A 54568-nucleotide genomic window follows, 5' to 3' on the forward strand; every position below is an offset into this window, starting at 1 on the left:
ATAGCAATCATAGACGATGAGTGAAACGCCCTGAGCGCGCGCGTCCTTCTGCGCGGCGGCAAGCGCTTTGGCGGCCTCAGTGCGCAGCCAGCATTGCGGGGCGCCATAGCCCGGCACGGGCGCGCCGGTAAAATTATCGGCGCCGGCGTAACGCATATCCTGAATTATGTCCGGCGCGACGTCTGCAAGCCGCGCGAAACCCTGCGGCGGTTCGTCGGCCCGCGCATGGGAGGCGGAAAGCGTCGTGACAAGCAGGAACATCAATCTGCGCATGGCGGCTCCATATGCGCTGGAGGCGAACTGCCGATCCTTCGACTTATCCCTTCGCCTTGGCGAGGCCGCCATGCGCGGCCGACCAGGCGACAGGATCGGCGATGAAGGCTTCGACTTCGTTCAGCGCATCATCGGGAAAATATTTGTGCTCGCGGGCCACAGCGAGCACGTCGCGCCAAGTCGCAAGCGCATGCAGGTTAATGCCGAGCGTCGCCAGCTCCTCGCGAGCGCCGGCGAAAATATCGTAAAAGAAGAATACGAAGACATGGTCGCAGCGCTGGCCTGAGTCGCGCAGCGCTTGCACAAAGTCTTTCTTTGAGCCGCCGTCGGTCGCCAGATCCTCGACGAGCAGGGCGCGGCCGCCTTCCATCACATCGCCTTCGATGCGGGCGTTGCGCCCGAAGCCCTTCGGCTTCTTGCGCACATATTGCATCGGCAGCATGAGGCTGTCGGCGATCCAGGCGGCGAAGGGAATGCCGGCCGTCTCGCCGCCGGCGACGACGTCGAGCGATTCATAGCCGATGTCGCGCTCGATCATGCGCGTGGCGAAATCGATGAGGCGGCGACGCAGCCGCGGAAAGGCAATGATCTTGCGCATGTCGATATAGACCGGCGACGCCCAGCCGGCGGTCGTGATGAACGGCTTTTCGACATTGACGAGCACCGCCTGCACTTCGATCAGCGCCTTGGCGGTCTCTCGCGCGGCGGTTTGGCGGTCATTCGACATAGATGCGGCGTGCCCCTCTTGATAAACGCCGCGCAGCCATAGCCTATTTCGCGCCGCGGCGCTCGGCGGTCTGGCCGAAAAGTATTTCGCGCTCCAGCGCGGTAAAATCGAGGCGCCGCTCATAGGGCGCCCCCGCCGCATAGGCGCGGATCACCGCGGGGCGCGAACGGATCGTCTCGAACCAGCGCTTGAGATGCGGGAAATCATGGAGATCCTGGCCCTGATCCTCATGCGGAACGATCCAGGGATAGCAGGCAATGTCGGCGATGGAATATTCGCCGGCGATATAGGGCGTCTTGGCGAGCTGGCGGTCCATCACGCCATAGAGGCGTCCGGTTTCGTTGCGGTAGCGCTCGATCGCGTAAGGGATTTTCGCCGTCGCGTATTTGGCGAAGTGGTGGTTCTGGCCGGCCATAGGGCCAAGACCGCCCACTTGCCAGAACAGCCATTGCAGCGTGCGCGCGCGGCCATGCAGGTCGGTCGGAAGCAGCCGTCCGGTCTTCTCGGCGAGATAGACAAGTATCGCGCCCGATTCGAACAGCGCGACCGGCGCCCCGCCATCGGCCGGCGCGGTGTCGACAATAGCCGGCATGCGGTTGTTGGGAGAGATCGCGAGAAACTCTGGTTTGAACTGGTCGCCTTTGGCGATGTCGACCGGCTTGATGCGATAGGCGAGTCCCGATTCTTCAAGAAAAATCGTGATTTTGTGGCCGTTGGGCGTCGGCCAGTAGTGAAGATCGATCATGGACGCATGTCCGGAGGGAGACCAAACTTTGTTGTAAGCCCTCGCGCCGCAAGATCAATCGTTCAGGTCATGCTAGGCTGGGCAGAGGAGTGAATCGATATGCTGATCAGATATTCGAAAATGTTGCTCAGCGGCGCGCTTGGCGCGCTCATACTGCTTGTCGCGATCAATAATGTGACGGACTACAACACGAATTTCGAAATCGTCAGCCATGTCATGTCGATGGACCAGGTGCCGTCCGGCAGTCCGCTCGAGTGGCGCGCGGTCGCCAATCCCACGCTGCATCGGGCGCTTTATGCCTTCATTATTGCGGTGGAGTTCGCCGCCGGTCTGCTCATTCTCATCGGCGTATGGCGGCTCTTGCTGACGCGCAAAGCCGAGGCGGCGCGTTTCAACGCCGCGAAAGATGTTGCGATTGTAGGGCTTGCGCTCGCCGTCGGCCTTTATTTGTTCGGCTTCATGGCGGTCGGCGGCGAATGGTTCCAGATGTGGCGGATCGGGCCTGACCTCGAGCAGGCCGCGTTCCGCTTCATCGGCTGCGCGGCGTTGGTTTTGCTGTTCTTAGGCCAGCGCGACGACTAATGCGTCACAGCCGCTTCAACATATTGTAGCCGAGGAGGCCGCCCAATCCTGCGCCGACGATCGCAATGAGCGGACCGCCGATCGCGACGCCCGTCAAGCCGCCGAGCACGGCGCCGACGCCTCCGAAAAGATATTTGTTCTTCTGAACGGTCGGATTTTCGTCAGCCATTTTTTTCTGGCCGGTGGGGTTTTCGTCGTCAGCCATTGCAAAGTCCTCGTGAAAGCGCCCGCAATGGCGAATTAAGCAGACCGGCGCTGAAATCAAGGGCGACGGCGCGTCGCGGTCTGGTTAGAGCCGCTCGCGCACACGTGGATCGCCCTCGATTCCCTTCCTAAATATCGAGCGAGAATTTGGCCGGCTTGGCGCTCGCACCGGAGAGATCGCGCGATGAATGGCGGAAGCGACGCTAAAACCGCTTTCGTTCTTGCCGGCGGCGGCAGCCTCGGCGCAATCCAGGTCGGCATGCTTCGCAGCCTGTTGGCGGCGGGCGTTCGCCCGGATTTCATCGTCGGCTCTTCGGTCGGCGCGATGAACGCCTGCTATTTCGCCGGCGAGCCAAACGCCGATGGCGTCGAAAGACTGGCGCGTATTTGGCTTGAGCTGCGACGCAGGGACATATTTCCGTTCACATTGGGGATGGCCTTCGGCCTGCTGCGTCACGCTAATTATCTTGTCGATCCTTCGTCGCTGCGCGCCTTGATCGAGCGGCATCTCCCCTTTGTCGGGCTGCAAGAGGCGAAGCTCCCCGTCCATATTATCGCGACCGACATGCAGGGGTTTGCGGTGACTCTCTCAGAGGGGTCCGCAGCGCAGGCCATTATGGCCAGCGCCGCAGTGCCGGGAATTTTTCCGACCGTCGAAGTGGAAGGCGCGCCATTGATGGACGGCGCCGTCGCCGCCAACACGCCGCTGTGGCTCGCGATGACGTTGGGCGCGAGAAGGATCATCGTCTTGCCGACGGGTTACGCCTGCGCGTTGGAAAGACCGCCGGCGAGCGCAATCGGCCGCGGGTTGCATGCGATCACTTTGCTCATCGCCTGGCAATTGATCCGCGATCTGGAGCGATTGCCCCAAGAGATCGACGTGCATCTCGCGCCGGCGCTCTGTCCGCTGGATATTTCGCCTTACGATTTCTCGCGCTCAGGCGAGCTGATCTCTCGCGCCGCTGCCGCCACGCAGGAATGGATCGCTGATGGCGGCTTAAGCCGCCGCGCGACGCCCGCCGATCTCGCGCCGCATCGGCATGTGCGTCATGACGCGGGGCAATGACCGCCTCGGAGCTGCTCGACTAATGCCCCAGCGACACGTGTGACACACGGAAGATGCTGGACAGAAGCTTTATCGCGAAACCAACGAGTCCTGAGCCGCCGTAAAAATCGCTTTTGTTGAGTTGCACAAAAACATGGGCTGGCGCGTCCGATTCATTGGTCAATTCGCACACAAGGAATCCTTCACGAGCGCGTATGGACTCAAAAAGGATTTTCGTCGCGGCGGCACATTCACGCAGTCGCATGCGGATCGAGTTGCGACCCGTTTTTGTGGGCGCCAGAACGATTCCGTTCGCTCTCGCTTGAGCATGTTGCAATGCCGCGACCTCGCGATCCTCAGGATGCGCCTGGCTGGTCGGCCGCAGCTTGGAGACGATATTGGCGGTCGTCGCAATGACGTTTCCAAGCGCGTAGTCGCGGCTCTCGCCAGGTTCGATCCTTTCGCACCAGATCATCGTTTTACCGGCGAGACATAAAATCGCGGGCGTCGACAAATCGCCGATAGGGCCCGTTGCGTAGACGTATGGCGCGCGCGCCCAACTCATCGTCGACGCATCGCATGGAACCGATTGAATCGCGACATTGGCGGATGAGCAAAGATAGGCGGGCTGGAGAAAGAGGAGAGGTGCCGAATTGTCTCTTGCGAGTTTCGTCAGATCGATTTTCTCGACAACATTGCCGACGCCGGCCGTCAGCAAGACCTCTCTTTGTTTCTCCATAGTGGCGACGCGATTGAGTTTCACGTCTCCGCCGCCAAAGAACACGTAAAGGAAGGTCGCGAACTCATTCGCGATCCAGGAGCGCTTCGGCATAGGATGAGGACTTTGGCGCGGAATTGTCCATGTTCCAGGCCATCGGGAAACAGATCTGCTCGGCCGATCAAAAAAGGACGTTTCGGGGCCGAGCGTCACCACGAGTCCCTCTCTCGCGTCCAATAAGCGGAAGTCGCTTTCCCCTTGGTGGAGGGAGATTCGTTCGGGATTAGAAAATGGGCCGCGCATGAAGGTGCGAAACCCGAGGTCGATAAAGTCGATGGGCGTCATGTACATGCGCGACATCCTTCAGCCAATTTCTAGAAGATTTGAATTTGGGAAGATCGACGCTTCGACTGATCGGAAAGCTTACGTTCGCGTTTGTAGAAGCGATCGCCCCTATAACGCGCGTCGCCAGCGTTCGTTCCGCGTAAGGCTGAAAAGCATGTGGATTAGACGGGGACCGACTTATCGATCTCCCTATAACTGACTGATATTTGGTTTGATGGTGCCCCTGGCCGGAGTCGAACCAGCACGCCTTGCGGCACTCGATTTTGAGTCGAGCGCGTCTACCAATTCCGCCACAGGGGCCTGGCCGGCGGGGAGCCGGCGAAGCGGCGCGGATATTAGCCGCGCCCGGGCGCCCGTCAACCCGCGAAACTTCTTTCTGCATAGGATACGTGCTATGCGCGAGGGCGCGTCCCCAAACCTTGGAAATGAATGAAAAAGCTCTACGACTGGACCATGTCGCTCGCAGGAAGCCGGCACGCGCCCTTGGCGCTCGGCGCGATCGCTTTTGCCGAGAGCTCCTTCTTCCCCGTGCCGCCCGACGTGATCCTCGTGCCCATGACGCTCGCCGAGCCGAAGAAGGCTTGGTATTTCGCGGGCATCTGCACGATCGCTTCGGTCGCGGGCGGGGCGCTCGGCTACGCTTTCGGCGCGCTCTTCTATGACACGATCGGCCAGTGGCTTATCAATCTCTACGGCTATGGCGAGAAGATGGAGGCGCTGCGCGCCTTCTATGCGCAATGGGGCGCGCTCTTCATTGTGGTGAAGGGCTTCACGCCGATTCCCTACAAACTCGTGACCATCGTCTCTGGACTTCTCGCCTATAATTTTCCGCTGTTCATCGCGCTGTCGATGCTGACGCGTGGCGCGCGATTCTTCGTTCTGGCGGCGGCGATCAATCGCTTCGGCGATCCGATCCGCTCGAAGCTCGAAAGCCATTTCGGACTGTTCATGGCGTCGCTGGCTGTGATCGTCGTCGCCGGCTTCGCTCTGGCGGCGAAGATGTTTTGAGCGCCGCCGCTATGCGGCTGTCGCCATCCGAGATTAAGAGACCCTCGCGGCGTGGTTAGCCGCTGTATTTTTTCACTTCGGAGGTTTCAATGTCTGCACGACAAGAATTTTTGAACCTTGGCTATAACCCAACGATCACTGAGACCGGGCGCTCGATCAAGCCGGCTTTTTCTGGAACGCTTCCGACTTCGGCGACCGTCGATCCGCAATATCTGCCGCCGCCGCAGGCGCAAGGCACGTCGAAACATATCGGCAGTCCCGGCAGCTGCGCCGCCTGGGCGTCGACCTATGGACTCGCGACCTTTACCGCCGCGTTGAATTCGCAGACGCCGCCGAGCGATTCGTCATTGCAGGCGAGCCCGGCGCATATCTACATCGAGGTCATGAAACAATATGGCGCCACGCAATGCGAGGGTTCGCGGCTCGGCTCCTATCTCGATATTCTGACCCAGGGCGGAACGCCCAACTGGGCGACGGCGCCTTATACGCCAAACTGCTCGACGCTTTGGTCGGGCTATGATCCGAATGCAGAGATCGACGCGAACTTCCAAATTCCCGGCTGGGCGATGGTGGAGACCTCAGATCTCGACTCCGTCAAGGCGGTCATCGCCAATGGCGGCGCGCTCTGCTACGGCACGGCGCTGAATTCGGCTTTCATCAGCTACGATGGCTCGCCGAGCCCGATGACCGGACCAATGGACAAGATCAAGAATCCCGACGGCTCGCTTGTCGGCCATTGCATGCTGATCATCGGCTATGACGACTCGCAAAACGCCATACTGATACAAAACAGCTTCGGGCCGGACTGGGGCGCCACTTGGAACGGCAGCGGCGGCTATATCTGGATGTGGTACGATCTCTTCCAATATTTGGCGCAGGGGCAGGCGCTCTATGTCACGTCATGATGGTTGGAGCACGAATGGCGCTTCTTGAATCGCGCGAACTTCTCGCGCCACGCCATGTCGCGCTCCTTATCCTCGCCGCCGCCGTCGCGGCGATCGGCGGCGCTTGGGCCTATGAGTCGCTTGGCTATCTGCCCTGCGAGCTCTGCTACAAGGAGCGCGTTCCCTATTACGCGGCTTTCGCGCTCGCGCCGCTCGCCGCGTTCGCCGCGCAGACGGGCAGGGAGCGTCTGGCGCGCGCGGCCTTCCTGCTGATGGCGTTGCTCTTCGCCGGCAACGCCATGCTTTCGATCTATCATTCGGGCGTCGAGTGGAAGATTTTTGCTGGGCCTTCCGATTGTTCGGGACCGCTGACAACGGCGCCGTCGGTTTCAGATTTCATGAAGCAACTCAAGACCACGCGAGTCGTGCGCTGCGATGAGCCGAACTTATGGATTTTCGGACTGACGCTGGCCAATTGGAATGTCGCGATTTCCGCGGCGTTGGCGGTGCTGGCGGCCTACGCCTGTTCGGGTCATTGGCGTAAGTTCAGCGCCGTCTTTCCTTCTCAATGACATGACGAAGCTTACCTCGTCGCCATTCTGGCGCTCGCCCTGAGCTTTTCCGTCTCGCTCTTTAGTTGCCCGCAGGCGGCGAGAATGTCGCGCCCGCGCGGCGTGCGAACGGGGCTCGCGTAGCCGGCATTAAAGACGATGTCGGAGAAGCGCTCGATCGTCTCCCAGTCGGAGCATTCGTAAGGCGCGCCCGGCCAGGGATTGAACGGGATCAGATTGATTTTTGCGGGCAAGCCTTTCAGAAGGCGCACAAGCTCCTTGGCTTCGGCGGGCGAGTCGTTCACGCCCTTCAGCATGACATATTCGAAGGTGATGCGCCTTGCGTTCGACGCGCCAGGATAGTCGCGGCAGGCCTGCAGCAGCTCTTTGATTGGATATTTCTTGTTGAGCGGCACAAGCTCGTTGCGCAGATCGTCGCGCACCGCGTGCAGCGAAATCGCCAACGCCGGTCCGCATTCGGCGCCTAAGCGTTCAATCTGCGGCACGACGCCGGAGGTCGAGACAGTGATGCGGCGCTTCGACAACGCAAGCCCGTCACCGTCCGCCATGATCTCGATCGCCGCCACGACATTATCCAGATTATAGAGCGGCTCGCCCATGCCCATGAAGACGATGTTCGAGATCGCGCGAACGCCCTCGCCCGATGGCACGAGACCATCACTCGGCCGCTCACGATCGGGAAAATCGCCGAGCCGCTGCCTCGCCACGAGCAATTGCCCGACGATCTCGGCGCACGTCAGATTGCGTACGAGCGGCTGCGTGCCCGTATGGCAGAAGGTGCAATTTAAAGTGCATCCGACCTGAGATGAGACGCACAGCGTGCCGCGGTCGCTTTCCGGGATATAGACGCATTCGATCTCCGCGCCCTTGTCGAAGGCGTCGACCGGCAGCAGTCGCAGCAGCCATTTGCGCGTGCCGTCAGCCGAAATCTGCTCTTCGACGATTTCCGGAAGGCGCAGCGCGAAAGCCTCAGTGAGCTGCGTCCGCAGCGCCTTTGACACATTCAGCATTTCGCCAAACTCGCGCGCGCCGCGGAAATAGATCCAGTGCCAGATCTGGGAGACGCGCATGCGAATTTCGCGCTCGGGCAGGCCGAGCGCGCGCAAGGCGTCGCCGATCTCCGCGCGGGTCATGCCGGCGAGCGAGGGCTTAAGCGGTAGAACTGGCGCTGCGGAAGTGTCGGACAGATTCATGAATTCCTCGAAGAGCGCCCCTTATATCATGTCTTCGCGCGATTTTTTTTTGAGAGGCAGCCATCGACGTGATACGGGGGCGGAGGCCGCGTTTCTTGAAGTCGCCCGCCAAAACCGATAAACCCTGCGCGCTCACGCCCAAGACGGCTGATGGAGCGACTTCCTTTGCACAGCTTTGCGCCCGACGCATCCGATCCTTCGCTCAAGGCGACGCGCCGGGAGTGGATCGGGCTCGCCGTCATCGCCTTGCCCTGCATGGTCTATTCGATGGACCTCACGGTTCTCAATCTCGCGATTCCGTCGCTGACGGCTGAGCTGCGGCCGAGCGCGTCGCAACTGCTGTGGATCATCGACATCTACGGCTTCATGGTTGCCGGCTTCCTGATGATCATGGGCGGCCTCGGCGATCGCATCGGCAGGCGCAAGGTGTTGCTGCTGGGCGCCGCCGCCTTCGGCGTCATGTCGATCGTCGCGGCCTTTTCGAAATCGGCGCAGACGCTCATTCTCGCGCGCGCCGCGCTCGGCGTCGCAGGAGCGACGCTGGCGCCTTCGACGCTGTCGCTGATCACCAACATGTTCCGCAATCCGCAGGAGCGGACCTTTGCGGTCAGCATGTGGATTTCGGCCTTTTCCGCGGGCGCTATTATAGGTCCGCTCGTCGGCGGCGCGCTTATCCAATCCTTCGGCTGGGCCTCGGTCTTTATCGCTGGCGTTCCGGTGATGGTCCTTCTGCTCATCCTCGGGCCGACGCTTTTGCCGGAATATCGCGATCGGAAGGCGGGCCGGCTGGATCTCGCCAGCGCGCTTCTATCGCTCGCGGCGGTGCTGTCCTTCATCTACGGCTTGAAGCGCGCCGCCGAGTCGGGTTTCGGCGCCGACTCTGTCGTTCCTATGGCGGCGGGCGTCGCACTCGCGGCCCTGCTCCTGCGCCGGCAGGCGCGGCTGGAAGACCCGCTGATCGATCTTGCGCTATTTCGTTCGCGCTCGCTGAACATGGCGCTTTGCATCAACATACTCGGCGTCTTCTTCATGTTCGGATCGTTCATCCTGCTCGCACAGTATTATCAGCTGGTCGCGGGATTGACGCCGCTCGACGCAGGTCTGTGGTCGACGCCGTCGGCGGTCATCTTTACGGTCGGCTCCTTCGCGACGCCTGCGCTCGCGCGCAGGATCAAGCCCGTCAGTCTCCTCGCTGGCGGCCTCATCGTTGCGGGAGCAGGATTTATCGGACTCGCTCTGGCGAGCGGTTTCTACGGCGTTCTCTTGTCTTCGCTGCTTCTTGCCGGCTTCACGCCGGTGATCGCGCTGACGACGGAAATCATCGTCACGTCGGCGCCGCCGGAGCGCGCCGGCGCGGCCTCCGCTCTCTCCGAGACCGCGAATGAACTCGGCGGCGCGCTCGGCATCGGCGTGCTCGGCAGTCTCGTCACGTTAATCTACCGAGCCAAAATGGCCGGGGTCGTCGTGGGACTTCCGCCGGATGTCGCGCGGGTCGCGGGAGCGACGCTTGGCGGCGCCGCGGATGCGGTCAAATTACTGTCCGCCGAACAGGCGGAGAGGACGCTCTCCGCGGCGCGCGACGCTTTCTGCGCCGGATTTCAGGCGACAGCAGTGCTGGGCGCTCTGGGGCTTTTCGGCGCCGCCCTCGCGACGAAGATTGCGCTTAAGGAAGCGCGGTCAGCACAGGTTGCAGGCGCGGACGAAAAGACGAGTTCAGCCGCCGCGTAACGCATCGTCCGTCACCGCCTTGTCACGTCGCGCGAGGAGCTTTAGCCTCTCGCGGTTCTCTTACTTTTTGCTTTGAGGTAATTTCATGAGGCTGGCATCCTTCAACGTCGAGAATCTTTTCGATCGCGCACGCGCAATGAATCTCAAGGACGCTGCGGATGGCAAACCGATTCTCGAACGTTTCGCGGAGCTGAACGCGCTGCTGGCGCAGCCTTCTTACAGCTCGGCAGACAAAAAGCGCATGGCGAAGCTCATAATGGAGCTTGATTTAGAGAAATCAGACACCGGCGATTTCGTCATCCTGCGGCGCAACAGAGGCGGGTTGGTCAAGCGGCCCAAATCGGGCGGCGTCGAGATTATCGCCGAGGGACGCGCCGATTGGGTTGGCTCACTAGAATTGCGCGACGAGCCGATAGATGAACAGGCGATGAGAAATACGGCGCGCGTGATGAGAGACATCGAGGCCGATGTTCTCGGAGTCATCGAAGTCGAGAGCCGGCCGGTCCTGCGAGATTTCAACGCCAACGTTATCGCTGCTCCTGGAGGTGAGATATTCCGTCACGCGATGGTGATCGATGGAAACGATGCGCGCGGCATCGATGTTGGCCTCTTGACGCGGCAAGAGTTTCCGATCGGCGTGCTACGCAGTCACGTCGACGATATGTTGACCGAGCGAGACCCGATCTTTTCGCGAGATTGCGCCGAGTTCGAGGTGACGGCGCCTTCCGGCGCGCGCATTCTGCTGATGCTCAATCACTTTAAGAGCAAGGGCTTCGGTTCGCAGCAATCATCCAACGCCAAGCGTCACGCTCAGGCGAAGCGGGTGGCGGAGATCTACGACGAACGCATCGCGATGGGGATCAAGAACATCGCCGTCATGGGCGACTTCAACGACACGTCCGACAGCGAATCCCTGCGTCCTCTCATCGAAGGGACGAATTTAAAGGACATTTTCCTCCATCCGAAATTTGAGGACGGTGGTTTCCCGGGCACTTACGGCAATTGCGCCGCTAATAATAAGATCGATTTCATCCTGCTTTCGCCGGCGCTGTTCGACAAGGTCACGGGCGGCGGGGTGTTTCGAAAGGGCATGTGGCCTGGCGCGCGCGCCAAGCGCTGGGAGGCCTATCCGGAAGTCGCCCGCAAGGAGGACGCCGCCTCCGATCACGCGGCTGTATGGGCGGACATCAAACTCTAAGGCGAAATTCGTTCGATCAGCGCCACGGCGGCGGCCGGATTGCGCTCCTTCGCGCCGCTGATGACATAGACAAAGACGTCTCGGGGCGTCGCCGCCTTCGGTTGTGTTCCCGCAACATAGTCGAGCCCGCTCGGCGCTGCGCCGCTCGCCCATTGTCGCGCACGCTGCGCCCAGTCGTCGAGCGCTTTACCATCATAGCCAAGCGGCGCGTCGGAACGCGTTCCCATAATGCGCGTATATACGAAAGGTGCCGTCAGATCGGCGATGAGCGGATATTTCGAATCCGCCGCGATGACGATGGCGACGCCATGTTGGCGCGCCAGCGCGACGAACTCAGTCGTCTTGAAGCTGTCATGTCGCACTTCAATGGCGTGCATTAGCGCATGGCTCCCGATCTTCTTCGGCAGCAGCGAGACAAAAGCGTCGAAAAATTCCGGGTCGAATTTCTTCGTGGGCAGAAATTGCCACAAGATGGGTCCGAGTTTATCTCCAAGCTCCATCACGCCGCTTGCGAAGAAGCGCTCGATCGACTCGCCGGCCTCCTTCGGCGTTTTGCGCATCACCGCGAAGCGCGGCGCCTTAACGCTGAAAATGAAATCCTCTGGCGTTTCGTCGCGCCATTTGGCGAAGCTCGTCGCGCTTTGCGTGCGGTAATAGGTTGCGTTGATTTCGATCGAGGTGAGCTTGCGGCTCGCATATTCGAGTTCGCGCTTATGCGCCAGGCCGGCGGGATAAAAGGAGTCGCGCCAGGGCGCGTAATTCCACCCGCCCACCCCGACATAGATGCGTTCCGTCTTTCCACTCATATGCTTTCCAGCCTAATATCTCGAGGGCTTGAGAACTGACCCTACCGCGCCATCTTGGCGTCATCGCCAACATATTTATCTTCGTCGCCGGCTGTCGATTGTTAGAGGATCGCCGGGACGTTCGGGAGACCCGCAATGGCGGCGAATACTATCTGGAAAATCGTTTTTGCTTTGGCCGCAATTGCGCTCGCCGCCTGCGATCGCGGCCCGGAACTGCCAGAGAGCGCCGGCTATGGACCTAATCCGACGCTGCCCGAGCCGCACCCGACCGGCGCCTTTCCTTACGTCAACATCGCGCGCGCGGTGGGCTGGTCGGGCGCTGGCAAGCCCACGCCGGCGGAGGGTTTACGCGTCGAAGCCTTTGCGACGGGGTTCGATCATCCGCGCTGGCTGTATGAATTGCCGAACGGCGACATTCTTGTCGCCGAAACCGATGCGCCGCCCAAGTCCGAAAACGAAGGCGGCGGCGGCGGCGTTCGCGGCTTCTTTATGGGCCTCTATATGCGCCAAGCCGGCGCCGATCACCCCAGCGCAAACCGCATCACGATCCTGCGCGACGCCGACGGCGACGGCGTCGCCGAGACGAAGGAAGCTTTTCTGGAAAACCTCTATTCGCCCTTCGGCATGGCGCTCGTTGGCAATCAACTTTACGTCGCCAACGCCGATTCGCTCATGCGTTTTCCGTATAAGGAAGGCGACACGCGCATCGAAGCGCCGCCGGAAAAGGTCGTTGAACTGCCGTCAGGACGAAATTGGCACTGGACCAAGAGCCTCGTCGCCGACCCTGTAGGCTCGCGCCTTTACGTGGGCGTGGGGTCCAACTCCAATGTCGCCGAGAATGGGATGGACGAGGAGCATAACCGCGCCGACATCTTGGAAATCAATCCGGTGACAGGAGACATGCGCGCGTTCGCCTCTGGTCTGCGCAATCCGGTCGGGATGGACTGGAATCCGGCGACAGGAGACCTCTGGGCCTCGGTAAATGAACGCGACGAACTCGGCGACAGTCTGCCGCCCGATTACATGACGAAGGTGCGCGAGGGCGCGTTTTATGGCTGGCCATACAGCTACTATGGTCAGCATGTGGACGAGCGCGTGCAGCCGCAGAATCCTGAACTGGTCAAAGAGGCGATCCGGCCGGATTATGCGCTCGGCTCTCACACGGGCTCCCTCGGATTTACATTCGTCGGCGACGCCGACCTCGGTCCCTTTCAGAACGGCGCGATCATTGGCCAGCATGGCTCTTGGAACCGCAGTCCGAAGGCCGGATACCGCGTGATCTTTGTGAAGTTTGAAAACGGCGTTCCCGTCGGCGGGCCGAAAGAGGTGCTGACCGGCTTTCTGAACGAACGTGGTGAAGCGCAGGGGAGGCCCGTCGGCGTCATCATCGACAAGCGCGGCGGTCTGCTCGTCGCCGATGACGTCGGCGGCGTCGTATGGCGGGTGACAGCGGCCAAGGAAGCGCATTGACCGGCTTCGCTCGCATTTAGCCGCCGCCTGTGCTAACGGCTGCGGCCAGCTCGGCTTTTTCCGGGCGGAGTCAAGGGTCTGGAGCAGATGTCCGATATTTTCCATGAGGTCGACGAAGACGTCCGGCGCGACAAAGCAGCGGAGCTTTGGCGGCGCTATCAGACGCCGATCCTGATCCTCGCCGTTCTGGTCGTCGCCGCGACCGGCGCATGGAGTTATTACCAGACCAACCGCCAGAAGGTGGCGGAAGCCGCCAACGCCAGGTTCGAAGCGGCGGTCGCGCTCGCCAATGAAGGCAAGACAAAGGAGGCGGCAGCCGTATTCGACGCTCTCGTCAAGGATGCTCCAAAGGGCTACCAGACGCTCGCCCGCATTCGCGCCGCGGAGTTGCGCGAGGACAAGGCGCGCGCGCTTGAGGAACTGAACGCGATCGCCGAGGACAAGAACGTCGACAAGCTCAATCAGGAAGTGGCGCTGCTGCGCGCGGCCCTGATCATTCTCGAGAGCGGCGATCGACAGAAAATGGAGCGCGCGCTCGGGCCGATGATGACGTCGAACGATGCGTTCCGCTTCTCGGCGCAGGAATGGAATGGCCTTGACGCGCTCGCCAATGACGATTTCGACGAGGCCGAGCGAGTCTTTAACATTCTGCTCAGCGATCGCGACGCCCCGCAGTCCATGCGTCAGCGCGCCGCCGCCTATCGCGGACTGCTTCACGCCAAGCGCGGACCAAAACCGGCCGCAGCGGCGCCTGCGGGAAGCGGCGCAACGAGCGGCAATGTCTCTGTCACGCCGGTGATCGAGCCTGAGGAAGGAGCGTCATCCAGCGACGCGCCCTTCGAGGTGAAGCCGTCGAAGTAACGCGCGTGGTCGCGCGCAAGCGCGGCGAGAAACGAGTCATGTCCTTTTCGCTCGCGATCATCGGCCGTCCGAATGTCGGCAAATCGACGCTGTTCAATCGCCTGACAGGTAAAAAGCTGGCGCTTGTCGACGATCGTCCGGGTGTCACCCGCGACCGTCGCGAGGGCGACGCCAGGCTCGCCGATTTGCGCTTCACTATCATCGACACGGCGGGACTCGAGGAAGGCCCGAGCGCGACGCTGGAAGGGCGAATGCGCGCTCAAACCGAGAGCGCAATTCTCGCCGCCGACGCCATTCTCTTCCTCATTGACGCGCGCGCCGGCGTCACGCCTGACGACAAATATTTCGCTGATCTGGTTCGACGCGCCGGCAAGCCTGTCATCCTCGTCGCCAACAAGGCTGAGGGAAAGGCGGGCGAAGCGGGCGCCTATGACGCCTTTTCGCTCGGCCTCGGCGATCCCGTGCCGCTTTCCGCTGAACATGGCGAGGGCATGGGCGAACTCTATGACGCGCTGCGCGAGGCTCTGCCCGAAGAGACCGCCGAGCCTGAGGAAGAAGAATGTCTCATTGAAGAGAATCTGCGGAGCGATGAGGAGGATGGCAGCGACCTCGATGTGACGAAGCCGTTGCGGATCGCGGTCGTCGGTCGGCCCAATGCCGGGAAATCGACGCTGATCAACCGCATACTCGGCGAAGAGCGGCTGCTGACTGGACCCGAAGCGGGGATTACGCGCGATTCGATTTCTGTCGATTTCGTTTGGCGCGACCGGAAGATGAAGCTTTTCGACACCGCCGGTCTGCGCAAGCGTGCGCGCGTTGTCGACAAGCTGGAAAAGCTTTCCGCCGCAGACGCGCTGCGCGCCGTGCGGTTCTCGGAAGTCGTCGTGCTGCTCATTGATTCGACGATTCCCTTCGAGAAGCAGGATCTCTCGATCGCCGACCTCGCGGCCCGCGAAGGGCGCGCCGTCGTCATCGCGCTCGGCAAATGGGACCTGATCGAGGACCGCGGCGCCGTGCTCACGACGTTACGCGAAGACGCCGAGCGCCTGTTGCCCCAGTTGCGCGGCTGTCCGGTTGTTCCGGTCTCCGGCGCGACGGGGCAGGGGCTCGACAAGCTCATGCAAGCGATCGTTGCGGTCCATGAGACATGGAATAAGCGGATCGCAACGGCGCGGCTCAATCGATGGCTTTTGTCGCAAGTCGAGGAAACGCCGCCGCCAGCGGTTTCAGGACGGCGCATCAAGATCCGCTACATCACGCAGGCGAAGTCGCGCCCACCGCATTTTGTGCTCTTCGGCAATCAGCTCGACGAATTGCCGGCGAGTTATGAGCGCTTCTTGATCAACGGGCTGCGCAAGACATTCGATCTTCCCGGCGTGCCGATCAGGATCTCGAAAAAGGCCGGCGATAATCCTTACGCGTGACCGCGCAAGGATTGAGTCCGCGTTGCCGACTATCCGCGCTCAAGCGCGTCACGCACCGACGCCGCAAGGGCGGCGCGGCGACCCGCTTCATTAACGAGAGCGACTCTGAGCGTCATCGGCAGTTCGAGTTGAACGCCGGCGCCTGAGCGGCATCTGTTGCAAATATTGGCCGGATCGCGTCCCGCGAGGCGATGGCCTTCACCGACCGACTTCGCCTTAAAACCGGCGCTCGCGAGCCTGTCGCTCGATCAGCCCACCATGCGGCGCTATGACTGCGAAGGGCGAGGCGCGTTCGTCGACACGAATGCGATAATCGACGCCTTCGATTTCATTCGCTGCAAGCGTCGCGAAACTATCGTATCGGTCCGCCATGTGATTAAAGGCCTCGACGCATGAGCTGGATGGCTCACATGCTCAAGGAAAGCATTATGACGGCAAAGCCTTCTCCTGAAAAACTTCTCGCCCTCGGCATGTCTTTCTGGAACGCCAAGACGCTGCTCTCGGCGGTGGAGCTCGGCGTTTTCGACGCTCTCGCCGACAGTCCAGCCGACCTTGCGACGCTAACGGCGAAACTGGGCCTGCACGAACGCTCCGCGCGCGACTTTTTCGATGCGCTGGTGGCGATGAAAGTCTTGGATCGCGACGCCAATGGGCGTTACGCCAATTCGCCCGAGACGGAATTTTTCCTGGTGCGCACTCGGCCAAGCTATGTCGGCGGACTGTTTGAGATGGCCAATGCGCGTCTCTATTCAAGCTGGGGAAATTTGACGGAGGCGCTGAGAACCGGCCGACGCCAAAGCGAGAATCAGGAGGCGAGCGATCTCTTCGCGGCGCTTTACGCTGATCCAAAACGTCTGCGTGGCTTCCTGGCGGCGATGAGCGGCGTCAGCGCTGGCGCGGCGCAAGCGATCGCCGATAAATTTCCCTGGCGGGACTACAAGACATTTGTCGATGTCGGCGCCGCGCAGGGCATGGTCCCGGTCACCATCGCGCGCGAGCATACGCATCTTACGGGCGTAGGTTTCGATCTGCCGCAAGTTGGACCGATATTCGAGGACTTTGTCGCCGCGAACGAACTCGCCGACCGCGTGCGTTTCCATCCCGGCGACTTTTTCAAGGATGAACTGCCGAAGACCGACGTCATCATCATGGGCCATATTCTTCACGACTGGGATCTTGGGCAGAAGCGCATGCTATTGAGGAAAGCCCATGACGCGCTTTCAGAGGGCGGCGCGCTCATCGTTTACGAGGCCATGATCGACAATGATCGTCGGGAGAACGCCTTCGGTCTGCTCATGAGTCTCAATATGCTGATCGAAACCGACGGCGGCTTCGACTTCACCGGCTCCGACTGTGAAGGCTGGATGAAAGACGCCGGCTTTTCCAGCACGCGCGTCGAGCCGCTGAACGGGCCGAATTCGATGGCGGTGGCCTTCAAATAGCTTCGCTCCAGGCGGTGAGTCTTACAGCGCCTGCGGCTAATTCGCGCGGCGTCGTGGCCGATTTGGGGTTGGACAGAAGCTAGTTTTGAATTATTCTAATTCGTGTATCGGGGGCTAAGGCCGCCGACTCGAAATATCGGAGGCAAGAAATGGCTATGCTCAAGGGCAGCAAGACCGAAGAAAATTTGAAGGCCGCTTTCGCCGGCGAATCGCAAGCGAATCGCCGCTATCTCTATTTCGCTCAAAAGGCTGACGTCGAAGGCTACAATGACGTCGCCGCCGTGTTCCGCTCCACCGCCGAAGGCGAGACGGGTCACGCCCATGGTCATTTGGAGTTTCTTGAAACCGTCGGCGACCCCGCGACCGGCCTGCCGATCGGCAAGACCGCCGACAATCTCAAGGCGGCCGTCGCCGGCGAGACCCACGAATATACGGACATGTATCCTGGCATGGCGCGTTCGGCCCGCGAAGAAGGCTTCGAGGAGATCGCCGATTGGTTCGAGACGCTCGCCAAGGCCGAGCGTTCGCACGCTGGCCGGTTCCAGCGCGCGCTCGACGAGCTGAAGTAGGGATAGAGCGACTACCCGAAAAGGAGTTCCCTTCGCGTCATGGCCGGGCTTGTCCCGGCCATCCACGCAATGGGACCGCGGAAAGCTGAGCGACTTGTCGAGCGCCAGCGGCGTGGTTGCTGCGGCGTCTCTGCAATGCGGCGACCGCTCCGCGGCGTCGCGGCGTGGATGGCCGGGACATAGGCGAGCGAAGCGACGCCGTCTTTGACGGCTTTGCCCAGCCATGACGACCGTTGTGTTTTGGAACAACAAAGATGAGAGAAGGCAGTCTGGAGGCCCCGATCCGGCATCCGCTGGATTGGAAGAGCGCGGATTTTTATGACGAGGCGAAGCTCGACGCCGAAATGCGCCGTGTCTTCGACATCTGTCACACCTGCCGGCGCTGTTTCAATCTGTGCGACTCCTTCCCGCGGCTCTTCGATCTGATCGACGAGTCGAAAAGCGGCGAGCTTGATACGGTCGCGAGCGCGGATTTCAAGAAAGTCGTAGACGCCTGCACGCTTTGCGACATGTGCTTCATGACGAAGTGCCCCTATGTGCCGCCGCATGAATTCAACATCGATTTTCCGCATCTGATTCTGCGCTACCGCGCCGCCGAAGCGAAGAAGAAGGGCGTGCCCGCCGCCGATCGCGCGCTAGCGGACACTGACCGCAACGGCAAATGGGCGACGCTGATCTCAGGCGCCGCCAATTGGGCGACGCGCCGCGACAACAAGACAATGCGCGGCCTCGAAGAGAAAATCGCGGGCATAGATCGCAACGCGGAATTGCCGAAATACGCCAGCAAAACGCTTGAAGCGCAGGCCGCCGCAAATCCGCCGGCGCGCGACGATTCGGCGCCGGCGAAAGCCCGCAAGGCCGTGCTCTACGCCACCTGCTATGGCGACTATAACGATACGTCGATTGGCATGTCGGCGCTCGCCGTGCTCGCAAAGAACGGCGTCGAAACAAAAGTCGTGCATCCGGCGTGCTGCGGGATGCCGAAGCTCGAACAGGGCATGATTGAAGAGGTGGCCGAGGCGGCGCGTAAGGTCGCGGCGGCCTTCGCGCCTTACATCGACGAAGGCTATGACATCGTCGCGCCCGTTCCGTCCTGCGCGCTGATGTTAAAGTTCGAATGGCCGCTCATTCTGCCGGAGGACGAAAGCGTCAAGCGTTTGGCCGAAGCGACATTTGACCTCTCCGAATATGTCGTCGACATCGCGCGTAAAGAGGGGCTGGCGGAAGGCATGTCTTGTCTCGACGGCGGCGTCGCCTTCCATGTGTCCTGTCACTCGCGCGCTCAGAATATCGGCCAGAAGGGCGCCGAGCTTCTTGCGCTGATCCCGGAGGCTGACGTCTCGGTGGTCGAGCGCTGCTCGGGCCATGGCGGCGCCTGGGGTTACAAGAAGGGCAATTTCGAAACGGCGATGAAGGTGGGCAAGCCCGCCGCGCGGCAGATGCAGAGCGCCGGCAAGAGGCATATCGTCTCGGAATGCCCGCTCGCCGGACTGCACGTCGAACAGGAGATCGAAACGCTCGGCGGCGAAACGCCAAAGCCAGAACGCATCGGCCATCCGATCGTGCTGATGGCCAGAGCTTACGGAATCACAGGCGCGTAAACGTCAGGTTTTTCCTCATCCTGAGGAGCGAGCGAAGCTCGCGTCTCGAAGGACGAGGAAAAATTTGCGTAGGATGCCTCGCCCTCGTGCTTCGAGACGGCTCCTATGGAGCCTCCTCAGCATGAGGGCTTAGGTTGATGGAGCACCAAGAAGATGAGCCGTCACGAACTCACGCACGCCGATATCCTGCCCTGGGCGGAATACGCCAAAGCGCGCAGCGAGCATCGCAAGCGCATCACGGCGCTCAAACGGCATCGCCGGGTCGAAGTCGGACCTTACGTTACTTTTTACTTCGAGAATTTCGACACGATGTGGCTGCAGGTGCAAGAGATGCTGCATATCGAGAGAGGCGGCGAGGCGCAGCTCGCCGACGAGCTCGCCGCCTATAATCCGCTTATCCCTAAGGGTAACGAACTCGTCGCGACCTTTATGATCGAGATCGACGACGCATTGCGCCGCGCGCGCGTATTGGCGCAACTCGGCGGCATCGAGGAAATGGCCTTCATCGAAGTCGGCGGCGCGCGCGTCTCGGGCAAGGCCGAAGAAGACCAGGACCGCACCACGGCCGAGGGCAAGGCGAGCAGCGTGCAATTCGTGCACTTCCTCTTTACCGACGCGCAGATCGCCGCGTTCAAGGAGCCGAACGCGCGGGTGATCCTCGGCCTTTCGCATCCGAACTACAGCCATATGGCCGTGTTGTCGGAGGCGACGCGGGCGGCGCTGGCGGGGGATTTTGCGTGAGGTCAATAAAGGTATTTGTCATGCCCGCGCTTGTCGCGGGCATCCACGCGGCCAAGCTACGCAATGTTCGTCGTGGATGGTCGGGACAAGCCCGGCCATGACGGCTCTTGTAAGAAGGGCGGGATTGCAGGCGGCGGCCCTTGTCGGTAAGTCGGACGGCGGATTTCTTCCTGACCCGAGCACCCCTTGACCGCCCCCACCACCGACCCCGTCTCGCGGCGGCGCACTTTCGCGATCATCTCGCATCCCGACGCCGGCAAGACGACTCTCACCGAGAAGCTGCTGCTCTTTGGCGGCGCGATCCAGCTCGCCGGCGCCGTGAAGGCCAAGCGCAACGCCCAGCAGACCCGCTCCGACTGGATGAGCATCGAGCGTGAGCGCGGAATCTCCGTCGTCACCTCGGTGATGACCTTTGAATATGGCGGCTGCGTCTTCAATCTCTTGGATACGCCGGGCCATGAGGATTTTTCGGAAGACACCTATCGCACGCTCTCAGCCGTCGACGCGGCGGTGATGGTGATTGACGCCGCGAAAGGCATCGAGGCGCGCACGCGCAAGCTCTTCGAAGTCTGCCGCCTGCGCGACATTCCGATCGTCACTTTCATCAACAAGCTCGACCGCGAAGCGCGCGATCCTTTCGATCTCCTTGACGAAATCGAAAAGACTCTCGCGCTCGACGCGACGCCAATCACTTGGCCCATCGGCTCAGGAAAAAGCTTCGCGGGCACCTATCGGTTCGCCACGAAGACCGTGCGGCGGATCGACGAGGACGCTGAACTCATGCAAACGAGCGGGCTCGACGATCCTTTGTTCGATACGCTTTTGCCGGGCGGCGCGGACGAATGGCGCGAGGAGGCGATGCTCGCCGAAGAGGGCAACAAGCCCTTCGATCTTTCAGCCTTTCGCGAGGGCCATCTGACGCCGGTCTTCTTTGGCAGCGCCTTGCGCAACTTTGGCGTTCGCGATCTGATCGACGCGATGGCCGAATATGCGCCGAGCCCGCGCGCGCAGGAGGCCGACAAGCGTTTGGTCGAGGCGAAGGAGCCGAAGATGACGGGCTTCGTCTTCAAGATCCAGGCGAATATGGACCCGAACCATCGCGACCGCATCGCTTTCATGCGCGTCTGCTCGGGCAGGCTCACGCGCGGCATGAAGGCGAAGCTTATTCGCACGGGCAAAAACATCCCGATCAATGCGCCGCAATTCTTCTTTGCGCGCGACCGCTCGATCGCCGACGAAGCCTATGCCGGCGACGTCGTCGGCTTGCCCAATCACGGACAGCTGCGCATCGGCGATACGCTGACCGAAGGCGAGGAAATCGTCTTTCGCGGCGTGCCGAGCTTCGCGCCTGAAATTCTGCGGCGAATTCTCATTGGCGACGCGATGAAGGCGAAGAAGCTGCGCGAAGCCTTGCAGCAGCTTGCGGAAGAGGGCGTCGTGCAGGTGTTTACGCCGCATGACGGCTCGGGCCCGATCGTCGGCGTCGTCGGCGCGTTGCAACTCGATGTGCTCGCGACGCGTCTTGAAGCGGAATATGGATTGCAGACGCGCTACGAGCAGCCGCGCTTCGCCATTTGCCGCTGGATCGCGTCCGACGAGTCGACCAAGCTGAAGAGCTTCATCGATGCGAACGGCTCCAGCATCGCCGACGATCTCGACGGCGCGCCGGTTTTCATGAGCACGTCGGCTTTCCAGCTCAACTACGACGCCGAGCGCAATCCGGCGATCAAATTTTCCGATGTGAAGGATTATCAGAAGCGGGCGGCTTAGCGATTTCAAGCGCCTTTAATCAGCGCCACAAACGCCGCGACGAGCGCCACGGTCACGGCGACGATGATAATATTTTCAGTGAGATCCAGGGCCTTTTGGGCTTCGGTCAGAACTGCGGAAAGATAATTGCTGTGCAGCAGAAAGCCCATGTTCGTTCCTAAGGCGCGTCACACGTGGGCGACAATGTTCTGCAGTCAGAACCCGGCAAGTCCGCGAAGGCTTAAGCCCGTGAGCGTGTCGACGAGACGCTCAAGGGCGTCGTCGTCGAATTTGAGCGAGAAAGGCGGCTTCGCCAACCGTTCCGCTTCCCGCACGAAAAACATCGGCTGTTGGGCAAGCCACAGCATCGCGAAAGTGACGGTCTCCGACGAGGATTCCTGCGGCAGGAAACGCCGCACGACGCGTTCCGCCAGGCGGAAAATTCGTGGCGGCGACTGAGCGATGAAGGCGCTGAATGTCTCGCTTGGCTTAACGCTTTCCCAGGCGAAGATGCGCAGATAGCGGCAGACGCGATCGCGTTTGACGAGCGGCAGAAGGAATTGATGCAGATAGCGTCGAAGCGCGCCTTCCGGCGACAGCGCGTCAAGTTCTTCTGCGTCCAAGAACGCATTCTCTTCGAAGGCCCGCGTAGCGGCGAGCAGCACTTCGCGATAGAGCCCGTCCTTGCCGCCAAAGTGGTAGTTGACGGCGGCCTGGTTGGCCATCGCCTTTTGAGTGATCAGCCGGACCGAGCCGCCATCATATCCATATTCCGCGAAAACCGCGGTCGCGGCTTTGATAAGAGCCGCCCGCGTCACTTCCGTCGAGCGAGAAGCGACGCGGACCTGATCAAGATTGCTCAATTCGCGTCCTCAGAAGCGGTATGCGTTGACAAGGCTCGACACTGCGCCGGTGAGCGACGTTGCGCCATTCCACGCCTTTAGGCCGAGCGGCGCCAGCTTTGAGGAGAGCCCTGTCGGGTCGAGCTTGGCCAACAAACTCCGGTCCGGCTGGTCCGCGCTGTCGCCCATTGTCTGGGCGGCGACCGGCTCGGCGTTGTTGGTCGGGGGCGCCAGCGGCGACCCGACAGGGTTTCTCTTTTCCGGAGACGGCTTGCGCAAGGCGGCGACCTTCGTCGGCTTGATCAAGCTCGCCTCCGTCTTCTCGGCGACCGGCTCATTCGGCGGGTCATATTCGTTCGACCAGTCAGAGATCCGCTCCTGCGGATAGATCGCGAAGAGCGCCGGCGCACCGCTTTTGCGCCCCGCCGACGCGCGTTCAGTGTCCGCCGTCTCGATCCGGTCGATGATCTTGCCGCTCACAGGGTCGGTTGTGAAAACGATCTCGTTCAGAACGTCTGCGTTCTTCCACTGTGCAGGCAGGAAGGCGACGAGCCAGGTCGCGACAAAGCAGACCGCGGCGTCGACGAGAAGCCGGCGTGACCTAGCGCTAACCGCGGCGAATTTCGCTTCCAAATGGTCGCCCATGGCAAACCTCCATTTAAAACGACTGATTGAAATTCAAACGGCTGTTTGAAGCGAAATTATGGCGTCTCAATTGATGCGGGCGCAACATGCGTCATTTTGGCGCTTTAGGCCGCCTCGGGCCGCGACCGCGGCCGCTCTTCCCGTCGCCGCTTCGCCGTGATAAGCGACCCGTCTCACGATGCGCGTCCTAAGGACCGGCTTCGCCGATTAATCCGGGAGCCGGTTTTTGCTTTCGTTCAGCGCCGTTAGGCATAGAGGTCCAATTCCCATGAGCCAACCCGGTTTCTTCACCGCCTCCCTCAGCGCTTCCGATCCGGAAATCGCTAAGGCGATCGAACTCGAACTCGGCCGTCAGAGGCACGAGATCGAACTGATCGCGTCGGAGAATATTGTCTCAAAGGCGGTGCTGGAGGCCCAGGGCTCGGTTCTCACCAACAAATACGCCGAAGGCTATCCCGGAAAGCGCTATTACGGCGGCTGCCAGTTCGTCGACATCGCCGAAAATCTTGCGATTGACCGCGCCAAGAAGCTGTTCGACTGCGGCTTCGCTAATGTGCAGCCGAACTCCGGCTCGCAGGCCAATCAGTCGGTCTTCCTCGCGCTGATGCAGCCGGGCGACGTGTTCATGGGCCTCGACCTCGCCGCCGGCGGCCATCTGACGCATGGCTCGCCGGTCAATGTCTCCGGCCGCTGGTTCAAGCCGGTGAGCTATACGGTGCGCAAGCAGGATCAGCGCATCGACATGGAGCAGGTCGCCGAGCTCGCCAAGGAGCATAAGCCGAAGATGATCATCGCCGGCGGCTCGGGCTATTCCCGCATCTGGGACTTCGAAGGCTTCCGCCAGATCGCCGACAGCGTCGGCGCCTATTTCATGGTCGACATGGCGCATTTCGCCGGCCTCGTCGCCGCGGGTCTGCATCCCTCGCCGTTTCCGCATGCGCATGTGGTCACCACCACGACGCACAAGACGCTGCGCGGCCCGCGCGGCGGCATGGTGCTGACGAACGACGAGGACATCGCCAAGAAGATCAACTCGGCTGTGTTCCCTGGCCTTCAGGGCGGTCCGCTGATGCACGTCATCGCCGGCAAGGCCGTGGCTTTCGGAGAGGCGCTGACCCCGCAGTTCAAGACCTATCAGCAGCAGGTCAAGGACAATGCGCAGACGCTGGCGCAGACGCTCGTCGACGCCGGCCTCGCGATCGTTTCGGGCGGTACCGACAATCATCTGATGCTGGTCGATCTGCGTCCCAAGAAGATCACCGGCAAAGCGGCCGAAGCTGCGCTCGGCCGGGCGCATATCACCTGCAATAAGAACGGCATTCCTTTCGATCCGGAAAAGCCTTTCGTCACCTCTGGCATTCGTCTCGGCTCGCCCGCGGCGACGTCGCGCGGCTTCGGAGAGAGCGAGTTCAAAGATGTCGGGCAAATGATCGTCGAAGTGCTCGACGGACTTTCTTCGAAGGGCGAGGAAGGCAACGCCGCGACCGAAGCCGCGGTGAAGGAAAAGGTTCACGCGCTCACTGCGAAGTTCCCGATCTACCAGTAATCGGTTTCCCTTCCCCGTAGCTTGCGGGGAAGGGACATTCCCACCCCGCGATGCGGGGCCGTCTCTCCGAGGAGAGCGGAAAAGGCGCCCGACATGCGCTGTCCCTATTGCGGTTCCGCCGACACGCAGGTGAAGGACTCTCGTCCGGCGGAAGATTCATCCTGCATACGGCGGCGCCGCGTCTGTCCGACCTGCGGCGGCCGCTTCACGACATTTGAGCGCGTGCAGCTGCGCGAAATCATCGTCGTGAAGAAGTCCGGCCGCCGGGCGCCGTTCGATCGCGACAAGCTGACGCGCTCGGTCGAGATCGCCTTGCGCAAGCGTCCGGTCGAGCCGGAACGCGTCGAGCAGATGATTTCCGGAATCGTTCGCCAACTGGAAAGCCTCGGCGAAGTCGAGGTGGAAAGCCAGCGCATCGGCGAATTGGTGATCGAAGGCCTGCGCTCGCTCGATGCCGTCGCTTTTGTGCGCTTCGCCTCGGTCTATCGTGATTTTCGCGAGGTCAGTGATTTTTCCGCAGTGATCGATGAATTGGAGAGCGGCGGCGACGGCGTGGCTTTGGCGCCGGACGCCGACGATTCAGAGAAGGCATGACGATCCACAAATCCTTTCCGCAGACGGCGACCGACGACGCCTTTATGGCGGCGGCTCTTGCGCTCGGCCGGCGCAATCTGGGCCGCACTGCGCCGAATCCGGCGGTCGGCGCGCTGCTCGTGCGCGACGGAGTCGTCATTGCCCGCGGCTGGACCGCGCCGGGGGGGCGCCCGCACGCGGAAGCGATCGCTATGGCCGCGGCGGGCGAGGCGGCGCGCGGCGCAACGCTTTACGTGACCTTGGAGCCTTGCGCGCATCACGGCGCGACGCCGCCTTGCGTCGACTCCATCATCGCCGGCGGCGTCGCGCGCGTCGTCACCGCTCTGGAGGATCCTGACCCACGCGTATCTGGCGACGGCCATGCAAGATTGCGTAACGCAGGGATTGACGTCGTTGTCGGTCTGGGAGCCGCGGCTGCGCGCGCCGATCATCTCGGGCATATTCTGCGGGTCACCCATCGCCGCCCGATGATTACTCTTAAGTTGGCGCAGACGGCGGATGGCTACGCCGCTGGCGCGGCGCACGATCCGCGTCTCCACATCACCGGTCCTGTCGCTGACGCCTTCACCCATGTGCAGCGCTCGCTGCATGACGCCATCATGGTTGGCGGCGGCACGGCGCGCGAAGACGATCCGCTGATGACCGTTCGTCTTCCCGGCATGCAGCGCTGCAAGCCGCTGCGCATCGTGCTGGACGAAAAGCTGTCGCTGTCGCCGCGTTCGCGTCTAGCTTCTACGGCGCGCGAGACGCCGCTGCTCGTGATCGCTGGAGCGGATGTCACTAATCAAGCGGTCAAAGCTTTCGAAAACGCCACCGGCGCCGAAGTTGTCTGCATAGGGACCCGGGAAGGCCTGCTTGATCTCACAAGCGCACTCAGACTTCTCGCGGATCGCGGCATTACCCGCATCTTCAGCGAAGGCGGTCCGCGCGTCGCTGAAAGTCTGCTGGCCGCCGATCTTGCGGATGAGGTGATCCTGCACACTGGCGTCAAGCCATTGGGAAGGGCAGGGCGCCCTGCGCTGACGCCTAAGGCGCGCGCCGCTCTTGAGGACGACTCGCGTTATCGTCTTATCGAAACACGGACGCTCGGCGCCGACATAATGAACCGATACGCGCGGGTGGATTAATGTTCACCGGCATCGTCACAGATGTGGGCGAAGTCGTTTCGATGGAGCCGCGCGGCGAACTGCGGCGTCTGCGCATCGCCTGTTCATACGATTCCAATAGCATCGCTCTTGGCGCCTCGATCGCCTGCTCGGGCGTATGCCTGACGGTCGTCGCCGTCGCCCGCGAAGATGCGCGAACAATCTTCGAGGTCGACGCCGCCGCCGAGACGCTTGCCGTGACGACGGTCGGAACCTGGGCCCACGGAACGCGCGTCAATCTTGAACGCGCGCTGAAGATCGGCGATGAACTCGGCGGCCACATCGTCACCGGCCATGTTGATGGCGTCGCGCGCATTCTGTCGCGCGAGGACTTTGATGACATGTCGCAATTCTGGGTGGAGTCGCCGCGCGAGCTGTCGCGCTTCATCGCCAAGAAGGGATCTGTCGCGCTCGACGGCGTTTCGCTCACCGTAAACGACGTCGACGGCGATCGCTTTTCCGTGCTGCTCATTCCGCATACGCTGGCCGTGACGACTCTCGGCGCCCGAAGGGCAGGGGATGCGATAAACATCGAAATCGATCTGATGGCGCGCTATGCGGCGCGGCTGCGCGAAGCGCGATAGTTCAGGACAATCCCCGTCATGCCCGCGCTTGGCGCGGGCATCCACGAAAATCTTCTCGACAATGGATGGCCGGGACAAGCCCGGCCATGACGCTGTTGTAGTCGCCGCGCAAAATTGCGTGTATCGATCTCGGCGCAAGGAGTTCCCATGGCAGGTTTTGCACCCGATGACGATGACGCCGCGCCTGTGCCAGGCGCGCATATTCTCGTCGTCGCGACGAAGTTCAACGGCGAGATCGTCGCCATGCTGCGAGAGGGCGCGCTTGACGCGTTGCGCGGGCTGCAGGCTCACCCGACTGTGATCAATGTTCCGGGAGCGCTGGAGATCGCCACCGCGGCAGCGATTGCGCTCGATGACGCCGCGGCTGCCGGACTCCCCTACGACGGCGTCGTTGCGCTCGGCTGCGTTATCCGCGGCGAGACCTATCATTTTGAACTCGTCGCCAATGAAAGCGCGCGCGCGCTGACGGATCTTTCCCTTTCGCGCCGCCTGCCGCTCGGCAATGGCGTGCTTACTGTGGAGAACGAGGCTCAGGCGATTGTGCGCGCCGATCCGAAACAAGGAAACAAGGGCGCCGATGCTGCGCGGGCGGCGCTGGCGCTCGTGCGCCTCAAACGAGGCGTCGCATGAGCGTCGATCAACGTTCGGCCGCGCGTTTGGCGATTGTGCAAGCGCTCTATCAGATGGAAGTGGCCGGCAAGGGCCTCAATGAAATTTTCGCCGAGTTCGAGTCCCACTGGATCGGACGCGAGATCGAGGGCGCGCAATATAAGCCGGCGGACGCCGCCTTCTTTCGCGACGTGCTGCAGGGCGTGCTGACGGATCAGGTCGCCATCGACCGGCAGATCGACCGCGCGCTTTCCGGCGGTTGGCCGCTGTCGCGGCTGGAGGCCGTCATGCGCGCCGCCTTGCGAGCCGGCGCCTATGAGTTGCGTTCGCGCAAGGACGTTCCGGCGCGCGTCGCCCTCAAGGAATATGTTGACGTCGCCGGCGCCTTTTTTGGACCGACCGAGTCGGGGATGGTGAATGCGGTGCTCGACAGGATCGCCCATGAGGAGCGCGCCGAGGAGCTGAGTTAGAATTTCGGGCGTTCCTTCTCCCGACGCGAACCGGGTGTTCCCGGTTCGCGCAAACAATGCTGAAGTCGGCAACAGCCGACTTCAGTTCGGGAGGGGAAGTCAAAGGCTTCACATGCCGCATCGCTATAGCGAAGATGAAATCATCGCCCGCGTTTTCGCGCCGATTGCCGGGGCGGCCGCGCTCGGTCTCAAGGACGACGCCGCTCTTCTCGCGCCCGAGCACGCGCCGCTCGTCGTCACGACCGATATGGTCGTCGCGGGCGTTCATTTTTTCGCAGACGATGAGCCGGCGCTGATCGCCAAAAAGGCGCTGCGCGTCAATCTCTCCGATCTTGCCGCTAAGGGCGCCGAACCGATCGGTTTTCTGTTGGCCTTGGCGCTCCCAGCCGACTGGACCAACGACTGGCTCGAAGCTTTCGCTGCGGGGCTCGCCGAGGATGCGCGCGCTTACCGCGTGCCCCTCATCGGGGGTGACACGGGCGCCACTCCAGGTCCGTTGACCATTTCGATTACCGCGCTCGGGCGCGCGCCCCGCTTCGTGCCGCGCACCAGCGCGAAAGCCGGAGATGCAATCTTTGTTTCAGGCCCAATCGGAGACGCGGCGCTAGGCCTGGCGTTGCGGCGCGACCCGGCGCTTGCTGGGCGTCTTTCCGGCGACGCGCGCGACTATCTGATCGGGCGCTATCTGCTGCCGCAGCCGCGTCTCGACCTCTCCGCGTGGCTCTCGGCCAACGCCAGCGCCGCCATGGACATTTCCGATGGTCTAGCCGGCGATCTCGCCAAGCTCTGCCGCGCCTCGGGCGTGAGCGCAAAGGTCGAACTTGCCGCCGTGCCGCTCTCGGCGGCGGCGCATGGGGCGATAGCGATCGATCCTTCGCTGTTTGAAACAGCGATAACCGGCGGTGACGACTACGAAATTCTCATCGCCGGACGCGAAGCGGCTCCTCCTGCGCCCGCCTGTCGGATAGGCGAGATTGTGGCGGGAAACGCGCCCCCGGTCTTCCTCGACGCTCGGAAAACGCCTGTCGTTTTCAAAAAATTGTCCTTCCAGCACTTCTAACGGAACGGCGCCTGCGCAGCATTGCCGCGCGGCTACGTTTCTGGCAGAAAGCCCGCCGGAAAGCCGCTGTCCTCGCCCGATTCGCTCGGCGGGGCCGCTACTCCTTTTTCCGTTGCGCGACATCCGCTCGCAGCGACGCGACCAATTCGACCATCCGCGGTCAAGGAACGAAAAGGCGAAGCCAAAATGGTTCTGTTTCTAACCATCGTCTTCGGACTGATGTCCATCGTCTACGGCGTAAAGACCTCTCAGGAATTGCTTGCGGCTGATCCGGGGTCGGCCCGGATGCAGGAAATTTCGGGCGCCGTCGCCGAGGGGGCGCAGGCCTACCTCAATCGCCAGTATAAGACCATCGCCATGGTTGGCGGAGTGATCTTCATCATCCTTGCCATTCTGCTCGGTTGGGCGGTGGCCTTCGGCTTCATGCTCGGCGCCGTGCTGTCGGGCGCCGCCGGCTATATCGGCATGAATGTTTCCGTGCGCGCCAATGTACGCACGGCGCAGGCGGCGACGAAGTCGCTCGCGGGCGGTCTCGACATCGCCTTCAAGGCCGGCGCGGTCACGGGACTTCTCGTCGCTGGCCTCGCGCTGCTCGGCGTCGCTGTTTATTACGCGATCCTCACCTGGTTCGTCGGCTATGGGCCCTCGGACCGCACCGTTGTCGACGCCCTCGTCGCGCTCGGCTTTGGCGGATCGCTGATCTCGATTTTCGCCCGTCTCGGCGGCGGCATCTTCACCAAGGGCGCCGACGTCGGCGCCGATCTCGTCGGCAAGGTTGAGGCTGGCATTCCCGAGGATGATCCGCGCAACCCGGCGACGATCGCAGATAACGTCGGCGACAATGTCGGCGATTGCGCCGGCATGGCGGCGGACCTCTTCGAGACCTATGCGGTGACGGTTGTCGCGACCATGGTGCTCGCTTCGATCTTCTTCGCCGGTCAGGAAGGGCTGTCGGCGGCGATGATCTATCCGCTCGCGATTGGCGGCCTTTCGATCCTCACCTCGATCGCGGGAACCTATTTCGTGAAGCTCGGCGACGACGACACCGAGTGGGGCAAATTTGCAGCGCCCTATTTCAAGAAGCTCGACATCGACGATTCGATCATGGGCGCGCTTTACAAGGGCCTGATCGCCGCCGGCGTTCTGTCCGTCGCTGGCCTGTTCCTCGCCACGACGTTTACTGTCGGCTGGGGCGAGATCGGCAAGGTCAATGGCGAGGCCATTCACGGCTACGGACTTTTCCTCTCAGGCGTTCTTGGCCTGATCGTCACCGGCGCCATCGTCTACATCACCGAATATTACACCGGCACGGGCAAACGTCCGGTCGTGTCGATCGCTCAGGCGTCGGTGACCGGCCATGGCACCAACGTCATCCAGGGACTCGCTGTATCGCTCGAGTCGACCGCGGCGCCAGCGCTCGTCATCGTTCTCGGCATCATTCTCACCTACGAGTTCGGCGGGCTCTATGGCACCGCGATCGCAGTGACGACGATGCTCGGCCTCGCCGGCATGATCGTGGCTCTCGACGCTTTCGGTCCGGTCACTGACAACGCCGGCGGCATCGCCGAAATGTCGGGCCTGCCTAAGGAAGTGCGCCAATCGACCGACGCGCTCGACGCCGTGGGCAACACGACGAAGGCCGTGACCAAGGGCTACGCCATCGGCTCGGCGGGCCTCGGCGCGCTAGTGCTCTTCGCCGCTTACACCAATGATCTGAAGCATTTCATCGAATCGGGCGTGCCCTTTTTTAAGGGCATCGACAAGGTCGATTTCGATCTTTCGAATCCATATGTCGTGGCGGGCCTGATCTTTGGCGGGCTCATTCCGTATCTTTTCGGCGGCATCGCGATGACGGCGGTGGGCCGTGCGGCGGGTTCAGTGGTCGTCGAGGTGCGCCGTCAGTTTAAGGAAAAGCCCGGCATCATGGCGGGCACGGATCGGCCGGATTACGGCCGCGCCGTCGACATGCTGACGCAGGCGGCGATCAAGGAAATGATCGTGCCGTCGCTCCTGCCGGTGTTGGCGCCAATCGTCGCCTTCATCATCGCCTGGATTCTGGGCGGCAAGGCCAACGCCTTCGCGGCGCTCGGCGCGCTGCTGCTGGGCGTCATCGTCAACGGGCTTTTTGTCGCGATTTCGATGACGTCGGGCGGCGGCGCTTGGGACAACGCCAAGAAGTCCTTCGAAGACGGCTTCATCGACAAGGACGGCGTGAAGCATGAGAAGGGCTCCGACGCTCATAAGGCGGCGGTGACCGGCGACACAGTCGGCGACCCCTACAAGGACACTGCCGGTCCGGCAGTGAACCCGGCGATCAAGATCACCAATATCGTCGCGCTTCTGCTGCTGGCGATCCTCGCGCACTGAGAAGGTCGCACGGCGTAATTAAAAGGGCGGGGGAGACCTCGCCCTTTTGCTTTTTCGAACTTATTTGGAAGTTCCAATGGGAATGATGTTTTCAGGAATTGGAATGGCGCGTGATCCACGTTCGTGAAAAGTTTACGACCCGGGTCGACAAAGACCCTGCTTGCCGAGGTTCGGAAGATTGCAAAGGCCGAAGGCCGCCAGCTTCAGGCCATTATTGAGGACGCTTTGCGGGCGCATGTCGAGGAACGCAGTAAGTCAAAACCGCGACGGCGCGTCATCGACGCGTATCGGTCGGGCCTTTCGCGCTACGGCGATCTTTACGAAAAACTCGCCAAGTGAGCAAAGCTCTTGCATTATCGCGGCGGGCGAGCGCCCCAATCGCAACTTTCGGCCGCTCGGGCGGACTTCATGACCCATCCTTTCTATTGTTTGCACACGCATGGCTTTGTCCGAGTCGCTGTCGCGACGCCGCGCGTAAGAGTCGCCGACCCGGCTTTCAACGTTGCGCGAACGATCGAATCGGCCCGAGACGCCGATAAGCACGGCGCCTCGCTCGTGCTGTTTCCTGAGTTGGGAATATCCTCATATGCGATCGACGATCTCCTTCACCAGGAGGCGCTGGTCGATGCCGTCGAGGCGGCGCTCATTGAACTCGTCGAGGCTTCTCACGGCATTCATCCGCTGATCGTCGTCGGCGCGCCGCTGCGTCATCGCGGCCGTCTTTATAATTGCGCAATCGCGATCCTACGTGGCCGCGTGCTGGCCGTTACGCCGAAGGTCTATCTGCCGAACTATCGCGAATTTTACGAACACCGCCACTTCGCGTCTGGCGCTTTCCTCTCCGGCGAGGACATCGAGGTCGCTGGGCAACAGGCGCCTTTCGGCTCCGATATACTTCTCGAAGCGACGGATTTCCGGGGCCTCGTCATTCATATGGAGATTTGTGAAGACGTATGGGTTCCGATCCCGCCCTCGACGCGCGCTGCGCTCGCGGGAGCGACTGTGCTGCTGAATCTCTCTGCGTCTAACGCCATCATCGGCAAATCGGACTATCGCGAGACGCTCTGCGCCGCGCATTCGGCGCGCTGCCTTTCGGCCTATCTCTATTCAGCCGCAGGGCAGGGCGAGTCGACGACGGATCTCGCTTGGGACGGAGAAGCGTTGATCTGCGAGAAGGGCGATGTTCTCGCCAAGGCGCCGCGCTTTTCCGATGAACCGCAATTGACGCTCGCCGACGTAGATATCGGCCGGCTTCTCGCCGAACGGATGCGACAGGGGACATTCGGGGCCTGCGCCGATGTGGAGCAGGGCGCAACGGACTATCGCCGCGTCGCTTTCGAACTCGCTGCGACGTGCGACCGCGATCTTGGTTTTCTGCGCGAGGTGGCGCGTTTTCCGTTTGTCCCGGCTGACGAAACGCGACTCGCCGAGCTCTGCTTCGAAGCCTTCAACATACAGTCGCATGGTCTCGAACAACGACTGCGCGCCACGCAACTAAAAAAGGTGGTGATCGGCGTCTCTGGCGGACTCGATTCAACCCATGCGCTATTGGTGGCTGTGACGGCGATGGATGCGCTCGGCCTTCCGCGCGAAAATGTGCTTGGCTTCACTCTGCCGGCTCTCGCCACGACCGAACACACCAAGGCGAACGCATGGCGGTTGATGCGCGCTCTCGGCGTGACCGCGCAAGAGATCGATCTCACTGCCGCGTGCAAGCAGATGCTGATCGACATCGATCACCCGGCTGCGCGGGGCGAGGCGGTTTACGACGCAACTTACGAGAATGTGCAGGCGGGGGCGCGCACGTCGCTGCTGTTTCGTCTCGCCAATCGCTATGGGGCGCTGGTTATCGGCACGGGCGATCTCTCAGAGCTCGCGCTTGGTTGGTGCACTTATGGCGTCGGCGATCAGATGTCGCACTATAACGTCAACGCCTCGGTCCCCAAGACGCTCATCCAGCACCTCATCCGCTGGTGCGCCCGCGATGCGCGGTTTGGACCGGAGACGGTGACGGTGCTCGAGGACATTCTCGCGACCGAAATCTCCCCTGAGCTCGTGCCCGGCGAAACGAGCCAGCGGACGGAGGAGACGGTCGGACCATACGCTCTGCAGGATTTCAATCTCTATTACGCGACCCGATACGGATTTACGCCAGCGAAGATCGCCTTCCTTGCCTGGCGCGCGTGGCGCCATGCGGCCGCCGGATCATGGCCAGTAGGCATCGCCGAAAAAGACAAGGTCGCCTATGAGCTCTCAACGATCAAACATTGGCTCGGCGTTTTCGTGAAACGCTTTTTCGAGGGAAGCCAGTTCAAGCGGTCGGCGCTGCCGAACGGCCCAAAAGTCAGTTCGGGAGGATCGCTCTCACCACGAGGAGATTGGCGCGCGCCGTCGGACTCGGTGGCTGACGTATGGATGAATTCGCTCGACGATATTCCGTGAACAAGCACAAGGAAGCCGGCCGCTCCAAAAAGCGCCCGGCTCATCAACCTATGCGACATACGGGAACGTCAGGCGCGCCGGACAAGGCCGAGAACGACCGAGACCACTAGCAGAACCAGCGCGAGCCAGAACAATATGCGCGCCCCGTCTACCGCCACGCCCGCGACGCCTCCAAAGCCCAGAAAACCGGCGATGAGAGCGACGACCAGAAACACGACGGCCCAATACAGAAGGTTGCCCATTTTGACCTCCGCTTTCGAACTCACGTCCTAGAACGCGTCTGCTGCGAACATGTTCCGAAGCGGAAAAAAGGCGGGCGCTCCACGGCGCGCATTGCTCAGGTCTCGACGCTGTCACAATCCGCGTTAAAATAGTTCAAAGCATCCACGTCACATGCCCTTAGACGCTATGTGCTATTCGCTCGAGGCAAGCGTTACCGCTGGGCTCGGCCTGGGATTGGCCGGCTACGGCATGGTTTCAAAAGCGCTACGTCATGACCGGCGCATGTTGCTATTCGCCGCGTTTCCGCTGGTGTTCTCGGCGCACCAGTTCGTCGAAGCTGCGGTATGGCTTACGCGGAACGATCCCGTCGCCGGCCAACCGTTTCGCTATCTCTATACGCTGATCGCCTTTACGATGTGGCCCGTGCTGACGCCTTTCGCCGCAGCCTATGCGGAATCCAATTCGGAGCGAAAGAGTCTTTGGCTGACCATGGGCGGCGTAGGCTTCGTCCTAGCCGCTTATCTTACCGCCAAACTCGCCGGCGCCGACGGTATCGACCTGTCGGTATATCGGCATTCCCTCGCCTATGATCCGTTATTTGAGCGGCCGCCGCTCTTGGCGGATTTCCTCTATCTCGTACTCACGGTGACGCCGCTGATCTTCAGCGAGCGGAGGGCGATCAATGTTTTTGGCGTAGCGGTTTTGGCCACCTTCTTTGTGGCGCTCGCCGCCAATCGACCGGCTTGGTATTCCGTCTGGTGTCTCGCCGCCGCGGTGTTCAGCCTGGTGATCGCGTTTGCGATCGAAGAGGAGCGCAGCTCCGATTTCGAGGAGGCGGAAGTGCGACGCTAGCTACTCTGCGCCGCATTCGTCGCCCATTCGATATAAAGCGTTCGAAGCAGCCCACTCTTCTCGCCCGGCTTGCCTGACCCGATGGCGCGCCCGTCGATCGAGATCACTGGCAGTATGAGATTGGAGGCGCTCGTTAGAAAGGCTTCCTTCGCGTCATAGGCCTCGTCGACCGAGAAGCTGCGCTCTTCAACCATTAAACCTTCGCGCGCCGCGAGCGTTTGCACGACTTTGCGCGTACAGCCCGGGAGAATCTCGGCAGAGTTCGCACGGGTCACGAGCACGTCGGTCTTGGTGAGGATAAAGGCGGTTGAAGACGAACCTTCGGTCACGAAGCTATCGCGATCGACCATCCACGCTTCCTGGCAACCGGCCTCGAGCGCCGCCTGCTTCGCCAGCACCTGGGCAAGAAGCGCGACGCTTTTGATGTCTCGCCGAGCCCAGCGCAAGTCGGGAACAGTGATTACGTTGACCCCAGTGTCAGCGGCGATAGAGGCGATGATGTTCTTTCTTTGGGTGAAAGCGACGAGCGTCGGCGCCGTGTCTTGGGGGAAGCCGAAGTCGCGATCGCTGGCGGCGCCTCTGGTGATTTGCAGATAGACCAGTCCTTCGCTCAACCCGTTTCTCGCAACGAGTTCAGCCTCGACTTCCGCAATGTGCGTCATCGAAGGAGAATTCTCGATGCGCAGTTCGCGCAGAGATCGTGCAAGTCGGGAAAGATGCGCTTCATTGTCGATCAACCTCCCGTCGATGACGGCGGCGACCTCGTAAACCCCATCGGCGAAAAGGAAGCCGCGGTCGAGAATCGACACGCGCGCTTCGGCGATCGGGATGTAAGCTCCATTCACGTAAGCGATGTCAGGCAAGGTCGGCTCCGGCGAAGTCGCCCAAATCTACAGCAGCGCTTGCGGCTTGTCCTGCCGGCGCTCTCGGCTCTATCGATAAGGCGAGGGCTGCCTACATTAAAGTGATCTGCGGCGGATCGGCCCCGAGAGGGCTCCCTTCGCGACCCCTGGTCGCTGCCGCCGTTGCGCTCGAAAGGGGGATTCTTGGGCGAGGAGATCAAGACAACGGGCTTCACCCCGGCCGACAAGGCGCGCTTCGCCGGGCGCCTTGCAGAGGAGACCGATCTTGCCCGGACGCTCTATGAGCAGGACAAATTTTCGCGCGACGGCCACATGGTGGGTTTCGAAGTCGAGACCTGGATCGTCGATCACAATTACGCGCCCTCCTCGATCAACCAAGACGTCCTTGAGACTCTAAATCACCCGCTCGTCGTGCCGGAGTTGTCACGATTTAACCTCGAGTTGAATTGCGCGCCTTTCCGACTTGAAGGCGACGCGCTCACGCAAGCGCATGAGTCGCTGACGAGCCTCTGGGCGATGTGCAACGACGTCGCCCACCAGCTCGACGCCAATCTGGTGATGATCGGAACGCTGCCCACGATCCGCGACTCGGATCTCACTCTCGCCAATATGTCGCCGCTCAACCGCTATTATGCGCTGAACCAGGAGGTGCTGCGACTGCGCGGCGGTCAGCCGCTGCACGTCAATATCGCCGGTCGCGACCGCCTTGTCTCAGTACATAAGGACGTGATGCTCGAAGCGGCGACGACGTCGTTTCAGATTCATCTCAAAGCGCCGGCCGATCTGGCGCATCTCTATTACAACGCCTCCGTGGCGGCCTCGGGACCGATCCTCGCAGCCTGCGGCAACGCACCCTTCTTATTCGGCAAGGCGTTGTGGGAGGAAACGCGCATCCCGCTCTTCGAACAGGCGGTGAAAGTGCCGGGGCCGGCACGGGTCTGCATGGGCTCCGGCTATGCGGCTCGCTCACTTATCGAAATCTTTGAGGAGAATTTGCGCGACTATGACGTGCTTCTCCCGATGGCCTATGACGATCCGCCGGAGACGATGCGGCACCTGCGCCTGCACAACGGCGTGATCTGGCGCTGGAACCGCCCGTTGATCGGCTTCGATGAGAGTGGCGCCCCGCATTTGCGCATCGAGCATCGCATTCTGCCGTCGGGGCCGACCTTCATCGACATGATGGCGAACGCCGCGCTTTATCTCGGCCTCGCGCGCACCCTCGCGATGGCCGGAGATAGCGGCGCGGGAGGCCTCTCCTTCAACGACGCCAAGCGCAACTTCTATGCCGCGGCGCGTTTTGGCCTCGACGCGCAGCTCGAATGGCCGGGAGAGGGCGAAGTTGCAGCGGATCGTCTGCTGCTCGAGCGTCTCATTCCCGACGCTCGGAAAGGACTTCGAGACCTGGGCGTCGCAGAGGCGGATTTCCTCGATATCGTTGAGGCGCGGGTGCAAACACGCCAGACGGGGGCGGCTTGGCAGCGAAAAGCCCTTGAGGCGCGCGGCGGCGACCTTTATGGCCTGATGGCGGCCTATTGCGAGCGCCAGCGGAGCGGCGCGCCTGTCCATCAATGGGAAACATGAGGAGAACAGTGACTGACGCGCCTTGCGCCTTGCTCGACCGGCTGCCTGACGGATTTCTCGACTGCCCCGCCAATCGCCTGAAGGACATCCTGCCCCGTCCAACCCTGTTTGACCTTCCGGGCCGCGATCCCAAACCACTATTCGTTTCCACACTGCTGCACGGGAATGAGACGAGTGGTCTCGCCGCCGTGCAGGAAGTCTTGCGCCGGCGCCTCGCGCGCGGGCTTAATCGGTCGCTCATTCTGTTCATCGGCAATGTCGAAGCCGCAGCGCAGAATGTTCGCACGCTGCCGGGCCAGCGCGACTTCAATCGGGTATGGACCGGCACGGCTTTTCCCGACGATCCGCTCGCCCATATGGCGCGCTGGATTTACGATTACGTGAAGAAACGCGACGCCTTCGCCGCCGTCGACATCCACAATAACACCGGCTTCAATCCGCACTACAGTTGCATCAGCAAGCTCGAGCCGAAATATGTCGCGCTCGCGCAGCTGTTCTCGCGCCTCATCGTGCTTTTTCAGCGCCCGCGCGGCACCTGCGCAGCGGCCTTCTCGGAGCTTTGTCCGGCGATCACCGTTGAATGCGGCAAGTCAGAACTCGATGCGGGCGCTGCCCATGTCATCGAATTGCTCGAAGCCTGTTTCTCCATCACGCAGCTTCCCGACCACGCGCCAGCCTCGCATGATGTAGAATTGCTGCGCACATGCGCGATCGTTAAGGCGCCTGCGGGCGCAAGCTTCTCCTTTGATGGGACGCCCGCCGATTTTATCTTCCGTCCGGACATCGACCATCTCAACTTCAGCGAATTGGACGCAGGCGCCTCTTTCGGCGCGTTGGGCGACGAAGAGGCGCGTCTCGAAGTTCTGCCGGGTGACGGATTCGATACGCAGCCGATCAACTACTTCGATTATGCCGGCGGCAAGATCAGACTCGCACGTCCGGCGATCCCGGCGATGCTGACGGTCGACCGCCGCGCGGTTCAGCAGGACTGCCTCTGCTATTTGATGCACCGCATCGGTTTGGACGGCGTCGCTGAATAACGCTCACATAAAGGTGAGCTACGGTTTCTCCGGCTGAACATCCTCGATGATATACAGGCCCTTTGCGTCGCGGCTGATCGTGAATTTGATCTTCTTGCCCTTCGACAGCGTGGAGAGATCGACGGTCGGCGCGACGCGAAACGCCATCGTCATCGGCGACATTTCTAGGGGTCCAGAGACCGGCCCATGCGTGATCATGAGCTTTCGTTCGTCGGCGTCGATGGCCCGGACGACGCCCTCGCCGCGACCCGTCGTTTTTTCAACCTGGGCCACGACAATGCTCGAGCGCGAGGGATCGTCGGTCGTCGCGCCCGCTGAGGCGCCGCCAAATCCAGCGGAAAGGGCGGCGCAGGCCGCGACGCTCAAAATCCAAGGACGCTTGGTCTTCATTTGAGGTGCGGCCTCGCTTGCTGACGTCGCTAAACTTTACGGCACTCTTCGGCGCATTTCTGGCACGCCTTGCCGCAGGCCGTACATTCGGCGATCTTGGGAAACTTGTCGCATTGTTTCTTACAGTCCTCGCAAATCAGGGCGATTGTCTTCGCGAGCGGGCCAACATGCGAAGAATTGACCGCCGCCAGCGATGCGAGCGCGTTGCATGCCGCGACAAGCTGGAAGGAAGCGTCGGCACATTCAGTCATGCTCGTGTCTTTCATCGCGAACATGCCTAAACAGTGGCGAATGCAGTCATTGCCGGTGGACACGCATTCGATCGCGGCCTTTTCCAGATCCTTGTAAAGCGCCGGATGCATATCCTCCATTTTGGCTGCGCCGCCCGCTTGGCCGGCTTGAGCAAACGCTTGGCTGGCGGAGGCGACGGCGGCTGCGGTTCCGACGGCGATGAATTCGCGACGTTGCATGGTCTTTCTCCCAAGTGCTGCATTGACAGGTGAATCCCGAAGGGACCAGTTGGGGTTCCAGCAGGATGGCTGCGCTCATGTCATCTTAGAGTCTCGCGGACGCATTCGCGAACAGGACGTTCGTGTTGAAAGCTGTTGCGCACAGGCGTTTTGTCACGTGCGCCGAAAGATGACGCTGAGATTATTGGCGGGCATGTCTACGATTTGAGGCTCTCCAAACCCTTTCTCGCGTGCGCAGGCCGCGACATCTTCAATATCTCGGACTCCCCATGCGGCGTTGCGAGCGCGAAGGCTCGCGTCGAACTCGGCGTTGCTCGGCGCGCTATGCGCTCCGCCGCGCCTGTATGGACCGTATAGATAGAGCGGCGCTCTCGCCGGCAAGGTCCTGCCTGCGCCTGCAAACAAGGCCTCCGTGGCGCTCCACGGCGAGATGTGCGTCATGTTGATGCAGATGATGGCGTCAGCGGCGCTGATGGGCCAAGGGCTCTCTTCGACGTCGAGCGCGAGCGGCGCAGGCGCATTGGCGACTCCACTCGCGGCGATCCACGCCGAGATGCTTTCGCGCGCTTCGGGACTCGGATCGGACGGGCAGAACGTGAGTTGGGTGAAATTCGCCGCGAAAAAAGTGACATGTTCGCCAGCGCCGCTTGCAATTTCGAGCGTCAAGCCCTTCGCGGGCAGAACGTTGCGAAGCACCCCGAGAATTGGTTCGCGGTTGCGAGCGGTCGATGGCGCGAAGATGCGCTTGTCGTTCATGTTGCTCTCTTTCTAGCACGAGCAACGCCCGTGCAGGAGCATTAGCGTTGTTTGGTCGCGGTCTCATGACGTAAAGGCTGAATTGCGGAACGCGCTCGCGTCGCCCACAGTAGAGCGGCTGGCGGATGTGCGACAGAGTCCGAGTTCACGAAACGACGCCCTTCCGAGGCATGAAATTTGATGCGCGTCATCGGCGCAGGCGGAAGTCTGAGAGGTCGTATTCAAGAAACGCGCCCGTCGCCCTGGCGTATCGCTCGCCAGTTTGACCGCCAATGAGGGCCTGCATGTCACAAATCTTCGAGCTTGTGGCCTCAGGCCATCGGACGTTTGTCGTATTGGCGACGCTCGGCCTCCCAGGACAACCTCCGCGCCGTTTCACGAAAGAAGAGGCGGTGATCCTGTCGCGGGCCCTCAATTCCGTCGTAAACGGCGATCGTCGTGAGCAGCAGATTTATATGAGCCCTATCGCCAGCGACCATGATTTCGAGGCGAACGTCGAACAGAGCGGCATTGTCGTCTCATTGGAATGTCACGCGGACGTCAGACTGGATTGGAGCGAAACGCGCGCCTTGGCCGAAGAATTGAGAGCGTTTGCGTCTCAGTAATCGAAGGCGCTTGGGTCAGCTTCTGACAAGTTCAAACCGCGCAACCACCGGCGCGTGAAGCGACCCTTCGACGAATTCCTCGGCATAGACTTCGTCTTGAAGTCCTTCGTTCAAGATCGTCGTTTTGCGCCAGGCCGCCGCAAGCGCTGGCGAAGCGAGAAGATGGTCGATCAGCGTGGGACGGCCGGCGTGAATGACCGTGAAGCGACGCCCCGGTTCGACGCGTTCTTCCAAGGGGATGAGAACCCGCGCTCCCGTCGCGCCTTCATCTCCACCGCCGCGCAGGAGTCTCGTCGGCGCATCATGCTCGTCGGCGTTGAAGTCGCCGGCGATCGCGATCAACGCCTCCGGCTCCGCGTCAAACAGAGTCTCGGCGAACAGCCGAGCCTCCAGCGCCTGACCCTCGCGCTTGAGGGCCGCCACAAACTGGCCCTCAATTTGCGCGCGGCTCGAGCCACAGCCGCGCGCCGTCGCCACAGGGAACGCCCGAGGCGCGCGCAGATGCAGGTTGACGATGTGGATTACGCCGCCCTGGGGTAGCTCGATCGCCGCATAGAGCAGGGGCCTGTCCCAGACGATGTCCACGGGTTCCGGCTGCGAGCCGTCGGCATCGCGCGGCGGCGGCCAGGCCCACGGCGCGACAATGTCATGATGGATCTGACGTCGCACGCGCATTGGCCATCGCGAAAGGATCGCCAGGTTATGCACGTCGGCCGGGGCCTCGCCGCCCGGCCTCACCGTCATTGCTCGATGAAATGGCGCATAGCCGGTCGTCGCGAGCAATTGATCGAGCGCGATATACTGGCGTGCGTCGTGCTTATGAACCCTCTGCGCATGGATTTCCTGCAGGCACAAAATATCGGCGTCGAGCGCCTCGAGCAGCGGGCGCAGCGCATCGGCTCGGCGCGCGAAGTCGTTAGGCTTAGTCGCCGACCAATCAAGATTTTCGAGGTTGAACGTCGCGAGGCGAAATGCTGGCATCGCTCATCATCGCTGGAAGAGTCGGCCTCCGCCAGCAGAATGCGCCTCGACGGGGCCGACGTTTAGCGGCAATATCCGCGTTATTTCCAATTTGGGAGTGAAACGTGTCCCTTTTTGACGGCATTCCTTTTTTTGCTGGCCTTGATCCCGCGCGCGGCGAGCAGTTCGCGCGCCAATGCGCGCGCAAACGATACGCCGAACATGAATTAGTCCTCGACTTCGACGATCCCTCCACGGACGTTTATTTCATCGTCAGCGGCGACGTTCGAGTTCTAATTCGAACCGCAGCCGGCAAGGAAATGATCTTTGGCGACTTCGGACCGGGCAAATTCTTCGGCGAGATGGCGGCGATCGACGGCGCCAAGCGCTCCGCAAACGTAACCGCGCTCACCAATGCGGAACTCCTGCTGGTGCCGCCAACAGTCTTCAAGGAAATCGTGTTCGGCGAGCCGGAAATCTGCGAGCGGCTGTTACGCTTGCTGACGTCGCGCGTCCGGGAGCTGAATACCCGCCTCTTCGAACGTTCGGTGCTCGACCTCAAGCATCGCCTTTATTCCGAATTATTGCGCATGTCGGCGCCGCGTAAAGGTTCGCCGGAGCAGTCGATCGTTTCGCCCCCGCCCTTCCAGCACGATCTCGCCGCCCGGATCGGCTGTCGGCGCGAACAGGTCAGCCGCGAACTCTCTGCGATGATCGACGAGGGCTTGGCGGAAAAAATCCGTGGCGGACTTGTACTTATACGCCCCTCAGTCCTCGAGAAAAGGGTCCAGGACGCGCTTAACGAAGCCGAATGAGGCGTGTGCGCTCTCGCACAAACGGAGGATGAAGCTCCCGCTAACGTCGTTACAGTTGCCGGAAAGGTGAAAAGCCCCGGCAGGAACGACTGGGAGAGGTTAATGATTCCCGAACTGACGCCTATCGAGCGTTGCGCCGAGATGGCTGGTTTGCGCAGTTATGAAATCGTTTTGGGCGTGAGCCCGAGCGATAAGCACCAGCGGATGCTCGCTCGCTATCGGCGAAATCTATCGGTTGACGCGGCCCGCCGCCGACTCGTCGCCGACATCCGTAATGCGGTCAAGATCGGCGCCCCGCGTCGCGCCGCCGACTTGCTGATCGTGCTGCGCTGGCTGCTCTCGTCCGACGCGTCTTGTGACGGTACGCGAGCCACCTCGCGTCCGCGCCGTCGTGTCTTGTCGGCGGGACGCCGCAGAAGCGCGACGCCGTCATCGGCGACTGAAATGAAAGCCGTCGGAGGCGGCGACGTCGTCTATCTCTTCGACGGCGGACGCCGTCGCGGCTAAGCGCGTTCGACCTGTGGTTTCGCGGCAACACCGATAATGTGTTTTGTCCGCAGCTTCAGGTCGGATTGCAGCGCAGGATGGGGGCAAGTCTTTGTGGAAACAAGTGAATTCGCGGCGCCGGGCTCGGGCCTGAGCCGCGCGCTAGCTCGCCGCTCGCTTGCCACCCCATTCCGCATGAGTCACCGTTCAATTGACGGTCTGACCCTGGCGCGCCGTTATTTCCGATTCTTCGGAGTCTGCCATTGATGCGTTTAAGGAGCTTGCTATCCGTGTTCGCGTGCAGAGCGGCGCCAGCCCTCGCGGTGGCGCTGCTTGCCGCCTTCGCCCTTTTAGGTCCGGCCTTGGCGCAGGAACCGGCCTTGGCGCAGGAAGACGCTCGCGCCGAGCGGGAGCGCCTCGCGGCCCATATTCAAAATAATCCGACCGATTATCAGGCGACGTATCGTTACGTTTTGCTTTCGACGGAGGCGCGCGACTACGAGGCGGGAATAGGCGCGCTTGAGCGTCTGCTAATGTTCAATCCCAACCTCGCTCGCGCCCGCAAGGAACTCGGTTTTCTCTATGCGCGGCTTGGCTCCTATGGGGTCTCGGCCCAGCACTTGCGCAAAGCGCTCGCCGAGGAGGGGCTCGATCCGGTTCAGGCCGCTCAGATCGAAGCGCAATTGCCGGACATCGAAAAACGCACTCAAGCCAGCAGGCTCTACGTGCGAATACACGCCGGTCTGCGTGCACAAACCAACGCGAATTTCTTCCCGACCAATAATCTGCTTCAAGCGGGCGGCGTTGGCGTCGCGTCGACCGCCTCGCGCCAGGGGGACGTCAACGCCTTCCAGTTGGTGCAGGCCGCCCACGATCTCGATTTTCAGAACGCCCGAGGCGACCAATTTGAAACGCGGGTGACAGGTTACGCCACCGAACAGTTTCGTCTGCCGCAATATAGCGTCGTCCTGTTCGCGGGCACCGTGGGACCCCGTATTCACATTGCGCCCGATCTCCATCCGGGTCTGTCGATCAAGCCGTATCTGACGGGCGCGACGTCGATGCTCGGTTCGACCAACTATATCAACGCCGGCGGCGGCGGCGTAAGTTTTGGCGCGCAGGTCAATCCGGACTTTTGGCTCGAGCCCGGCGCCGAATGGCGCGCGCTCTGGGTCAACCCTCTGCCAAGCGGCTTTGGCTTTCTGCCCACATTGCCGTCGTCAACCATCTCGACATTGGCGACCGGCGACGTTGTCACCGGCTATGTGGGCAGCACATACAGGCTGACGGAAATGCTGCGACTCGAGGGTCGAGTCGCCTATTCCCGCGCCTGGGCTGGCCTTGCTCAACAGTCCTCTAATCAGGTGGACGTTCAAGCGATGATTCGGTTCGAGCTTGATCCGCCGTTCGAAATCATTCCGCGCAAATGGACCGTGGCGCCTTACGGCCGCTTCACGCATCTTGCCTTTGACGCCGCCAATCCTTTGATCAATCCATTCATTGCGCGACGCGACGCCGCATGGATCGGCGGCCTGATGGTCGACTTGCCGATCACCGCCAATTTCGGCTTCGCCGGCAATGTCGAATATGCCCGCAACGGCTCAAATCTGCCGAACTTCAAAACTGAGAACTTTTCTGTCTCCTTCGGGCCGACGGCGAAGTTCTGACGGAGGCGATCGATGAGAAAGCTCCTCTCGGCCGTAACAATCGCTCTTACGCTCATCGCAGCGCCGGCATTCGCCGAGAAGGTCGGAAACGTCGGAGCGGTCAATCAATCGGCGCATGGCACCCCGCCAGGCGCGGCGAAGCGCTCGCTTTCCGTCGGCCTTGGCGTCCAGAAACGTGAACGCATCGAGACGAGTCCGGAGGGCAGCGCGCAGATCGTCTTCAACGATACGTCAACGATGACCGTTGGACGCAACAGCGCCGTCACTGTCGATGATTTCGTCTATTCCGGTGGTCGCGGGCAACAGGGCGTGTCGCTCGCGAAAGGCGTGATGCGCTTTGTCGGCGGCGGCGTCAGCCACGAAGGCGGCGCGCGGCTTCGGACGCCGACGGCGTCGATCGGCGTGCGCGGCGGAACCGCGATGGTCCAAGTTACTTCAGCCGGCACGCTCGTCGTGCATCAATATGGCGTCACCCAGGTTGGGGGACAGACTCTCACGCAGGCCGGGTATGGCGTGTTTGTTTCAAACAACGGACAAGTGTCGGAGCCTTTCCTCGTTCCACCGGAAACAATTGCTCAAATGATCGCGGCTCTGGAGAGCGGGAAAAAGCAGCATGGCGGCGCCAAGCACACGCCGACGAGCGAAGAAGCGAATCTCATGCTCGGCGGAGCGCCTCCTCAGAATATCGTGAGTTCGCCGGGCCTCGACGCTCTCGGCCCGATGTGGGCCGGCAACGCGATCGTGCAGAGCCAAACCAATGTCCAAAATCAGCCCGCTACAACTCCGGCGCCGGTGGTTCAGCAGCAAAGCGTCGATCCTACGCCTCCTCCTCCGGATCCTCCCTACTGCCACGGCCATTGACCTGGATTGTAGCGGCCGAGTCGCGGCCCGCGTTGGGGTTCTGATGGTTGCGCTGGAAGGACCGGCTAGTTAGTGCTGCCTCGTCGTAGCCTCACCCGTATAAGGGGGCGGCGGCGTGACCGCCATTTGAGGTGCAGATGTTGAAACGGCGTCGCGCCTATCTACTCGCGCTTCTCGCCGCCGCGGCTCTCGTTCTCCCCTGGGGCCTCGTTCAGCCTCGAGCGCTCGACGATCTGCGCAACTTCGTCTTCGACAGCTTTCAGCGCCTCGCGCCGCGCGCCTATGATCCGGAGGCGCCGACGCGCGTCGTCGGCGTCGATGAGAAAAGCCTCAAAGCTTATGGGCAATGGCCTTGGCCGCGCGCGCGACTGGCCGAACTCGTCGACCGGCTGCGCGAGTTGGGCGCGGCCTCCATCGCCTTCGACTTCATTTTCGCGGAGGCCGATCGCGCCGGAGCCTCCCAGCTCGTCGATGTGATTCCCGACGCGCGCGCCCGCGCCGAGGTGTCGAGGCTCGTCGCCAAAACGCCGAGCGGCGATCAGATTTTCGCTCAGGCGTTGACGCAGGCGCCGGCGACGCTCGGCGTGACGCTGACGGACTCGGTTGTCGCGCCGCTGCCGGCGAAGTCGGGAATAGTAATTGCCGGCGACGATCCGGCGCCCTTCCTTGTCGCTTTCGCCGGCGCGGTCGGCCCCGAGCGGCGCCTCGTTGACGCCGCGCAGGGGCTTGGGGCCACGAATTGGCTGCCCGATCGCGATCAGGTCGTTCGCCGGGTGCCGCTCGTGACGCGCGCCGGCGACGTTCTCGTGCCATCGCTGGCGCTTGAGGCTTTACGCATCGCGCAGGGCGAACAGGCCATCGTCATCCGCTCTTCGAACGCCAGCGGCCAAACGGCATTCGGCAAGCAAACGGGCGTGAACGCCGTAAAGGTCGGCGCATTCGAAATTGAAACCGGCCCCAGCGCAGAGGTTCGCCCGCGCTATTCGCATAGCGCCGCGGCGCGAGACATTTCCGCGAAGGATGTGCTCGAGGGTCGCGTGGGACGCGACGAAATCGATGGACGCATCATTTTCGTCGGCGCGCTGGCGACGGGACTTGGCGACGTCCGCGCGACGCCTCTGGAGCCGGTCGTCCCTGGCGTCGACGTGCATGCGCAGATCGTCGAGTCGATCGCTTCGGGCGCGCTGCTTGCGCGACCGGACTGGGCGCCGGGACTCGAATTCGTCGTCGCCGCGCTCGCCTTCCTACTGATTATGGGCCTGCTCTATGTTGCGCCGCCGCTTGCTTCGGCGGCCGTCGCGCCGCTCGCCGTCATTGGCCTCTTCGCTGGAGCTTTCTATCTGTTCGATCGTCGCGGGGTTCTTCTTGATCCGGCCTATCCGAGCCTCGCCATCATCGGCGGCTATCTCTTCGGCGCCGTGACGCTCTGGCGCGCTGAAACGTCGGCGCGCCGCCACGTGCGGCAGGCCTTCGGCAAATTCGTCGCGCCCGCCGTCGTCGATCGACTCGCCGAACATCCTGAGCGCCTGGTGCTCGGCGGCGAGACGCGCGAATTGACGGTGCTCTTTTCCGACCTGCGCAATTTTTCCCGCATTTCGGAGGGCATGAGCGCGCGCGAACTCACGCAGTTCATGAACGACTATCTGACGCCGATGACCGACGCCATTCTCGAACAGGAGGGCACTGTCGACAAATATATGGGCGACGCGGTGCTCGCCTTCTGGAACGCGCCGCTCGACATCGACGACCACCCGCGGAGGGCGGTTCGGGCCGCCCTGATGATGCGCGCGGCGCTCATGGATCTCAACAGGCGCCGCGCCGAGGCCGCGGCGGCGGCTGGCCGCGAGGCTCAGCCGGCGGCCATGGGCCTCGGACTCCATCTCGGGCCTTGCAGCGTCGGCAATATGGGATCGATCCGCCGCTTCGACTATTCGATCCTCGGCGACACGGTGAACCTCGCGTCGCGGCTGGAGGGGGCGAGCAAGGCCTTTCAGACGGATATTGTGGCGTCCAGCGCCGTGCGGGACGCGGTGCCCGATTTCGCCTGGATTGATCTTGGGTGGGTCCGCGTTCTTGGCAAAACCGAGGCGACTCAAGTTTTTGCGTTGGCCGGCGACGGCGGTGCGGCGGGTTCCGATTCGTATGTGCGATGGCGCAAGGCGCATGACCTCATGCGCGAGGACTATGAATCAGGCCAATTCGAGGTCGCCGCCGAGCGCGCTTCGACATTGGCCCGGTCGGTTCCCGAACCGTGGCCCGCGCTCTATGTCGCTTTGGAGGAACGATATCTGACGCTGGCGCGGGAAGGTTTGCAGGATAACTGGTCTTCGGTATGGAATCTTTCGAGCAAGTGACGTCTTCGTCTGAGCGCGACTGTTGTCCTGCCGCAATTCGCACGCCTTATAGATTTCTCTCAGGATCGCTACTCGCGCATGATCTCAAATCCGATACAGACTTATTGGGGCCTGATAGCATCTCGTCACGACCCCGACGCTTTTGCGGTCCTCGATACCGCCTACCGCGAATCCCAGCGCGGATATCATGATTGGAGCCATATCGGCGATCTGCTGGCGAAGCTCGATTACTTTAAGGCGCTCGCCGTACGGCCAGACCTGATCGCCGCGGCAATCTTCTGGCACGATGTCGTCTATGTGACCCGCGACAGCGAAGGTCTGCTTCGCCCCGACGCTGAAAACGTCCGCGCCAGCGCAGCGCTCTTTGAGAGTCACGCCAAGTTCAACGAAACGGATGCGGCGGCCATTCATGATTTGATCATGGCGACAGCCGATCATCTCGATGCGCGCGCGACGATCGAGCGCTATCCAGGTTTTACGAACGATCTCGATCTTTTTCTTGATCTCGATCTCTCCTCGCTCGGCGCGCCTTGGCCCGCATTCGAGCAAAATCTTGAGCGGCTTCGTTTCGAATACGCCTGGGTGCCGGAGCCGCTTTTTTGCCTCGGACGACTGCAGATGATCGACACTTTCGCCGCGCGCGGAGATGCGCTCTACAGACGCGACGAGACCAGAAAGCTTTGGAATAACCGCGCACATGAGAACCTTGCGCGCGCCCAGGAGGAATTGCGCCGGGAAGTCGCGCGGCTTGCCTCGTCGGCCTAGCTACAAAGTGAGCGCTTCGCGCACCTTCGCCGAATAGCCGTAGAGATCGTCGTAGAGCCTTAGTCCGCCAGCGGCGTCGACGACAGCGGTGAAATATTCGACGTGCACCGGAATAGGTTTGGCGAGATTGATGCGGCGCTCCTTTTCCCCGATCATGGCCTTCAGCCGCTTTTCGTCGTAATCCGGGCGTCCGAGCACTTCTTCCGCAAGCTTGAACGGATCTTGAACGCGCACGCAGCCGTGGCTGAACGCCCGCTTGGCGCGAGCGAAGAGTTTCTTTTGCGGCGTGTCGTGCATGTAGATCAGAAGATCGTTGGGGAACACGAATTTCACTCGACCGAGCGCATTCTTCTCGCCGGGCGGCTGCTGAACGATCGGACGACCATGGCTGTAGGTCACCTTATATCCGTGCGCCCGGAGTCGTGAGAGCTTGCCGCCTGTCTTGGGCGCCAGCTCGTTCTCGATGATCGACTCGGGAACGTTCCAGGTCGGATTGATGATGATGTAACGCATCACGTCCGAGAAAACGGGCGTCGGGGTCTGTTTCTTCCCGACGATAACGCGCGCGCGCTGCACAAGTTGATTGTCGCGCGTGAATGTCATCTCAAATTGTGGGATGTTCACTTCCAGTCGCGTCGCGCCCATTTCACGCGGCTCCCAACGCCACCGCTCCATATTGGCGATGATCTCCGCCTCAACGCGCTTCGCCTTGGCTTGGGAAAGCGACGCAAAATTCGTGATGGGTCTCGTGTCCGAGGCGCGCGCCGCGCTCGCCTCGCGCTTTGGATGGACGCGCGCCGCGCGCAGTTCGGCGAGCGTCTCGCGCAAGGCGGCATAGGCCGGCTGCGGCGGATTGAATGCGGCAAGTCGCGCGCCGGCCTCACCTCCAGCGCCCGCGACAGCGTCGAGCGCTTGGGCCGGTTTTGCAACTTTCGGGCGCTCCTCGATCTCGGAGGAGATCGCTGCGGGATCGACCCTGGAGCCGCTTGCCTGCGCCGCATAGTCGGCGACGGCCTCGGATAGGGCGAGTTCGGCTGCGGCGCTCCAATCAGACGCTTCGGCGGGCGCCCTGACGTTCAAACCGTCGCGGGCGGCGTCGTGAACGGTTTGTGCCGCGCTTTTCGCCGATGGGGAGAAACCATTCGCCGCGCGCCAAAGCGGCGCATAGTCGTGCTTCTTGTAAAAAGCAGCGATTTCCGATCGCCGGGCTCGGCGGTCAGGCTGCGCTTCCTCATTCGCCCAATTGCGCAACGTGTCGTTGATAGCTTGGCGCGCGTCGGTCGCTTGCTGCTCATCAATTCGCCGGCGTTCCTCGGCCCGCTGGCGCTCGTCGATCTGCCGCTGCTCTTCGCTGCGCTGTTGCTCATCAATTCCATGCTGCGCGTCGGCTGGAGATTGGTCGGACGGTTCGCGCTCCATCGCCGGCGGCGCTTTCCGTTCGATGTCCGTGGCGGGGGGCGCATCGCTCTGGGGGCTCGACATTTGCGCCATTCCCGGGCCAGCGAGCAGGACGGCTAGAACGGCGAGCGGGGCGACCTGGCTGCGGAGCGATACGCGAAACATGACTCGAAACTCCTGTGACTCTTACAGGGCCTTTCGGCAGACGAAACGGATGGTCTGTCCGCGCACGCCATAGCCTTCGTCAGTCTCCACGGTGACGCCGTGACAGTTCTGCGCGGGATCTGACTGCGCGACGCTCGTCGACTCTTGCCAGTCGATCGGAAGGATGAAGGGCGCGACCGGCGAGGCGTCGGCGACGACGCGAGCAGCCTGGCCTTCTGGCGTCTTAATGAGGAGGGCCTTTGCGGCGGTGAAGCCGACGTTAGCGACGAGAATTGCAAAGGCGATCCTCATGGCCAACGCGATGGGCGCCGGTCGTGAAGCGAAGCTGGATTTGGCGATGCCGTTCATTGTGTTGTTCATGGCGACTTCCCGTCGAACTGTTCTGGCGCTAGGTCTGTTCCGCTCCCTTGAGCGGATAATCGACCCTAGAGCGCCCTCGAGGGGGTCGCGGTGCGCTGGCGCACGCGGCGCCAGATGCGAAAACTCCCGGCCCTTGCGAGCCGGGAGCCCAATCTCGTTAGACGTCGAAGCCGCCGTCGCCGCCGCTGTCGAAGCCGCCGCCATCGTCGTAGCCGGAGTCGTAGTCGGCGTCCTGCGCGCCGGCGCGGTCGTCGTAGCCAGCGTCATAGCCGGCGTCGGTCGCGCCCGACTGATCACCGTAGTAGTTGTTGATGACCGTGTCGCCGCCGGTCGGCGTGAAGCCCGAGCCGATGCCGAGATTCGCCATCCCGCCATAGCCCGCGCCATGCGTGAACAGGCTGCGGATGCCGTCGGCGAGCAGCACGCCGCCCGCGACGCCCGCCGCTGTGCCGAGCGCGCCCCTTAAGAAGCCGCCGCTATCAGATGTAGGCGGCTGCTGTTGTCCCCACCCCTGCGGCGCATAGCCGCCGGCCACCGGATTCATGCCCGGCTGCGGGCCCCAAGGACCATTAGGACGGGCCTGCGGCTGGGGCGGGCGCTGCGGCGCCGGACGGCCGCCGCCGAACAGGCCGCCGAGGAAACTGCCGGCGGGTTTCGACTCAAGCTCCTGCACGCGGGCTTCAAGCTCTTCGATGCGCGCATTGGCGCCCTGCAGCGCCTGGTCCTGCACAATCACGGTCTGCGCCAAAAGATAAGGCGCGGCCGGCTGGGCTTTGACCTGTTCGTTGATGAAAGCTTCCGCCTGCTGGTCGCGCGGCGTCGACGCGGCGCTCTTGATGCGCTCGAACAGACCAGCGATAAGTTGGCGCTCTTCCGGTGACATAGAGATTCTCCATTGTCGCCCCCTCGTGGGCGCGGCGCAGGAAGATATGGCCCCGCCGCAAAACGCCGCCAAGCCCCAAGCGCAAGCGCGGCCGATTAAACTTTCGAAATCTGGCGGTAAGGTGGGCGCGCTGAAATCTTCCACCGCCTTTCGACGCGGGGCATGAAGGCGGTCCGGGACGCCGGCGTGGATGGCCGGGACATAGGCGAGCGAAGCGACGCCGTCTTTGACGGCTTTGCCCGGCCATGACGTGAGACTCGTTTATGCCGCCGTAAACTTCTCGCTGAAGATACGATCATGCGGGACGCCGCCGGAACGCGCAGCCTCCTCGGTCGCGGCGATGAGGGCGGGCGGGCCGCAGACGTAAATGTCGGGCGGCTCGGTCGCGGTCGACAATGCCTCTGCAAGCGCTTCGACCGGCGTACCGACGAACTCGCGCCATTCCTTCTCCGGCTTCCACACGCAGAGCGTCACGACGAGCTGCGGCAATGACGTTTTCAGCGCGCCGATGGCGTCGAGCGCGAAAAGCTCGTCGACTTTATTGACGCCGAAAAACAATCGGCACTGGCGCTGATCGGCGAATTCGGCCATTTGGCGCAGCATGGAAAGCGCCGGCGCAAGGCCGGTGCCGCCGGCGACAAACCAGCGCGGCGCGGCGCTCGCCTCATCGGCGGTGAACTGTCCCTGCGGACCGCGAATAAGCAGCGTATCGCCGATGGCGGCGTGATCCCGGAGATAGTTCGAAAAGGCGCCGTTCGGCTGAACGCGGATGAAAAGCTCAAGCGCTCCATCCCAATTCGGCGCATTCGCGAGCGAATAGGAGCGCTTGGCCGAGCCGTCGGGAAGCGTGACTTCGACGAATTGTCCGGCGGTGAATTGCGCCGCGCGTCCGAAGGTCGGATCATCTTCATATTGAAGCTGCAGGCGCATCGCGCCCGAGCCCGCCGGCTCAAGCGCGACGAGCGTCGCGCGCCGTTCGGGAATGGGCGCGAAGCCGACCGCCGCTTCGTCGAAAGGCGCGCGCAATGCGAGATCGCTGCGCGGCTGCGCGCGGCACAGCAATATGTCGCCCGCCATGCGCTCTTCCTCGCTTAGCGCCGAGCTGCTGTAGGACATCAGTTCGACCTCTCCGCTTGCGCGAGAGACGCGGCACGCGCCGCAGCCGCCCTCCCGGCAGGAGGAAGGGAGATAAATGCTCGCGCGTTCGGCGGCGTCCAGTAGCGTGTCGGACGGTTCAGCATCGAAGGCAATCGTCGCGCCGTCGCGCGTGAGAAGGCTGACCTTATACATGGCGGATTCCGAAAAGAGGCGGACGCCCGAGGCCGGGCGTCCATTGGATGAGCGTTAGGCCGCGCGGGCGAGCGAGGCTTCGATGTCGGCCTTGGCGTCGCCGACAGGCTGAACGCCGAATTTCTGCACCAGCACGTCGACGAGCGCAGGCGTGAGAAATGCCGGCAGCGTCGGGCCAAGGCGCACATTGCGCACGCCGAGCGCGAGCAGCGTGAGAAGAACGGCCGCAGCCTTCTGCTCGAACCAGGACACGATGAGCGACAGCGGCAGTTCGTTGACGCCGACGCCGAAAGCTTCCGCGAGTTTCGTCGCGACGACGAGCGCGGAATAGGCGTCATTGCACTGGCCCATATCGAGAAGACGCGGCAGACCGCCGATCGTCCCGAAGTCTTGCTTGTTGAAGCGATATTTGCCGCAGCCGATCGTGAGGATCACCGTATCCTTCGGCGCTTCGTCGGCGAAGTCGGTGTAATAGTTGCGGCCAGGCGCCGCGCCATCGCAACCGCCGACGAGGAAGAAGTGGCGGATGGCGCCGCTCTTCACAGCGTCGATCACCTTGTCGGCGACGCCAAGCACCGTGTCGCGCCCGAAGCCGATGGTGATTGTTTGGTCCGGCGCGTCTTCAGTAAAGCCGGGCAGGGCCTGCGCCGCCTGCGCGACAACCGCGAAATTCTCATCGGCGATGTGGCGAATGCTCGCCCAGCCGACCGGCCCTGCGGTGAAAATGCGACCGCGATAGCGCGGCTGCGGCTCGATGAGGCAATTGGAGGTCATGACGATCGGGCCAGGGAATTCGGCGAATTCCTTCTGCTGATCCTGCCAGGCGCCGCCGTAATTGCCGACGAGATGCTGATAGGCTTTGAGCTTCGGATAGGAATGCGCCGGCAGCATTTCGCCATGCGTATAGACGTTGATGCCTTTGTCCTTCGTCGCTTCGAGGATGGCGTGCAGATCCTTCAGATCATGACCGGAGACGAGGATCGCCTTGCCCTTGACCGGCGTTATGCGCACGTTGGTCGGCGTCGGCGCGCCGAAGGCGCCGGTATTCGCTGCGTCGAGCGCCTCCATGGCGAGGAAATTGGCGCGGCCAAGCGACATCGCCTCGTCGAGCAGCGTCGCGACGTCGCGCTCTTCGCGCGCCAGAACGTCGAGCGCATGTTCGACGGTCTCATAGATCGCGTCGCGTTCTTGCCCGAGAACGCGCGCGTGATGCGCATAGGCGCAGACGCCTTTGAGACCGTAAAGAATGAGCGAGCGCAGGCCGACGACATCCTCGCCGAGGATCGCCGCATCTTTGCGCACGGCGGCCTCAGACGCCTGAGCGAGAAGTGCGGCCATGTTGCTCGCGGGCGTGAACGCGGCGGGACCAGAAAGAGACTCGGGCGTCTTGCCGGCGGCGCGCGCGGCGTCTTCGTAAAGCGCCTTGGCGCGATCGCGAATCTGCGACGCCTGCTGGATGAGCTCGACGAATTTCACCGCGTTGAAATTGACATTAGTGAGCGTGGTGAAGAAGGCGAAGAGGATGAAGCGGTCGGCTTCGATGTCCGTCGCGCCCAATTGGCGCGCGCGATGGAGATATTGGCCGACGCCTTC

General features: G+C 62.0%; 57 protein-coding genes and 1 tRNA gene (2 of these 58 cut by a window edge). 35 read left to right on the forward strand and 23 right to left on the reverse strand.

Features of this window, described 5'->3' with window-relative positions; genetic code table 11:
- The 3 genes in view from FEV16_RS03760 to FEV16_RS03770 are tightly spaced (at most 43 nt apart) and all read right to left on the reverse strand, a layout consistent with a single transcriptional unit that may run on beyond the window.
- On the reverse strand, positions 1 to 273 hold the 5' portion of the coding sequence (locus FEV16_RS03760) for a M15 family metallopeptidase (RefSeq protein WP_138166225.1). It extends 372 nt beyond the left edge of the window; 273 of the gene's 645 nt are visible here — the first part of the coding sequence; its start codon is at positions 271 to 273; its stop codon lies beyond the left edge, outside the window.
- 43 nt (positions 274 to 316) lie between these two features.
- Positions 317 to 1000: an orotate phosphoribosyltransferase gene (locus tag FEV16_RS03765; protein ID WP_138166226.1), complete on the reverse strand. Its 684-nt coding sequence runs from the start codon at positions 998 to 1000 to the stop codon at positions 317 to 319.
- A gap of 43 nt (positions 1001 to 1043) precedes the next feature.
- On the reverse strand, positions 1044 to 1745 hold the full coding sequence (locus tag FEV16_RS03770; protein WP_138166227.1) for a glutathione S-transferase N-terminal domain-containing protein: 702 nt from the start codon (positions 1743 to 1745) through the stop codon (positions 1044 to 1046).
- Between the two features lie 99 nt (positions 1746 to 1844).
- Here FEV16_RS03770 and FEV16_RS03775 point away from each other — a divergent pair, with 99 nt between their 5' ends.
- Complete coding sequence (locus FEV16_RS03775; protein ID WP_138166228.1) at positions 1845 to 2327, forward strand: DUF2165 domain-containing protein; 483 nt, start codon at positions 1845 to 1847, stop codon at positions 2325 to 2327.
- Between the two features lie 4 nt (positions 2328 to 2331).
- Here the strand turns inward: FEV16_RS03775 and FEV16_RS03780 are convergent, their stop codons facing one another.
- Positions 2332 to 2532 carry a hypothetical protein gene (locus FEV16_RS03780; RefSeq protein ID WP_138166229.1) on the reverse strand — a complete coding sequence of 67 codons (201 nt, stop codon included), beginning with the start codon at positions 2530 to 2532 and terminating at the stop codon, positions 2332 to 2334.
- A gap of 183 nt (positions 2533 to 2715) precedes the next feature.
- Here FEV16_RS03780 and FEV16_RS03785 point away from each other — a divergent pair, with 183 nt between their 5' ends.
- Entirely contained in the window at positions 2716 to 3597 is an 882-nt protein-coding gene (locus tag FEV16_RS03785) for a patatin-like phospholipase family protein (RefSeq protein WP_138166230.1), read from the forward strand.
- A gap of 19 nt (positions 3598 to 3616) precedes the next feature.
- Here the strand turns inward: FEV16_RS03785 and FEV16_RS03790 are convergent, their stop codons facing one another.
- The gene (locus FEV16_RS03790) at positions 3617 to 4645 is read right to left on the reverse strand and encodes a hypothetical protein (protein WP_138166231.1); all 1029 of its coding nucleotides are present in this window, start codon (positions 4643 to 4645) and stop codon (positions 3617 to 3619) included.
- Positions 4646 to 4854: 209 nt separating this feature from the next.
- Positions 4855 to 4939, reverse strand: a tRNA-Leu gene (locus tag FEV16_RS03795).
- Positions 4940 to 5068: 129 nt separating this feature from the next.
- Between FEV16_RS03795 and FEV16_RS03800 the strand changes: the two genes are divergently transcribed.
- The 3 genes from FEV16_RS03800 to FEV16_RS03810 all read left to right on the forward strand — a co-directional run bounded on the left by FEV16_RS03800 (position 5069) and on the right by FEV16_RS03810 (position 7103).
- Positions 5069 to 5647, forward strand: coding sequence for a YqaA family protein (locus tag FEV16_RS03800; RefSeq protein WP_138166232.1), 579 nt, complete (start codon positions 5069 to 5071; stop codon positions 5645 to 5647).
- A gap of 89 nt (positions 5648 to 5736) precedes the next feature.
- A complete protein-coding gene (locus FEV16_RS03805; RefSeq protein ID WP_138166233.1) occupies positions 5737 to 6552 on the forward strand; it encodes a C1 family peptidase in 816 nt (271 codons plus the stop codon).
- Between the two features lie 14 nt (positions 6553 to 6566).
- A complete protein-coding gene (locus FEV16_RS03810) occupies positions 6567 to 7103 on the forward strand; it encodes a disulfide bond formation protein B (protein WP_246657152.1) in 537 nt (178 codons plus the stop codon).
- Positions 7104 to 7114: 11 nt separating this feature from the next.
- Here the strand turns inward: FEV16_RS03810 and rlmN are convergent, their stop codons facing one another.
- Positions 7115 to 8296, reverse strand: coding sequence for a 23S rRNA (adenine(2503)-C(2))-methyltransferase RlmN (rlmN, locus tag FEV16_RS03815; protein WP_138166234.1), 1182 nt, complete (start codon positions 8294 to 8296; stop codon positions 7115 to 7117).
- A 150-nt stretch (positions 8297 to 8446) separates the two neighbouring features.
- On the opposite strand from rlmN, the gene FEV16_RS03820 reads away from it, so the two are divergent.
- Together FEV16_RS03820 and FEV16_RS03825 are read left to right on the forward strand one after the other, a co-directional pair.
- A complete protein-coding gene (locus FEV16_RS03820) occupies positions 8447 to 10024 on the forward strand; it encodes an MFS transporter (protein WP_246657153.1) in 1578 nt (525 codons plus the stop codon).
- A gap of 85 nt (positions 10025 to 10109) precedes the next feature.
- Positions 10110 to 11222 (forward strand): endonuclease/exonuclease/phosphatase family protein, encoded by a 1113-nt coding sequence (locus FEV16_RS03825; protein ID WP_138166235.1) that lies wholly within the window; start codon positions 10110 to 10112, stop codon positions 11220 to 11222.
- Here the strand turns inward: FEV16_RS03825 and FEV16_RS03830 are convergent.
- Entirely contained in the window at positions 11219 to 12028 is an 810-nt protein-coding gene (locus FEV16_RS03830) for a DUF72 domain-containing protein (RefSeq protein ID WP_138166236.1), read from the reverse strand. The genes FEV16_RS03825 and FEV16_RS03830 overlap by 4 nt on opposite strands.
- A gap of 135 nt (positions 12029 to 12163) precedes the next feature.
- Between FEV16_RS03830 and FEV16_RS03835 the strand changes: the two genes are divergently transcribed.
- The 3 genes from FEV16_RS03835 to der all read left to right on the forward strand — a co-directional run bounded on the left by FEV16_RS03835 (position 12164) and on the right by der (position 15783).
- Positions 12164 to 13498: a sorbosone dehydrogenase family protein gene (locus tag FEV16_RS03835; protein WP_138166237.1), complete on the forward strand. Its 1335-nt coding sequence runs from the start codon at positions 12164 to 12166 to the stop codon at positions 13496 to 13498.
- Between the two features lie 87 nt (positions 13499 to 13585).
- Positions 13586 to 14359, forward strand: a complete 774-nt coding sequence (locus tag FEV16_RS03840; RefSeq protein ID WP_138166238.1) for a tetratricopeptide repeat protein — start codon at positions 13586 to 13588, stop codon at positions 14357 to 14359.
- A 38-nt stretch (positions 14360 to 14397) separates the two neighbouring features.
- Positions 14398 to 15783, forward strand: coding sequence for a ribosome biogenesis GTPase Der (der, locus tag FEV16_RS03845; protein ID WP_138166239.1), 1386 nt, complete (start codon positions 14398 to 14400; stop codon positions 15781 to 15783).
- A gap of 216 nt (positions 15784 to 15999) precedes the next feature.
- On the opposite strand, the gene FEV16_RS17135 is transcribed toward der, so the two are convergent.
- Positions 16000 to 16155 carry a poly-gamma-glutamate hydrolase family protein gene (locus tag FEV16_RS17135; protein WP_246657154.1) on the reverse strand — a complete coding sequence of 52 codons (156 nt, stop codon included), beginning with the start codon at positions 16153 to 16155 and terminating at the stop codon, positions 16000 to 16002.
- 56 nt (positions 16156 to 16211) lie between these two features.
- Here FEV16_RS17135 and FEV16_RS03855 point away from each other — a divergent pair, with 56 nt between their 5' ends.
- From FEV16_RS03855 to FEV16_RS03875, 5 genes are all read left to right on the forward strand, one after another.
- Complete coding sequence (locus FEV16_RS03855) at positions 16212 to 17225, forward strand: methyltransferase (protein ID WP_138166240.1); 1014 nt, start codon at positions 16212 to 16214, stop codon at positions 17223 to 17225.
- A 149-nt stretch (positions 17226 to 17374) separates the two neighbouring features.
- Positions 17375 to 17794, forward strand: coding sequence for a rubrerythrin family protein (locus FEV16_RS03860; RefSeq protein WP_138166241.1), 420 nt, complete (start codon positions 17375 to 17377; stop codon positions 17792 to 17794).
- A gap of 254 nt (positions 17795 to 18048) precedes the next feature.
- Positions 18049 to 19395, forward strand: a complete 1347-nt coding sequence (locus FEV16_RS03865) for a heterodisulfide reductase-related iron-sulfur binding cluster (protein WP_138166242.1) — start codon at positions 18049 to 18051, stop codon at positions 19393 to 19395.
- Between the two features lie 153 nt (positions 19396 to 19548).
- The gene (locus tag FEV16_RS03870) at positions 19549 to 20136 is read left to right on the forward strand and encodes a DUF3501 family protein (RefSeq protein WP_138166243.1); all 588 of its coding nucleotides are present in this window, start codon (positions 19549 to 19551) and stop codon (positions 20134 to 20136) included.
- A gap of 186 nt (positions 20137 to 20322) precedes the next feature.
- Positions 20323 to 21906: a peptide chain release factor 3 gene (locus FEV16_RS03875; protein WP_138166244.1), complete on the forward strand. Its 1584-nt coding sequence runs from the start codon at positions 20323 to 20325 to the stop codon at positions 21904 to 21906.
- A 5-nt stretch (positions 21907 to 21911) separates the two neighbouring features.
- Here the strand turns inward: FEV16_RS03875 and FEV16_RS16790 are convergent, their stop codons facing one another.
- The 3 genes from FEV16_RS16790 to FEV16_RS03885 are packed head-to-tail and all read right to left on the reverse strand — an operon-like array spanning position 21912 to position 23372.
- The gene (locus tag FEV16_RS16790; protein ID WP_171015122.1) at positions 21912 to 22055 is read right to left on the reverse strand and encodes a hypothetical protein; all 144 of its coding nucleotides are present in this window, start codon (positions 22053 to 22055) and stop codon (positions 21912 to 21914) included.
- A 45-nt stretch (positions 22056 to 22100) separates the two neighbouring features.
- Positions 22101 to 22748: a TetR/AcrR family transcriptional regulator gene (locus tag FEV16_RS03880; RefSeq protein ID WP_138166245.1), complete on the reverse strand. Its 648-nt coding sequence runs from the start codon at positions 22746 to 22748 to the stop codon at positions 22101 to 22103.
- A 9-nt stretch (positions 22749 to 22757) separates the two neighbouring features.
- A complete protein-coding gene (locus FEV16_RS03885; protein ID WP_138166246.1) occupies positions 22758 to 23372 on the reverse strand; it encodes a hypothetical protein in 615 nt (204 codons plus the stop codon).
- 268 nt (positions 23373 to 23640) lie between these two features.
- On the opposite strand from FEV16_RS03885, the gene glyA reads away from it, so the two are divergent.
- From glyA to FEV16_RS03935, 10 genes are all read left to right on the forward strand, one after another.
- Positions 23641 to 24918, forward strand: coding sequence for a serine hydroxymethyltransferase (gene glyA, locus FEV16_RS03890; RefSeq protein WP_138166247.1), 1278 nt, complete (start codon positions 23641 to 23643; stop codon positions 24916 to 24918).
- Positions 24919 to 25011: 93 nt separating this feature from the next.
- Positions 25012 to 25512 carry a transcriptional regulator NrdR gene (gene nrdR / locus FEV16_RS03895; protein ID WP_138166248.1) on the forward strand — a complete coding sequence of 167 codons (501 nt, stop codon included), beginning with the start codon at positions 25012 to 25014 and terminating at the stop codon, positions 25510 to 25512.
- Complete coding sequence (ribD, locus tag FEV16_RS03900) at positions 25509 to 26639, forward strand: bifunctional diaminohydroxyphosphoribosylaminopyrimidine deaminase/5-amino-6-(5-phosphoribosylamino)uracil reductase RibD (protein ID WP_138166249.1); 1131 nt, start codon at positions 25509 to 25511, stop codon at positions 26637 to 26639. The genes nrdR and ribD overlap by 4 nt, the downstream gene beginning before the upstream one ends.
- A complete protein-coding gene (locus FEV16_RS03905) occupies positions 26639 to 27241 on the forward strand; it encodes a riboflavin synthase (protein ID WP_138166250.1) in 603 nt (200 codons plus the stop codon). The genes ribD and FEV16_RS03905 overlap by 1 nt, the downstream gene beginning before the upstream one ends.
- A 147-nt stretch (positions 27242 to 27388) precedes the next feature.
- The gene (ribH, locus tag FEV16_RS03910; protein ID WP_138166251.1) at positions 27389 to 27871 is read left to right on the forward strand and encodes a 6,7-dimethyl-8-ribityllumazine synthase; all 483 of its coding nucleotides are present in this window, start codon (positions 27389 to 27391) and stop codon (positions 27869 to 27871) included.
- Positions 27868 to 28320, forward strand: a complete 453-nt coding sequence (nusB, locus tag FEV16_RS03915; protein ID WP_138166252.1) for a transcription antitermination factor NusB — start codon at positions 27868 to 27870, stop codon at positions 28318 to 28320. Before ribH ends, nusB begins: the two co-directional genes overlap by 4 nt.
- A 112-nt stretch (positions 28321 to 28432) precedes the next feature.
- Positions 28433 to 29380 carry a thiamine-phosphate kinase gene (gene thiL, locus FEV16_RS03920; protein ID WP_138166253.1) on the forward strand — a complete coding sequence of 316 codons (948 nt, stop codon included), beginning with the start codon at positions 28433 to 28435 and terminating at the stop codon, positions 29378 to 29380.
- Positions 29381 to 29566: 186 nt separating this feature from the next.
- The gene (locus FEV16_RS03925; RefSeq protein WP_138166254.1) at positions 29567 to 31747 is read left to right on the forward strand and encodes a sodium-translocating pyrophosphatase; all 2181 of its coding nucleotides are present in this window, start codon (positions 29567 to 29569) and stop codon (positions 31745 to 31747) included.
- A 123-nt stretch (positions 31748 to 31870) separates the two neighbouring features.
- Complete coding sequence (locus FEV16_RS03930) at positions 31871 to 32086, forward strand: hypothetical protein (protein WP_246657155.1); 216 nt, start codon at positions 31871 to 31873, stop codon at positions 32084 to 32086.
- A 69-nt stretch (positions 32087 to 32155) separates the two neighbouring features.
- On the forward strand, positions 32156 to 34189 hold the full coding sequence (locus FEV16_RS03935; RefSeq protein WP_138166255.1) for an NAD(+) synthase: 2034 nt from the start codon (positions 32156 to 32158) through the stop codon (positions 34187 to 34189).
- A 68-nt stretch (positions 34190 to 34257) separates the two neighbouring features.
- Here FEV16_RS03935 and FEV16_RS03940 read toward each other — a convergent pair whose 3' ends face one another.
- Complete coding sequence (locus tag FEV16_RS03940) at positions 34258 to 34431, reverse strand: DUF1328 domain-containing protein (protein ID WP_018408550.1); 174 nt, start codon at positions 34429 to 34431, stop codon at positions 34258 to 34260.
- A 151-nt stretch (positions 34432 to 34582) separates the two neighbouring features.
- Between FEV16_RS03940 and FEV16_RS03945 the strand changes: the two genes are divergently transcribed.
- A complete protein-coding gene (locus FEV16_RS03945) occupies positions 34583 to 35263 on the forward strand; it encodes a DUF6629 family protein (protein ID WP_246657156.1) in 681 nt (226 codons plus the stop codon).
- On the opposite strand, the gene FEV16_RS03950 is transcribed toward FEV16_RS03945, so the two are convergent.
- Positions 35260 to 36126, reverse strand: coding sequence for a D-amino-acid transaminase (locus FEV16_RS03950; protein ID WP_138166256.1), 867 nt, complete (start codon positions 36124 to 36126; stop codon positions 35260 to 35262). The genes FEV16_RS03945 and FEV16_RS03950 overlap by 4 nt on opposite strands.
- A gap of 183 nt (positions 36127 to 36309) precedes the next feature.
- Between FEV16_RS03950 and FEV16_RS03955 the strand changes: the two genes are divergently transcribed.
- Positions 36310 to 37710 carry a hypothetical protein gene (locus FEV16_RS03955; RefSeq protein WP_138166257.1) on the forward strand — a complete coding sequence of 467 codons (1401 nt, stop codon included), beginning with the start codon at positions 36310 to 36312 and terminating at the stop codon, positions 37708 to 37710.
- 8 nt (positions 37711 to 37718) lie between these two features.
- Positions 37719 to 38750 (forward strand): M14 family metallopeptidase, encoded by a 1032-nt coding sequence (locus FEV16_RS03960; RefSeq protein ID WP_348639964.1) that lies wholly within the window; start codon positions 37719 to 37721, stop codon positions 38748 to 38750.
- A gap of 18 nt (positions 38751 to 38768) precedes the next feature.
- Here FEV16_RS03960 and FEV16_RS03965 read toward each other — a convergent pair whose 3' ends face one another.
- The 3 genes from FEV16_RS03965 to FEV16_RS03975 all read right to left on the reverse strand — a co-directional run bounded on the left by FEV16_RS03965 (position 38769) and on the right by FEV16_RS03975 (position 40366).
- Positions 38769 to 39140, reverse strand: coding sequence for a copper-binding protein (locus FEV16_RS03965; RefSeq protein WP_138166259.1), 372 nt, complete (start codon positions 39138 to 39140; stop codon positions 38769 to 38771).
- A 29-nt stretch (positions 39141 to 39169) separates the two neighbouring features.
- Positions 39170 to 39610, reverse strand: a complete 441-nt coding sequence (locus FEV16_RS03970) for a four-helix bundle copper-binding protein (protein ID WP_138166260.1) — start codon at positions 39608 to 39610, stop codon at positions 39170 to 39172.
- 153 nt (positions 39611 to 39763) lie between these two features.
- On the reverse strand, positions 39764 to 40366 hold the full coding sequence (locus tag FEV16_RS03975) for a DUF938 domain-containing protein (RefSeq protein ID WP_138166261.1): 603 nt from the start codon (positions 40364 to 40366) through the stop codon (positions 39764 to 39766).
- A 284-nt stretch (positions 40367 to 40650) separates the two neighbouring features.
- On the opposite strand from FEV16_RS03975, the gene FEV16_RS03980 reads away from it, so the two are divergent.
- The gene (locus tag FEV16_RS03980) at positions 40651 to 40971 is read left to right on the forward strand and encodes a hypothetical protein (protein ID WP_138166262.1); all 321 of its coding nucleotides are present in this window, start codon (positions 40651 to 40653) and stop codon (positions 40969 to 40971) included.
- Between the two features lie 15 nt (positions 40972 to 40986).
- Here the strand turns inward: FEV16_RS03980 and FEV16_RS03985 are convergent, their stop codons facing one another.
- On the reverse strand, positions 40987 to 41952 hold the full coding sequence (locus FEV16_RS03985; RefSeq protein WP_138166263.1) for an endonuclease/exonuclease/phosphatase family protein: 966 nt from the start codon (positions 41950 to 41952) through the stop codon (positions 40987 to 40989).
- A 104-nt stretch (positions 41953 to 42056) separates the two neighbouring features.
- On the opposite strand from FEV16_RS03985, the gene FEV16_RS03990 reads away from it, so the two are divergent.
- The 6 genes from FEV16_RS03990 to FEV16_RS04015 all read left to right on the forward strand — a co-directional run bounded on the left by FEV16_RS03990 (position 42057) and on the right by FEV16_RS04015 (position 48879).
- Positions 42057 to 42746: a Crp/Fnr family transcriptional regulator gene (locus FEV16_RS03990; protein WP_138166264.1), complete on the forward strand. Its 690-nt coding sequence runs from the start codon at positions 42057 to 42059 to the stop codon at positions 42744 to 42746.
- Positions 42747 to 42848: 102 nt separating this feature from the next.
- On the forward strand, positions 42849 to 43253 hold the full coding sequence (locus tag FEV16_RS03995; RefSeq protein WP_138166265.1) for a polysaccharide deacetylase: 405 nt from the start codon (positions 42849 to 42851) through the stop codon (positions 43251 to 43253).
- Between the two features lie 269 nt (positions 43254 to 43522).
- A complete protein-coding gene (locus FEV16_RS04000; protein ID WP_138166266.1) occupies positions 43523 to 44899 on the forward strand; it encodes a tetratricopeptide repeat protein in 1377 nt (458 codons plus the stop codon).
- 12 nt (positions 44900 to 44911) lie between these two features.
- Positions 44912 to 45760 carry a FecR family protein gene (locus tag FEV16_RS04005; protein WP_138166267.1) on the forward strand — a complete coding sequence of 283 codons (849 nt, stop codon included), beginning with the start codon at positions 44912 to 44914 and terminating at the stop codon, positions 45758 to 45760.
- A 137-nt stretch (positions 45761 to 45897) separates the two neighbouring features.
- A complete protein-coding gene (locus FEV16_RS04010) occupies positions 45898 to 48114 on the forward strand; it encodes an adenylate/guanylate cyclase domain-containing protein (RefSeq protein WP_138166268.1) in 2217 nt (738 codons plus the stop codon).
- 78 nt (positions 48115 to 48192) lie between these two features.
- The gene (locus tag FEV16_RS04015) at positions 48193 to 48879 is read left to right on the forward strand and encodes a hypothetical protein (RefSeq protein ID WP_246657157.1); all 687 of its coding nucleotides are present in this window, start codon (positions 48193 to 48195) and stop codon (positions 48877 to 48879) included.
- Here FEV16_RS04015 and FEV16_RS04020 read toward each other — a convergent pair whose 3' ends face one another.
- The 5 genes from FEV16_RS04020 to hcp all read right to left on the reverse strand — a co-directional run.
- Positions 48880 to 50442, reverse strand: a complete 1563-nt coding sequence (locus FEV16_RS04020; protein WP_138166270.1) for a L,D-transpeptidase family protein — start codon at positions 50440 to 50442, stop codon at positions 48880 to 48882.
- A 21-nt stretch (positions 50443 to 50463) separates the two neighbouring features.
- Positions 50464 to 50802 (reverse strand): hypothetical protein, encoded by a 339-nt coding sequence (locus tag FEV16_RS04025; RefSeq protein ID WP_138166272.1) that lies wholly within the window; start codon positions 50800 to 50802, stop codon positions 50464 to 50466.
- A gap of 157 nt (positions 50803 to 50959) precedes the next feature.
- On the reverse strand, positions 50960 to 51685 hold the full coding sequence (locus FEV16_RS04030; protein ID WP_138166273.1) for a DUF2076 domain-containing protein: 726 nt from the start codon (positions 51683 to 51685) through the stop codon (positions 50960 to 50962).
- A 261-nt stretch (positions 51686 to 51946) separates the two neighbouring features.
- The gene (locus FEV16_RS04035) at positions 51947 to 52975 is read right to left on the reverse strand and encodes a 2Fe-2S iron-sulfur cluster binding domain-containing protein (protein ID WP_138166274.1); all 1029 of its coding nucleotides are present in this window, start codon (positions 52973 to 52975) and stop codon (positions 51947 to 51949) included.
- Between the two features lie 54 nt (positions 52976 to 53029).
- Positions 53030 to 54568: the 3' portion of a hydroxylamine reductase gene (gene hcp / locus FEV16_RS04040; RefSeq protein WP_138166275.1), read on the reverse strand. It continues 126 nt past the right edge of the window; 1539 of the gene's 1665 nt are visible here — the last part of the coding sequence; its start codon lies beyond the right edge, outside the window; its stop codon occupies positions 53030 to 53032.

Source organism: Methylocystis sp. B8 (genome assembly GCF_005771425.1).
In the GTDB taxonomy this organism is placed as follows: Bacteria; Pseudomonadota; Alphaproteobacteria; order Rhizobiales; family Beijerinckiaceae; genus Methylocystis.

What these genes read in the sequence shown, in the direction of transcription:
- FEV16_RS03945 (WP_246657156.1), top strand. Translation starts at nt 34,583, where the DNA reads ATGCCCTTAGACGCTATGTGCTATTCGCTCGAGGCAAGCGTTACCGCT.
- FEV16_RS03790 (WP_138166231.1), bottom strand. Translation starts at nt 4,645, where the DNA reads ATGTACATGACGCCCATCGACTTTATCGACCTCGGGTTTCGCACCTTC.
- FEV16_RS04035 (WP_138166274.1), bottom strand. Translation starts at nt 52,975, where the DNA reads ATGTATAAGGTCAGCCTTCTCACGCGCGACGGCGCGACGATTGCCTTC.
- FEV16_RS03800 (WP_138166232.1), top strand. Translation starts at nt 5,069, where the DNA reads ATGAAAAAGCTCTACGACTGGACCATGTCGCTCGCAGGAAGCCGGCAC.
- der (WP_138166239.1), top strand. Translation starts at nt 14,398, where the DNA reads ATGTCCTTTTCGCTCGCGATCATCGGCCGTCCGAATGTCGGCAAATCG.
- FEV16_RS04020 (WP_138166270.1), bottom strand. Translation starts at nt 50,442, where the DNA reads ATGTTTCGCGTATCGCTCCGCAGCCAGGTCGCCCCGCTCGCCGTTCTA.
- FEV16_RS03975 (WP_138166261.1), bottom strand. Translation starts at nt 40,366, where the DNA reads ATGAACGACAAGCGCATCTTCGCGCCATCGACCGCTCGCAACCGCGAA.
- FEV16_RS03835 (WP_138166237.1), top strand. Translation starts at nt 12,164, where the DNA reads ATGGCGGCGAATACTATCTGGAAAATCGTTTTTGCTTTGGCCGCAATT.
- FEV16_RS16790 (WP_171015122.1), bottom strand. Translation starts at nt 22,055, where the DNA reads ATGGGCTTTCTGCTGCACAGCAATTATCTTTCCGCAGTTCTGACCGAA.
- FEV16_RS03970 (WP_138166260.1), bottom strand. Translation starts at nt 39,610, where the DNA reads ATGCAACGTCGCGAATTCATCGCCGTCGGAACCGCAGCCGCCGTCGCC.
- FEV16_RS03805 (WP_138166233.1), top strand. Translation starts at nt 5,737, where the DNA reads ATGTCTGCACGACAAGAATTTTTGAACCTTGGCTATAACCCAACGATC.
- FEV16_RS03905 (WP_138166250.1), top strand. Translation starts at nt 26,639, where the DNA reads ATGTTCACCGGCATCGTCACAGATGTGGGCGAAGTCGTTTCGATGGAG.
- FEV16_RS03870 (WP_138166243.1), top strand. Translation starts at nt 19,549, where the DNA reads ATGAGCCGTCACGAACTCACGCACGCCGATATCCTGCCCTGGGCGGAA.
- FEV16_RS03775 (WP_138166228.1), top strand. Translation starts at nt 1,845, where the DNA reads ATGCTGATCAGATATTCGAAAATGTTGCTCAGCGGCGCGCTTGGCGCG.
- FEV16_RS03985 (WP_138166263.1), bottom strand. Translation starts at nt 41,952, where the DNA reads ATGCCAGCATTTCGCCTCGCGACGTTCAACCTCGAAAATCTTGATTGG.
- nusB (WP_138166252.1), top strand. Translation starts at nt 27,868, where the DNA reads ATGAGCGTCGATCAACGTTCGGCCGCGCGTTTGGCGATTGTGCAAGCG.
- FEV16_RS03860 (WP_138166241.1), top strand. Translation starts at nt 17,375, where the DNA reads ATGGCTATGCTCAAGGGCAGCAAGACCGAAGAAAATTTGAAGGCCGCT.
- FEV16_RS03885 (WP_138166246.1), bottom strand. Translation starts at nt 23,372, where the DNA reads ATGGGCGACCATTTGGAAGCGAAATTCGCCGCGGTTAGCGCTAGGTCA.
- FEV16_RS03995 (WP_138166265.1), top strand. Translation starts at nt 42,849, where the DNA reads ATGATTCCCGAACTGACGCCTATCGAGCGTTGCGCCGAGATGGCTGGT.
- FEV16_RS17135 (WP_246657154.1), bottom strand. Translation starts at nt 16,155, where the DNA reads ATGGCGGACCGATACGATAGTTTCGCGACGCTTGCAGCGAATGAAATC.
- thiL (WP_138166253.1), top strand. Translation starts at nt 28,433, where the DNA reads ATGCCGCATCGCTATAGCGAAGATGAAATCATCGCCCGCGTTTTCGCG.
- FEV16_RS03840 (WP_138166238.1), top strand. Translation starts at nt 13,586, where the DNA reads ATGTCCGATATTTTCCATGAGGTCGACGAAGACGTCCGGCGCGACAAA.
- FEV16_RS03925 (WP_138166254.1), top strand. Translation starts at nt 29,567, where the DNA reads ATGGTTCTGTTTCTAACCATCGTCTTCGGACTGATGTCCATCGTCTAC.
- FEV16_RS03770 (WP_138166227.1), bottom strand. Translation starts at nt 1,745, where the DNA reads ATGATCGATCTTCACTACTGGCCGACGCCCAACGGCCACAAAATCACG.
- FEV16_RS03980 (WP_138166262.1), top strand. Translation starts at nt 40,651, where the DNA reads ATGTCACAAATCTTCGAGCTTGTGGCCTCAGGCCATCGGACGTTTGTC.
- FEV16_RS03935 (WP_138166255.1), top strand. Translation starts at nt 32,156, where the DNA reads ATGACCCATCCTTTCTATTGTTTGCACACGCATGGCTTTGTCCGAGTC.
- ribD (WP_138166249.1), top strand. Translation starts at nt 25,509, where the DNA reads ATGACGATCCACAAATCCTTTCCGCAGACGGCGACCGACGACGCCTTT.
- FEV16_RS03810 (WP_246657152.1), top strand. Translation starts at nt 6,567, where the DNA reads ATGGCGCTTCTTGAATCGCGCGAACTTCTCGCGCCACGCCATGTCGCG.
- FEV16_RS04025 (WP_138166272.1), bottom strand. Translation starts at nt 50,802, where the DNA reads ATGAACAACACAATGAACGGCATCGCCAAATCCAGCTTCGCTTCACGA.
- nrdR (WP_138166248.1), top strand. Translation starts at nt 25,012, where the DNA reads ATGCGCTGTCCCTATTGCGGTTCCGCCGACACGCAGGTGAAGGACTCT.
- FEV16_RS03965 (WP_138166259.1), bottom strand. Translation starts at nt 39,140, where the DNA reads ATGAAGACCAAGCGTCCTTGGATTTTGAGCGTCGCGGCCTGCGCCGCC.
- FEV16_RS03855 (WP_138166240.1), top strand. Translation starts at nt 16,212, where the DNA reads ATGACGGCAAAGCCTTCTCCTGAAAAACTTCTCGCCCTCGGCATGTCT.
- FEV16_RS04015 (WP_246657157.1), top strand. Translation starts at nt 48,193, where the DNA reads ATGATCTCAAATCCGATACAGACTTATTGGGGCCTGATAGCATCTCGT.
- FEV16_RS03940 (WP_018408550.1), bottom strand. Translation starts at nt 34,431, where the DNA reads ATGGGCAACCTTCTGTATTGGGCCGTCGTGTTTCTGGTCGTCGCTCTC.
- FEV16_RS03865 (WP_138166242.1), top strand. Translation starts at nt 18,049, where the DNA reads ATGAGAGAAGGCAGTCTGGAGGCCCCGATCCGGCATCCGCTGGATTGG.
- FEV16_RS03780 (WP_138166229.1), bottom strand. Translation starts at nt 2,532, where the DNA reads ATGGCTGACGACGAAAACCCCACCGGCCAGAAAAAAATGGCTGACGAA.
- FEV16_RS03765 (WP_138166226.1), bottom strand. Translation starts at nt 1,000, where the DNA reads ATGTCGAATGACCGCCAAACCGCCGCGCGAGAGACCGCCAAGGCGCTG.
- FEV16_RS04005 (WP_138166267.1), top strand. Translation starts at nt 44,912, where the DNA reads ATGAGAAAGCTCCTCTCGGCCGTAACAATCGCTCTTACGCTCATCGCA.
- glyA (WP_138166247.1), top strand. Translation starts at nt 23,641, where the DNA reads ATGAGCCAACCCGGTTTCTTCACCGCCTCCCTCAGCGCTTCCGATCCG.
- FEV16_RS03830 (WP_138166236.1), bottom strand. Translation starts at nt 12,028, where the DNA reads ATGAGTGGAAAGACGGAACGCATCTATGTCGGGGTGGGCGGGTGGAAT.
- FEV16_RS03820 (WP_246657153.1), top strand. Translation starts at nt 8,447, where the DNA reads ATGGAGCGACTTCCTTTGCACAGCTTTGCGCCCGACGCATCCGATCCT.
- FEV16_RS03825 (WP_138166235.1), top strand. Translation starts at nt 10,110, where the DNA reads ATGAGGCTGGCATCCTTCAACGTCGAGAATCTTTTCGATCGCGCACGC.
- rlmN (WP_138166234.1), bottom strand. Translation starts at nt 8,296, where the DNA reads ATGAATCTGTCCGACACTTCCGCAGCGCCAGTTCTACCGCTTAAGCCC.
- FEV16_RS04010 (WP_138166268.1), top strand. Translation starts at nt 45,898, where the DNA reads ATGTTGAAACGGCGTCGCGCCTATCTACTCGCGCTTCTCGCCGCCGCG.
- FEV16_RS04030 (WP_138166273.1), bottom strand. Translation starts at nt 51,685, where the DNA reads ATGTCACCGGAAGAGCGCCAACTTATCGCTGGTCTGTTCGAGCGCATC.
- ribH (WP_138166251.1), top strand. Translation starts at nt 27,389, where the DNA reads ATGGCAGGTTTTGCACCCGATGACGATGACGCCGCGCCTGTGCCAGGC.
- FEV16_RS03785 (WP_138166230.1), top strand. Translation starts at nt 2,716, where the DNA reads ATGAATGGCGGAAGCGACGCTAAAACCGCTTTCGTTCTTGCCGGCGGC.